At 63.7% G+C, this 56,853-nt stretch carries 51 protein-coding genes and 3 pseudogenes (1 of these 54 cut by a window edge); 24 read left to right on the top strand and 30 right to left on the bottom strand.

The window, feature by feature from the left end; all coding sequences use genetic code 11:
• A protein-coding gene (locus AWB65_RS10685; RefSeq protein WP_087667119.1) for a cation:dicarboxylate symporter family transporter crosses the window boundary here: on the top strand, positions 1-363 show its 3' end. Its footprint begins 1,053 nt before the window's first position; only the last 363 of its 1,416 coding nucleotides appear in the window; its start codon lies off the left edge, out of view; the stop codon is at positions 361-363.
• Between the two features lie 31 nt (positions 364-394).
• Here AWB65_RS10685 and AWB65_RS10680 read toward each other — a convergent pair whose 3' ends face one another.
• The 3 genes from AWB65_RS10680 to AWB65_RS10670 all read right to left on the bottom strand — a co-directional run bounded on the left by AWB65_RS10680 (position 395) and on the right by AWB65_RS10670 (position 2,608).
• Positions 395-1,120, bottom strand: a complete 726-nt coding sequence (locus AWB65_RS10680) for an alpha/beta hydrolase (RefSeq protein ID WP_235007577.1) — start codon at positions 1,118-1,120, stop codon at positions 395-397.
• Between the two features lie 152 nt (positions 1,121-1,272).
• Positions 1,273-1,614, bottom strand: a complete 342-nt coding sequence (locus AWB65_RS10675; protein WP_087667118.1) for a DUF4148 domain-containing protein — start codon at positions 1,612-1,614, stop codon at positions 1,273-1,275.
• 409 nt (positions 1,615-2,023) lie between these two features.
• On the bottom strand, positions 2,024-2,608 hold the full coding sequence (locus AWB65_RS10670) for a PepSY domain-containing protein (protein ID WP_087667151.1): 585 nt from the start codon (positions 2,606-2,608) through the stop codon (positions 2,024-2,026).
• Between AWB65_RS10670 and AWB65_RS10665 the strand changes: the two are divergent.
• From AWB65_RS10665 to AWB65_RS10650, 4 genes and pseudogenes are all read left to right on the top strand, one after another.
• Positions 2,578-3,042: pseudogene (locus AWB65_RS10665) on the top strand (TonB-dependent receptor domain-containing protein); the annotation flags it as partial. The gene AWB65_RS10670 and the pseudogene AWB65_RS10665 sit on opposite strands and share 31 nt — an antisense overlap.
• Before the next feature lie 75 nt (positions 3,043-3,117).
• On the top strand, positions 3,118-4,026 hold the full coding sequence (locus tag AWB65_RS10660) for a LysR substrate-binding domain-containing protein (protein WP_087667116.1): 909 nt from the start codon (positions 3,118-3,120) through the stop codon (positions 4,024-4,026).
• A 120-nt stretch (positions 4,027-4,146) separates the two neighbouring features.
• Complete coding sequence (locus tag AWB65_RS10655) at positions 4,147-5,472, top strand: MFS transporter (protein ID WP_087667115.1); 1,326 nt, start codon at positions 4,147-4,149, stop codon at positions 5,470-5,472.
• A gap of 11 nt (positions 5,473-5,483) precedes the next feature.
• On the top strand, positions 5,484-6,716 hold the full coding sequence (locus AWB65_RS10650; protein WP_087667114.1) for a metal-dependent hydrolase family protein: 1,233 nt from the start codon (positions 5,484-5,486) through the stop codon (positions 6,714-6,716).
• A gap of 38 nt (positions 6,717-6,754) precedes the next feature.
• On the opposite strand, the gene AWB65_RS10645 is transcribed toward AWB65_RS10650, so the two are convergent.
• The 11 genes from AWB65_RS10645 to AWB65_RS10595 form a co-directional block, all read right to left on the bottom strand.
• Positions 6,755-7,759, bottom strand: coding sequence for a transketolase family protein (locus AWB65_RS10645; RefSeq protein WP_087667113.1), 1,005 nt, complete (start codon positions 7,757-7,759; stop codon positions 6,755-6,757).
• Positions 7,756-8,595, bottom strand: coding sequence for a transketolase (locus AWB65_RS10640; protein ID WP_087657050.1), 840 nt, complete (start codon positions 8,593-8,595; stop codon positions 7,756-7,758). Before AWB65_RS10640 ends, AWB65_RS10645 begins: the two co-directional genes overlap by 4 nt.
• 24 nt (positions 8,596-8,619) lie before the next feature.
• Positions 8,620-9,948 (bottom strand): MFS transporter, encoded by a 1,329-nt coding sequence (locus AWB65_RS10635; protein ID WP_087667112.1) that lies wholly within the window; start codon positions 9,946-9,948, stop codon positions 8,620-8,622.
• Between the two features lie 132 nt (positions 9,949-10,080).
• On the bottom strand, positions 10,081-10,830 hold the full coding sequence (locus AWB65_RS10630; protein WP_087667111.1) for an SDR family NAD(P)-dependent oxidoreductase: 750 nt from the start codon (positions 10,828-10,830) through the stop codon (positions 10,081-10,083).
• Positions 10,831-10,941: 111 nt separating this feature from the next.
• A complete protein-coding gene (locus AWB65_RS10625) occupies positions 10,942-11,847 on the bottom strand; it encodes a LysR substrate-binding domain-containing protein (protein ID WP_087667110.1) in 906 nt (301 codons plus the stop codon).
• 83 nt (positions 11,848-11,930) lie between these two features.
• Positions 11,931-14,327 (bottom strand): penicillin-binding protein 1A, encoded by a 2,397-nt coding sequence (locus tag AWB65_RS10620; protein WP_087667109.1) that lies wholly within the window; start codon positions 14,325-14,327, stop codon positions 11,931-11,933.
• 70 nt (positions 14,328-14,397) lie between these two features.
• Complete coding sequence (locus AWB65_RS10615) at positions 14,398-14,640, bottom strand: hypothetical protein (protein ID WP_087667108.1); 243 nt, start codon at positions 14,638-14,640, stop codon at positions 14,398-14,400.
• 129 nt (positions 14,641-14,769) lie between these two features.
• Positions 14,770-16,155, bottom strand: coding sequence for a tripartite tricarboxylate transporter permease (locus AWB65_RS10610; RefSeq protein ID WP_087667107.1), 1,386 nt, complete (start codon positions 16,153-16,155; stop codon positions 14,770-14,772).
• Positions 16,155-16,634 (bottom strand): hypothetical protein, encoded by a 480-nt coding sequence (locus AWB65_RS10605; protein ID WP_087667106.1) that lies wholly within the window; start codon positions 16,632-16,634, stop codon positions 16,155-16,157. The genes AWB65_RS10610 and AWB65_RS10605 overlap by 1 nt, the downstream gene beginning before the upstream one ends.
• A gap of 52 nt (positions 16,635-16,686) precedes the next feature.
• Positions 16,687-17,622 carry a hydroxymethylglutaryl-CoA lyase gene (locus AWB65_RS10600; RefSeq protein WP_235007575.1) on the bottom strand — a complete coding sequence of 312 codons (936 nt, stop codon included), beginning with the start codon at positions 17,620-17,622 and terminating at the stop codon, positions 16,687-16,689.
• Positions 17,615-18,898: a hydroxymethylglutaryl-CoA reductase, degradative gene (locus AWB65_RS10595; RefSeq protein WP_087667105.1), complete on the bottom strand. Its 1,284-nt coding sequence runs from the start codon at positions 18,896-18,898 to the stop codon at positions 17,615-17,617. Before AWB65_RS10595 ends, AWB65_RS10600 begins: the two co-directional genes overlap by 8 nt.
• Positions 18,899-19,064: 166 nt before the next feature.
• On the opposite strand from AWB65_RS10595, the gene AWB65_RS10590 reads away from it, so the two are divergent.
• Positions 19,065-20,447 (top strand): aminotransferase-like domain-containing protein, encoded by a 1,383-nt coding sequence (locus AWB65_RS10590; RefSeq protein ID WP_087667104.1) that lies wholly within the window; start codon positions 19,065-19,067, stop codon positions 20,445-20,447.
• Between the two features lie 45 nt (positions 20,448-20,492).
• Here the strand turns inward: AWB65_RS10590 and AWB65_RS10585 are convergent, their stop codons facing one another.
• The 3 genes from AWB65_RS10585 to AWB65_RS10575 all read right to left on the bottom strand — a co-directional run bounded on the left by AWB65_RS10585 (position 20,493) and on the right by AWB65_RS10575 (position 25,401).
• A complete protein-coding gene (locus AWB65_RS10585) occupies positions 20,493-22,682 on the bottom strand; it encodes a TonB-dependent siderophore receptor (RefSeq protein ID WP_087667149.1) in 2,190 nt (729 codons plus the stop codon).
• A gap of 258 nt (positions 22,683-22,940) precedes the next feature.
• On the bottom strand, positions 22,941-24,164 hold the full coding sequence (locus tag AWB65_RS10580) for an NAD(P)/FAD-dependent oxidoreductase (protein ID WP_087667103.1): 1,224 nt from the start codon (positions 24,162-24,164) through the stop codon (positions 22,941-22,943).
• A gap of 79 nt (positions 24,165-24,243) precedes the next feature.
• Positions 24,244-25,401 carry an epoxide hydrolase family protein gene (locus AWB65_RS10575; RefSeq protein WP_087667148.1) on the bottom strand — a complete coding sequence of 386 codons (1,158 nt, stop codon included), beginning with the start codon at positions 25,399-25,401 and terminating at the stop codon, positions 24,244-24,246.
• Between the two features lie 115 nt (positions 25,402-25,516).
• Here AWB65_RS10575 and AWB65_RS10570 point away from each other — a divergent pair, with 115 nt between their 5' ends.
• The 4 genes from AWB65_RS10570 (at position 25,517) to AWB65_RS10555 (ending at position 28,094) form a co-directional block, all read left to right on the top strand.
• Positions 25,517-25,840: an ArsR/SmtB family transcription factor gene (locus AWB65_RS10570; protein ID WP_087667102.1), complete on the top strand. Its 324-nt coding sequence runs from the start codon at positions 25,517-25,519 to the stop codon at positions 25,838-25,840.
• A gap of 1 nt (position 25,841) precedes the next feature.
• A complete protein-coding gene (locus tag AWB65_RS10565) occupies positions 25,842-26,291 on the top strand; it encodes an SRPBCC family protein (protein WP_087667147.1) in 450 nt (149 codons plus the stop codon).
• 34 nt (positions 26,292-26,325) lie between these two features.
• Positions 26,326-26,862 carry a nucleoside deaminase gene (locus tag AWB65_RS10560; RefSeq protein ID WP_087667101.1) on the top strand — a complete coding sequence of 179 codons (537 nt, stop codon included), beginning with the start codon at positions 26,326-26,328 and terminating at the stop codon, positions 26,860-26,862.
• A gap of 263 nt (positions 26,863-27,125) precedes the next feature.
• Entirely contained in the window at positions 27,126-28,094 is a 969-nt protein-coding gene (locus AWB65_RS10555) for a ferritin-like domain-containing protein (RefSeq protein WP_087667100.1), read from the top strand.
• Here the strand turns inward: AWB65_RS10555 and AWB65_RS10550 are convergent, their stop codons facing one another.
• Positions 28,095-28,961 (bottom strand): NmrA family NAD(P)-binding protein, encoded by an 867-nt coding sequence (locus AWB65_RS10550; RefSeq protein ID WP_087667099.1) that lies wholly within the window; start codon positions 28,959-28,961, stop codon positions 28,095-28,097. It abuts the gene before it with no gap.
• Positions 28,962-29,067: 106 nt separating this feature from the next.
• Between AWB65_RS10550 and AWB65_RS10545 the strand changes: the two genes are divergently transcribed.
• Positions 29,068-29,979, top strand: a complete 912-nt coding sequence (locus tag AWB65_RS10545; protein WP_087667146.1) for a LysR family transcriptional regulator — start codon at positions 29,068-29,070, stop codon at positions 29,977-29,979.
• On the opposite strand, the gene AWB65_RS10540 is transcribed toward AWB65_RS10545, so the two are convergent.
• Positions 29,936-32,068, bottom strand: a complete 2,133-nt coding sequence (locus AWB65_RS10540) for an FUSC family protein (protein ID WP_087667098.1) — start codon at positions 32,066-32,068, stop codon at positions 29,936-29,938. The genes AWB65_RS10545 and AWB65_RS10540 overlap by 44 nt on opposite strands.
• Positions 32,069-32,231: 163 nt before the next feature.
• Here AWB65_RS10540 and AWB65_RS35530 point away from each other — a divergent pair, with 163 nt between their 5' ends.
• Entirely contained in the window at positions 32,232-32,507 is a 276-nt protein-coding gene (locus AWB65_RS35530) for a hypothetical protein (RefSeq protein ID WP_125474108.1), read from the top strand.
• A 57-nt stretch (positions 32,508-32,564) separates the two neighbouring features.
• Here the strand turns inward: AWB65_RS35530 and AWB65_RS36315 are convergent, their stop codons facing one another.
• A complete protein-coding gene (locus AWB65_RS36315) occupies positions 32,565-32,702 on the bottom strand; it encodes a hypothetical protein (protein ID WP_159907597.1) in 138 nt (45 codons plus the stop codon).
• Positions 32,703-32,910: 208 nt separating this feature from the next.
• Between AWB65_RS36315 and AWB65_RS10530 the strand changes: the two genes are divergently transcribed.
• Both AWB65_RS10530 and AWB65_RS10525 read left to right on the top strand, forming a co-directional pair.
• Positions 32,911-33,744: an alpha/beta fold hydrolase gene (locus AWB65_RS10530; RefSeq protein ID WP_087667096.1), complete on the top strand. Its 834-nt coding sequence runs from the start codon at positions 32,911-32,913 to the stop codon at positions 33,742-33,744.
• Positions 33,745-33,802: 58 nt separating this feature from the next.
• Entirely contained in the window at positions 33,803-34,267 is a 465-nt protein-coding gene (locus tag AWB65_RS10525; RefSeq protein WP_087667095.1) for a hypothetical protein, read from the top strand.
• On the opposite strand, the gene AWB65_RS10520 is transcribed toward AWB65_RS10525, so the two are convergent.
• Both AWB65_RS10520 and AWB65_RS10515 read right to left on the bottom strand, forming a co-directional pair.
• On the bottom strand, positions 34,264-35,595 hold the full coding sequence (locus tag AWB65_RS10520; protein ID WP_087667094.1) for an MFS transporter: 1,332 nt from the start codon (positions 35,593-35,595) through the stop codon (positions 34,264-34,266). The genes AWB65_RS10525 and AWB65_RS10520 overlap by 4 nt on opposite strands.
• Positions 35,596-35,699: 104 nt before the next feature.
• Entirely contained in the window at positions 35,700-36,659 is a 960-nt protein-coding gene (locus tag AWB65_RS10515; protein WP_087667093.1) for an MBL fold metallo-hydrolase, read from the bottom strand.
• A 184-nt stretch (positions 36,660-36,843) separates the two neighbouring features.
• On the opposite strand from AWB65_RS10515, the pseudogene AWB65_RS38015 reads away from it, so the two are divergent.
• Positions 36,844-38,387: pseudogene (locus AWB65_RS38015) on the top strand (IclR family transcriptional regulator).
• Here the strand turns inward: AWB65_RS38015 and glgA are convergent.
• Together glgA and glgC are read right to left on the bottom strand one after the other, a co-directional pair.
• Positions 38,378-39,853: a glycogen synthase GlgA gene (gene glgA / locus AWB65_RS10500; RefSeq protein WP_087667091.1), complete on the bottom strand. Its 1,476-nt coding sequence runs from the start codon at positions 39,851-39,853 to the stop codon at positions 38,378-38,380. The pseudogene AWB65_RS38015 and the gene glgA sit on opposite strands and share 10 nt — an antisense overlap.
• Positions 39,854-39,909: 56 nt before the next feature.
• Positions 39,910-41,178 (bottom strand): glucose-1-phosphate adenylyltransferase, encoded by a 1,269-nt coding sequence (gene glgC / locus AWB65_RS10495; RefSeq protein ID WP_087667090.1) that lies wholly within the window; start codon positions 41,176-41,178, stop codon positions 39,910-39,912.
• Between the two features lie 552 nt (positions 41,179-41,730).
• Between glgC and pdxY the strand changes: the two genes are divergently transcribed.
• Positions 41,731-42,654 carry a pyridoxal kinase PdxY gene (gene pdxY / locus AWB65_RS10490; RefSeq protein WP_087667089.1) on the top strand — a complete coding sequence of 308 codons (924 nt, stop codon included), beginning with the start codon at positions 41,731-41,733 and terminating at the stop codon, positions 42,652-42,654.
• A gap of 50 nt (positions 42,655-42,704) precedes the next feature.
• On the opposite strand, the pseudogene AWB65_RS36895 reads toward pdxY, so the two are convergent.
• Together AWB65_RS36895 and AWB65_RS10480 are read right to left on the bottom strand one after the other, a co-directional pair.
• Positions 42,705-43,703: pseudogene (locus tag AWB65_RS36895) on the bottom strand (nucleotidyl transferase AbiEii/AbiGii toxin family protein); the annotation flags it as partial.
• A complete protein-coding gene (locus tag AWB65_RS10480) occupies positions 43,672-44,091 on the bottom strand; it encodes a DUF6088 family protein (protein ID WP_087667144.1) in 420 nt (139 codons plus the stop codon). The pseudogene AWB65_RS36895 and the gene AWB65_RS10480, both read right to left, overlap by 32 nt.
• Positions 44,092-44,309: 218 nt before the next feature.
• Between AWB65_RS10480 and AWB65_RS10475 the strand changes: the two genes are divergently transcribed.
• From AWB65_RS10475 to AWB65_RS10465, 3 genes are read left to right on the top strand one after another with little or no spacing between them, the layout of a single operon-like run.
• Positions 44,310-45,110, top strand: coding sequence for an SDR family oxidoreductase (locus AWB65_RS10475; protein WP_087667087.1), 801 nt, complete (start codon positions 44,310-44,312; stop codon positions 45,108-45,110).
• A complete protein-coding gene (locus tag AWB65_RS10470) occupies positions 45,103-46,950 on the top strand; it encodes a glycoside hydrolase family 15 protein (RefSeq protein WP_235007574.1) in 1,848 nt (615 codons plus the stop codon). Before AWB65_RS10475 ends, AWB65_RS10470 begins: the two co-directional genes overlap by 8 nt.
• A 31-nt stretch (positions 46,951-46,981) precedes the next feature.
• Positions 46,982-48,430 carry a dihydrolipoyl dehydrogenase gene (locus tag AWB65_RS10465; RefSeq protein WP_087667086.1) on the top strand — a complete coding sequence of 483 codons (1,449 nt, stop codon included), beginning with the start codon at positions 46,982-46,984 and terminating at the stop codon, positions 48,428-48,430.
• Between the two features lie 63 nt (positions 48,431-48,493).
• Here AWB65_RS10465 and AWB65_RS10460 read toward each other — a convergent pair whose 3' ends face one another.
• From AWB65_RS10460 to AWB65_RS10450, 3 genes are all read right to left on the bottom strand, one after another.
• Positions 48,494-48,841, bottom strand: coding sequence for a hypothetical protein (locus AWB65_RS10460; RefSeq protein ID WP_087657078.1), 348 nt, complete (start codon positions 48,839-48,841; stop codon positions 48,494-48,496).
• 272 nt (positions 48,842-49,113) lie between these two features.
• A complete protein-coding gene (mmsB, locus tag AWB65_RS10455) occupies positions 49,114-50,001 on the bottom strand; it encodes a 3-hydroxyisobutyrate dehydrogenase (RefSeq protein ID WP_087667085.1) in 888 nt (295 codons plus the stop codon).
• 55 nt (positions 50,002-50,056) lie between these two features.
• Positions 50,057-51,592 (bottom strand): CoA-acylating methylmalonate-semialdehyde dehydrogenase, encoded by a 1,536-nt coding sequence (locus AWB65_RS10450; RefSeq protein WP_087667084.1) that lies wholly within the window; start codon positions 51,590-51,592, stop codon positions 50,057-50,059.
• A gap of 182 nt (positions 51,593-51,774) precedes the next feature.
• Here AWB65_RS10450 and AWB65_RS10445 point away from each other — a divergent pair, with 182 nt between their 5' ends.
• On the top strand, positions 51,775-52,737 hold the full coding sequence (locus AWB65_RS10445; protein WP_087667083.1) for a LysR family transcriptional regulator: 963 nt from the start codon (positions 51,775-51,777) through the stop codon (positions 52,735-52,737).
• 25 nt (positions 52,738-52,762) lie between these two features.
• Here AWB65_RS10445 and AWB65_RS10440 read toward each other — a convergent pair whose 3' ends face one another.
• Positions 52,763-53,362: a hypothetical protein gene (locus AWB65_RS10440; protein WP_087667082.1), complete on the bottom strand. Its 600-nt coding sequence runs from the start codon at positions 53,360-53,362 to the stop codon at positions 52,763-52,765.
• A 482-nt stretch (positions 53,363-53,844) separates the two neighbouring features.
• Between AWB65_RS10440 and AWB65_RS10435 the strand changes: the two genes are divergently transcribed.
• From AWB65_RS10435 to corA, 4 genes are all read left to right on the top strand, one after another.
• Positions 53,845-54,825 (top strand): M23 family metallopeptidase, encoded by a 981-nt coding sequence (locus AWB65_RS10435; RefSeq protein ID WP_087667081.1) that lies wholly within the window; start codon positions 53,845-53,847, stop codon positions 54,823-54,825.
• The gene (locus AWB65_RS10430; protein WP_087667080.1) at positions 54,812-55,180 is read left to right on the top strand and encodes a hypothetical protein; all 369 of its coding nucleotides are present in this window, start codon (positions 54,812-54,814) and stop codon (positions 55,178-55,180) included. Before AWB65_RS10435 ends, AWB65_RS10430 begins: the two co-directional genes overlap by 14 nt.
• 55 nt (positions 55,181-55,235) lie before the next feature.
• On the top strand, positions 55,236-55,649 hold the full coding sequence (locus AWB65_RS10425) for a bactofilin family protein (protein WP_087667079.1): 414 nt from the start codon (positions 55,236-55,238) through the stop codon (positions 55,647-55,649).
• 154 nt (positions 55,650-55,803) lie between these two features.
• Positions 55,804-56,781 carry a magnesium/cobalt transporter CorA gene (gene corA, locus AWB65_RS10420; RefSeq protein WP_087667078.1) on the top strand — a complete coding sequence of 326 codons (978 nt, stop codon included), beginning with the start codon at positions 55,804-55,806 and terminating at the stop codon, positions 56,779-56,781.
• The last annotated feature ends 72 nt before the right edge of the window (positions 56,782-56,853 follow it).

Raw genomic sequence — 56,853 nt, 5'->3', positions numbered from 1 at the left:
ACTTCGAAGGGCGCGGCGACGGTATCGGGCGGATCGTTTGTTGTGTTCGCGGCGACGGTGACCTCGACGGGAATCCTGCCGGTCGAAGGACTCGCGGTGATCTTCGGCGTGTACCGCTTCATGTCAATGGCGATCGCGACGTGCAACACGATCGGCAACAGCCTCGCGACGGTGGTCATCGCCAAGTGGTCGCGGACGTATGACGCGAGCGTCGCCGAGCGGCATCTTTATCCGGAGCGTTATCCGGAGACGGCATCGGCCGATGCCAGCCTTGCCGACGGCAACCTGCTGCCCGAAGACATGAACGACGCGAATCCGCATCCTGCCGGTATTTCGATGACGAGCGCGGGCACCACGCGTTGAGCATCCAATGCCCGCGCCAGGTTAGCGAACGTTACTGCTGGGCATGCTTCGCCGCATCCTCGATCACAGCGGCGACCTGCTGCGGGTGCGACTCGTAGACCGAGTGACTCGCGCCCCGAATGACTGTCGTGTGACTATGCGCCCGCTCGTAGTACCAGCGTTCGAGATCGGGATTGATGATCTTGTCGCTGGCGGCGACGACGCCCCAACTGGGCTTCGTCGTCCACGCGGCGGCGGTCAGCGGCGTGCTGAACACTTTCGCCGCGGTCAGGATCTGGCCATGCGATTCGAATTGAGCTTGGCTAAGCGGCAGATCGGCCGCGAAGTCTTTCGGGAACACTGCGGGATTGAGGTACGTGTAGCCGTCAGCGGTCTTCTCGACGGCGCCCGCCTGTTTCGACGTATAGCTCGGCGTCTTCTTGCCGAGCGACCCTTCATCCTCGCCGACATTCGGCGCATGCGCTGCAACATACACGAGCCCGACGATCTTCGGATCAACGCCGGCTTCCGTGATCACCGAGCCGCCGTAACTGTGGCCGACGAGGATCGCCGGCCCGTCTTGCAGATCGATCACGCGCCTGGCTGCGGCGACGTCGTCTTCGAGCGAGGTCAGCGGTTCCTGCACGAGGCTGACGTGATAGCCGTCCTTGGTCAGGATGTCGTAGACCGGCTTCCAGCCCGATCCATCCACCCAGGCACCATGAACGAGCACGATGTTTTTGACAGGCCCGTGGGCCGGTTGAGCATCCTGCGCCATCGCGCCTGCAGATGCAAAGAAAGAAACAGACAAGGCGATAACCGATGCTGCGCGCGGCAAGAGGTTCACGGGTGACTCCAGAATGCTAAAGGGGTGAGACGCCAAAAATGCTGCGCACACGGCTCGTGCCGCAGCATCATGACCTGACCAACTCAGCTCCCGAAATACAGGTTGCAGAAGCTGGCCGGGCCGACGCATGCCGACTTCATGGCGACACGAGCAGGCTTGCCGGAAGCCGACGACGTATCCGCGACGCCGCCGTAGCTTTGCTTGCCTTGATCGTCCTGCCTGGAGATCTTTGCTTCAGCGGCTTGAATATCTTGCGGGTAGTAAGGGTCGCTGGCGAGCGACGGGTTGTAGCCGGCCTGCTCGACACGCACCAGATCAGCGCGGACTTCCGCACGCGTGACCGGATCGTTCGATTGCGCGAAGCTCACGGCGGGGGCGGCGAAAACGCCGGCGGCAACAGCGAGGCAAACGAAGAGGTTCTTCATGGCAGTCATACTCCTTAGATGGGTGGGCGATTCTTTTGTCGAACATCGGGTTTTAATGACACTGCAAACAAATCTGATGTCTTAGTGATGTGAACACCGCTAGCGATTCATCCATTCCACGCGTGCCAAAAATTTTTTGATTCGGGCTTTGCGGCTTGAAGCGTTACGGTGAATGCAGTCTAGGCCGAGGCCGATGCGAGACCAATCCCTACAAAGGCACGTTCTTGTGGAACGATCGTTGGATCAGCCGATACTTCGAGATGGATTGAGTGCAGGGTCGAGCGACCATGCACATGTAAAGAATCACGCCCGAGGATGAACGGATAAGCCGCGCGTCTTAGCGATCTATACGAAAGTATGGATCGCTTGTCCTGGTGAAAAGCGCGGCGACGATAACGTCGCCAAAGATTCAGGAAGTGATCGATCCTTGACGCGCGGTGCGAACGGGCGCCGCTGCCGCCCGACGACGCGCCGAGCGCTTACGCAGCCAGATCATGAGACCGGTCGCGCTAAGCACCGCGACCGCGACGCCTACCACGCTGATCAGAATGCGTCCGGGAAGTCCGATGATGCGTCCCGAGTGCAGCGGGAATTGCGCCTGCATGAAGATGTCGCCGGCGGAACCTCGGCCGGGAATGTTCGAGCCTGCCAGCTTGCCCGTGTTGGCGTTGTAGTAGAGCCACGCGTTGCCGAGGCCCACGTCGCCGTGATCGTGGCCCGGCGCGAAAAAGCCCACCGCGTATCCATGCAGCGGCGTCGCGTAAAACAGCGCACCAGGCGCCTCCGCAATCCCGTGCGCCTTGCCATCAACGACCGCCGTGGCGAGCACCTGTTCGCGCGTGAGCGGCACCGCGCCTGCTTCGGCCGAACGCGCGAGTTCGGGATTGGTGAGCAGCGTCGGCGCGAGCTTCGAGAACGTCGAAACGTGAACGGCAGATGCAGCGTGTAGTGGAGCTTGTAGATAACGTCTACGTGCAGGACGGCGAGTCGGTATTCCAGGGCATCGAAACGGGCGGCGATGTTCAGCTCGGTAAACTGGACGGTGGGCGGCAACCTGATGTGGATCGCGACACACTACGAGAAAGGCTCGACGAACAACGGAATCGCGTGGCGGGCGCGCCCGGCTTTGTCGCGGCGGCGCACGTGAATTACGCGGTGCCCTACGTGCCGGCCCTGCTGAGGATCGGCGCCGATGCCAAGTTCACCGGCAGTACGACGGTGCGTCCATCGGGCGACCTGAAGACGCCCGGCCACATGCTCGTGAACCTCGGCGCGACTTATGCGACGCGTATCGCCGGGCACGTTGTCGCGTTCCGCGCGGCGATCGACAATCTGACGAATCGCCGCTATTGGGAGTTCCAGTACGCGGATTACATCGCGCCGGGCGAGCCGCGTACGCTGTCGCTCAACGCACGACTGGATTTTTGATCATGCGATGAAGGCGCACGTGCGCGATCGGCCGACGTATATGATGTCCACGTCAGCCAGAAAGCGAGCAACGTCATGCGCATCACGCCCCTTCCCCCGCTTCAATGTCTCGTGGCATTTGAAGCCGCCGTCAGGCATTCGAGCTTTACCAAAGCCGCAAGCGAACTCCATCTCACGCAAAGCGCGATCAGCCGGCAGATACAGCAGCTAGAGGAATTCCTCGGGCGTTCGCTTTTCGTGCGCGAACACCGGTCGTTGCGTCTCACGATCGCCGGCGAAAGCTACGCGGCGCATGTGCAGTGGCTCCTCGCCAATTGCGCGGAGGCTACGCTAGAAGTCATGAAGCGCTATGGCGATCTCGAACTGACAGTCGCCTGTTCGTCGGGCGTCGCGGTGTTGTGGCTCACGCCGCGCCTGCCGCACTTTCGCACAGCCTATCCGAACATCAAGCTGCGCATGATCGTGCGTGATGGGCTTGCATCGCTGTCGCCCGCTGAATTCGACGTCGGCTTCTACTATGCCCGGCAGCACGTCGCGCCGCATTTCACCGCGCGCCGCATCTTCGACGAAGAAGTGTTTCCCGTCTGCTCGCCCGCCTACTTGCGCGGCCGCGTGCTGCGGCCCTCCGACCTCGCGAATGAAACGCTGCTGATACAGGAAGACGGCCAGCGACAGTGGATGTCGTGGCCCGAATGGCTCGCGCTCAATGACGTCGAGATGCAAAAGACACCGCAAGCCGTCACGATCAACCACTACCCGCAACTCGTACAGATGGCGATCCTCGGGCAAGGCATCGTGCTCGGATGGCGTCATATGATCGACGCCTGCATCGACGACGGCCTTCTCGTTCGGGCGACCCGCGAGTCGGCGAGTCACGGCGGAGGTTACTACATCGTGTCGCCGAACGATCGCGCGCAGAACCAGGCCGCACGTCTTTTCACGCGCTGGGTGTTCGAACAGGCGCAGACGCCGGCAGCAAGCTGAACGCCTTCGCATGCGCTGTACGCATGCAAGCATGCGAATCTTTCGTTTCAGAAATAAATCGATGCTCTTCTAGCATGTGAGTCATACGTCGCAGCTCCATCTGACCCAAGGAACGACATCATGCAGGGAACGCTTTCACCGCACGCGGCCTTATCCGTCGAAACGCTCGCACAGCAGCGGCGGCGAGCCATTATCGCCACCGTCCTCGGCAACGGCCTCGAATGGTTCGACTTCACCGTCTACAGCTTCTTCGCGGTGATCATCGCGAAGCTGTTCTTCCCGACCGGCAACGAACTCACATCGCTGCTGCTCGCGGTGGCGACCTTCGGCGTCGGCTTCTTCATGCGTCCGGTGGGCGGCATCGTGCTCGGCATCTACTCCGACAAGATCGGCCGCAAGGCAGCGCTTTCGCTCACCATCCTGCTGATGGCGTTCGGCACGGCGATCATCGGACTGGCGCCTACGTATGAACAAATCGGCGTGGCGGCGCCGCTGCTGATCGTGGTCGCCCGGCTGCTGCAGGGATTTTCCGCCGGCGGCGAGATGGGCGGCGCAACCGCCTTCCTGACCGAGTATGCCCCGCCTGAAAAGCGCGCTTACTACTCGAGCTGGATTCAGGCGAGCATCGGCTTCGCGGTGCTGCTCGGCGCGGCGGTGGGTACGTTCGTCACGTCTTCGCTCGATACCGAATCGCTCAATCGCTGGGGCTGGCGCCTGCCGTTCCTGCTCGGCATCCTGATCGGACCAGTGGGCTATTACATTCGCAGCCGCATGGACGAAACGCCCGCGTACAGCGCGGTCTCCGAGGAAGCGAAGGCCAAGTCGCCGCTCAAGGAAGTGCTCGCCGATTTTCCGCGCGAAACCTTCGCCAGCTTTTCGATGGTGATCCTGTGGACGGTCTGCACCTACGTGCTGCTCTTCTACATGCCGACGTATTCGGTGCGCACGCTGCATCTGCCGCAATCGACGGGCTTCATCGCCGGCATGATGGGCGGGCTCATGATCATGTGTTGCTCGCCCGTGATCGGCAAGCTCGCCGATACGCACGGCCGCCGCATCTTCCTTTCAGGCGCTGCGCTTGCGATCCTGCTGATCGCGTATCCGATGTTCGCGTGGATCAACCATGCCCCGAGCCTCGGATCGCTGCTCGTGTTCCAGGCGGTCTTCGGCGTGCTGATCGCAGCCTACACCGGTCCGATTCTCGCCGCATTCTCCGAGCTGTTCCCGACCAAGGTGCTCTCGACCGGCCTCTCCGTCGCCTACAACTTCGCCGTGACGATCTTCGGCGGCTTCGCGCCGTTCTTCATCACGTGGCTCATCGCGCGTACCGGCAGCAACATGGCGCCCGCGTTCTACGTGATGATCGCCGCGGCCATCAGCCTTGCCGGCACGTTCTATGTGAAGGACGTGAAGCACATGAAGCGCACGTCTGCTTCGATTCGATAAGGAACCAAGCAATGACCATCACCGTGATTCAGGGCGGCAACGTACTCGACCTCGCACAAGGCGTCTTGCTCGATCATCATCATGTCGTGATCGAAGACGGCATCATCGTCGACGTGACCGATCGCAATGTCGATCTGCCGGGCGCGCGTGTCATCGATGCGCGCGGCAAGACCGTGATGCCGGGCTTCATCGACTGCCACGTCCACGTGCTCGCGTCGAATGCGAATCTCGGCACGAACGCAGCGCAGCCGAACATCCTCGCCGCGATCCGCGCGCTGCCTATTCTCGACGCGATGCTCTCGCGCGGCTTCACGAGCGTGCGCGATGCGGGCGGCGCAGACTGGGCGTTAATGCAGGCCGTCGAAACGGGGCTCGTGCCGGGCCCGCGCATTTTTCCGTCAGGCAAAGCGCTTTCGCAGACGGGCGGCCACGGCGACTTCCGTCCGCGTGGCGATCTGCTCGAACCGTGTTCGTGCTGCTTCAGGGCGGGTGCGATCGCGCGCGTGGTCGACGGCGTCGATGCCGTGCGGCTCGCGGTGCGTGAAGAGATCCAGAAGGGCGCGACGCAGATCAAGATCATGGCTTCCGGCGGCGTGGCGTCGCCTACCGATCCCATCGCCAATACGCAGTATTCGGAGGATGAGATCCGCGCGATCGTCCAGGAGGCGGAAGCGGCCAACACGTATGTGATGGCGCATGCGTACACGGGTCGCTCCATCGCGCGCGCCGTGCGTTGCGGCGTGCGGACGATCGAACATGGCAACCTCGTCGATGAAGCGGCTGCGCAAGTCATGAAAGAACATGGAGCGTTTGTCGTGCCGACGCTCGTCACCTACGATGCGCTGGCGAAGCACGGCGCGCAGTACGGCATGCCGCCGGATTCGATTGCGAAGGTCGCATCGGTGCAGCAGGCGGCGCGTGAGTCGCTGGAGATTTACGCGCGTGCAGGCGTGGCGATGGGTTTCGGTTCGGACCTGCTCGGCGAGATGCACGCGTTTCAGTGCGGCGAGTTCAAGATCCGCGCCGATGTGCTCGGCAATCTCGAAGCGCTGCGCAGCGCGACGACGGTCGCGGCGGACATCGTCGATATGCGCGGCAAGCTTGGGACGATCGCAGTGGGTGCCATCGCCGATGTGCTGGTCGTCGATGGCAATCCGCTGGCCGATATCAATGTCGTTGCGGGACAAGGCGAACGCATCGAGTATGTGTTGCAGCGGGGTGAAGTGGTGAAGGCCAACGCCTGAAAAAAAGGCGGTGCCGTCGAAAGCACCGCCCGCTTGGCTTACCCGAGCCAGCCCTTTATCGTCGTCGCCATCACACTGGTCGAGATGCCGTAGCGATCATGCAAAGTGGGCAACGCGCCCGCTGCGAGGAACTCATCGGGCAATGCGATCTGCCGGTACATCGGCGTGACGCCCGCCGTGAGCAGCGTCGTCGCGACGGCTTCGCCGAGACCGCCGATCGTCGAGTGGTTCTCGGCGACCACCACCATGCGCCCCGTGCGTCTGGCTTCACGCAAGATCGTCTCCGTGTCGAGCGGCTTGATGGTCGGTACGTGCAGCACGCCCACGCCGACGTTGTCCGCTTCCAGCGCCTTCGCCACTTCCAGTGCACGCATCGTCATGATGCCCGAGGCGATGATCAGCACCTCCGCGCCGTCGCGCAGAAGCTTCGCCTTGCCCAGTTCGAACTTGTAGTCGTATTCGTCGAGCACGGCGGGGACGTTGCCGCGCAAGAGGCGCGCATACACCGGCCCCTTGTGCGCGGAGATCGCGGCGACCATCTGCTCGGTATCGAGCGCGTCGCATGGGTCGATCACGGTCATGTTCGGCATCGCGCGCATCAAGGCGAGATCTTCCGCCGCTTGGTGGCTCGGACCGTAGCCGGTCGTGAGTCCGGGCAACGCGCAGACGATCTTCACATCGAGGTTGTCTTCGGCGATCGCCTGATGCATGAAGTCATAAGCGCGGCGAGTCGCGAACACGGCATACGTCGTGACGAACGGCTGTGCGCCTTCGTGTGCGAGACCCGCAGCCGCGCCCATCAGCAACTGCTCGGCCATGCCCATCTGATAGTAACGTTCAGGAAATTCCTTCGCGAAGATATGCAGGTCGGTGTACTTGCCGAGATCGGCAGTCATGCCGACCACGTTCGTCTTTTCGCGGGCGAGTTGCGCCAGCGCGTGACCGAACGGCGCGGAACGCGTGACCTGTCCTTCGCCCGCGATCGATGCGATCATCGCGGAGGTCTTCAAACGCGGCTTCTTGGTGATGGTGGTATCGCTCATGCTTGTCTCCCTGCTTCGAGTGCGGCGAGCGCCAGTTGCCATTCGTGGGCATCGACGCGGATAAAGTGGTTCTTCTCACGTTCTTCGAGGAACGGCACGCCGCAACCCATGCGCGTATCGCAGACGATGATGCGCGGCTGCGGCTTCGGATGATTGCGTGCGTTGTCGAAGGCGGCCTTCACGGCATCGATGTCGTTGCCGACCACGCGTTGCGTGTACCAGCCGAACGCTTCGAGCTTTTCGACGAGCGGTTCGAACTGCATGATCTGCGTCGAAGGTCCGTCGGCCTGCTGGTTGTTCACGTCGACAATGGCGATCAGGTTGTCGAGCTTCCAGTGCGCCGCCGACATGATCCCTTCCCAGATCGCGCCTTCATCGAGTTCGCCGTCGGAGAAGAGCGTGTAGACGAATGCGTCCGAGCCTTTGCGCTTGAGTCCGAGACAGCGGCCCACTGCAATCGTGAGGCCGTGCCCAAGCGAGCCGCCCGACATCTCCATGCCCGGCGTGTAGCTCGCCATCCCGGACATCGGCAGGCGGCTGTCATCGCTGCCGTAGGTTTCGAGTTCCTCGGCGGGCAGGATGCCGGCTTCGAGCAGCGCCGCATAAAGCGCAATTGCATAGTGGCCGTTGGAAAGCAGAAAGCGGTCGCGGCCTTCCCAGTGCGGGTCCGCGGGCTGGTAGCGCATCGCGCCGAAGTACGCGACGGCCAGCACGTCGGCGATATCGAGCGCTTGACCGATGTAGCCCTGCCCCTGCACTTCGCCCATCAAGAGGGCATTCCTGCGAATCCGATAGGCGCGCTCGGCGAGCGGCACCGCAGATGACGGTGTGTTCATGGTGTCTCCTTGGATTGACGTTGATTAGCGATTGACGGATTTCGCCGGCACGAGGAAAACGAGCCCTGCCCCCAGCACGATGGCAACAGAGATGAAGATCAGCCCGGCCGTCGACTTGCCGGTGAAGTCGTTCAGCCAGCCGACGATGGCCGGTGAGAAGAAGCCCGCGAGATTGGCGAAGCAGTTCACCGCGGCGATGCCTGCCGCGGCCGACATGCCGCCGAGCAATGCGGTCGGCAGCGACCAGAACTGCGACGATGAAGCGAGGATGCCCGCCGCAGCCACGCTGACACACACCAGCGACGCGCCGACTCCACCGAGCATCGGAAGCGTGGCGAAGCCTGCTGCGGCGACGAGCATCGGGATCGCCAGATGCAGGCGGCGTTCACGATGACGGTCCGCGCTTGCACCGACGAGCGGCAACGCGATGATGGCGCACAGGTAGGGAATCGCGGTGAAGATACCCACCCACAGCGGATCAGCGACGCCTGACTTGCGGATGATCGTCGGCAGCCAGAACGTGAGGCCGTATTGACCGAGCACGACGCAGAAGTAAATCGAAGCCATCAACCACAGACGACGATCGCCGATGAACGAACCGATCGAAACGTGCGACACCTTGTGTGCGTTGTCGTTGGCGACGTTGCGGGCGAGCAGGGCCTTTTCGGCATCGGTGAGCCATTTCGCGGAAGCAATGCCGTTGTCGAGATAGAACAGGATCGCGACACCGAGCACGAGCGAGGGCAGCGCTTCGAGAATGAACAGCCACTTCCAGCCCGACAGGCCGTGCGCGCCCTGGAACGCATGCATGATGTAACCCGACAACGGTCCACCGATCATGCCCGCAAGCGGAATCGCCATGAAGAAGAGCGAGAGCGCCTTGGCGCGCCGTGCCGCAGGGAACCAGTACGTCAGGTAAAGAATGACGCCCGGTGCGAACCCCGCCTCGGCCACGCCCAACAGAAAGCGCAGCACATAGAACGTAGTGGGCGTCTGCACGAAGGCGAAGCACGCTGAAATGACCGCCCACGTCAGCATGATGCGAGCGAGCCAGTTGCGCGCGCCGACCTTGTGAAGCAGCAGGTTGCTCGGCACCTCGAAGATGAAGTAACCGAGAAAGAAGATGCCGGCGCCGACGCCGTAGATGGTTTCGCTGAAGCGCAAGTCGCTGAGCATCTGCAACTTCGCAAAGCCCACGTTCACGCGATCCAGATAGGCGCCGAGATAGCAGAGCATCAGGAACGGGATCAGGCGCCGTCCGACCTTGGCGTAGGTTTTAGATTCGAAGCTCGCCGAATCGGCGTGCGTCATCATCTCGGCCGTCACCGACGGCGCTGTGGATTTGGTTTTCATGCTTGTCTCCTGTCGACCAGAGCTGGCGCTTTAGTGCCTTACTCTGGTCCCATGCTGGTTTATCGCAACCATGTCGCCCCGGGTGGTGCCCGGGTGCATTGGCGTTCGTTGCGGAACGCGACGAATATTCACTCAGTGAATCAGCATCCCGCCGTTGACGTCGAGCGTGATGCCCGTGAGATACGTCGAGAGGTCGCTCGTGAGGAACAGACACGCGTTCGCGACATCGTTCGCGTCGCCGAGACGACCGAGCGGAATGCCCTTGATGATGTCGGTGCGCATCTCCGGCGTGAGCTTGTCGCCGGTGATGTCGGTCTGGATGAGGCCCGGTGTGATCGAGTTGACGCGGATGCTGTCCGCGCCGAGTTCACGCGCCATCGCACGGGCAAGGCCGAGCACGCCTGCCTTGGCGGCGCTGTAATGCGGGCCGCCGAAGATGCCGCCGCCGCGTTGCGCGGATACCGACGACATGCACACGATGCTCCCGCTCTTCTGCTCACGCATCTGCGGAATCACCGCTTGCGACATGTAGAGCGTGCCACGCAGGTTCACGTCGACGACAGCATCGAAGTTAGCCGCTTCGATATCCATCGTCTTGAGCGGCTGCGTGATGCCGGCGTTGTTGATGAGCGCGTCAATGCGGCCGTATTTTTCGAGCACGGCGGTCGCCGCCGCAATGCAGGCCTTCTTGTCGGTCACATCGCAGGCGAGGCCCAGGTGGCCTTCGCCGAGATCGCTGGCGGCGCTCTCTGCATCTTCGAGTCGCAGGTCGAGGATCACGACGCGCGCGCCTTGTGCGGCCAGCGCCTTCGCGGTCGCCCGGCCGATGCCGCGCGGCGATGCTGCGCCGGTTACGAGTACCACTTTGCTGTTGAGCAACATGTTGTCTCCATTGATCGTTGGGTTGGTGTAGGCGCAGTTTCGGCGCAAGCACCAACGCGATCAACGCAGATTGGCTCAGCTATCGTTGAAAAATTTTCAGGTGTCGGCGGATCATCGGGCCTGATGTTGCGTCGCGCCGCGCGCAGCCTGGTTCTCGGCCCATGCAAGGAACCGGGCGACACGCGGCAGATCCGCGTTCTGGGAAGGGTAAACGAGGTGATGCGCACCGACCTCCACCGCGAAGCTGCGATCGAAGACCGGCACGAGCGAACCGCGTTCGAGATGGACCGACGCGAGCATCGTGCTTTCGAGCGCGATGCCGTGACCGAGCGCCGCCGCTTCGAGCGACATGTACGAGCGGTCGAAGGAGAAGTCAAACGCCTTGCGGGTCACCGCGACGCCGAACTTGCCGAACCATTGCTGCCACTGCACGAGCGGCGTTTCAGAAAAGATCAGGCGCCGTTCGAGCAGGTCGTCAGGCTTGTTCACGGGAAAGCGTTCGAGATAATCCTTCGACGCAAGCGGCGCGATGTATTCATTTCGCAGCGTCTTTACGTGAACATCGGTCCAGTGTGCGTAGCCGTGGCGGATATCGACGTCGTAGTAGCCCGACGTGAACGACACATCTTCATACGAACACGCGAGGTTCAACTGGATATCGCCATTGGCTTCCTGAAACGAGGCGAGCCGTGGCAGCAGCCACATCAGGCCGAAGCTCGGGCTCGAATGAATGCGCAGGATTTCGACGCCCGTTTGCGATGATGCGCGCTCCGTCGCGCGGCTGAGATCCGCGAGCGACCCAGTGACATCGGCGAGATATTGCTGGCCTGTGGGCGTCAGGACGAGACCGCGTCCGAGTCGCGTGAACAGGGCCCGGCCGACCGCCGATTCGAGATTCGCAATCTGATGGCTGACTGCGGAAGGCGTGAGGCCGAGCTCGTCGGCCGCCCGGTTGACGCTCTTCGTGCGCGCGACACTTTCGAATGCGATGATGGCTTTGAGCGGTGGAATGCGCATTGTCGTTCAACACCTGGTTCGCAAAGGTGGCCGGCTGGCGGGCTTCGAACGCTAGTGTATCGCTGCATGCGCATTTATCGCGCTCATGGTGTTTCGGGTGCGCTTGCGGGTGGTTCTATCGAAGGTACTGCAAGCGCTTCTGCGGGCGCGCTGGCAGCCTCGGTCACTTCAGGCATCGATGGAATGATCGGCGGCATTCCAGGCGCCTCTGAAGGCGCTTCCTGCTGAACGACCGGCGCATGACGCACCGGAGATCGCGCCTTCGCCTGGGGTGCCGCAGGCGCCGGCTTCGCGGGAAACAGCTTGTCGAACCACGCGCGCGCATCGGCGCTCCACGCGCTGAACATCCCATGCGGCTCTTCCTTCACGAAGCGCACCCGCTGGTCGATCAGGCGCGAGCGCAACGAGCGCTGGAAGAAATCGCCGACAATCGGCAGCGCACTATGCGCGCCCTGCCCCCAGTAGTCGCTGCGCAGCGTGACGCGGCTATCGTTGAAGCCAACCCACGCGCCCGCCACGAGTTGCGGATGCATCAGGATGAACCAGCCGTCGGCGTTGTCCTGCGTCGTGCCGGTCTTGCCCGCCACGTCGCCGCGTATGCCAAATCGGCTGCGAATGCTCGTGCCCGTCCCGCGATTGATCACGTCGCGCATCACGTCGAGCAGTTCCTGAGCGGCTTCCGCGGACAACACCTGCTCGGGTTTCGTGGGCTCGAATTGCGCCAGCACCTCGCCCTTGCGATCTTCGATGCGCGTCACCAGCACCGGCTCGATGCGGCCGCCGCCGTTCGCGATCGTCCCGTATGCCGCGACCATTTCCCTGAGCGTCACCGGGCTCGTGCCGAGCGCAAGCGACGGCACCACGTCGAGCCTGCTGTCACGCACACCCATCGCACGCGCGAGTCTCGCGACCTTCGCCGGCCCGACGTTCTGCATCAGTTGCGCGGTGATGCGATTCTTCGAATACGCGATGCCGTCGCGCAGCGTGACGGGCCGGCCGCTCGGCGGCGCATCGTCGGTGGGACGCCAGATTTCGCCGCCCGCGAGCGGTATCTCAACCGCCTGATCGATCAGCGTGTCTTCAGGCTTCGATCCTTGCGCGAAGGCCGCGCCATAGACGAACGGTTTGAAGGTCGAACCGGGCTGACGGCGCGCCTGCGAAACGTGATCGAACGGGTCTTGGCTAAAGTCGCGGCTTCCGACCCATGCCCTGATCTGTCCATTGCGCGGGTCCAGTGCGAGGAAGCCCGCCTGCATGCGCGTCTTGTTTTCACATAGCGTGCGCATGAAGCCGCGGTCGGAGGCGAAGCGTTTCATCGCGTCGTCTTCGGTAAGGCCCGTGTCGCGCGCCGCGCGATACTCGGGCGTCTCGCGCACGAACGCATGCACGAGGTCCGCGTTGCCAGCGTTGCATCCCGCATGCGCGCCCCATGCCGCGTTTGCGATCGACTGCAGCTGATTGCCCTGCCACACGACGGCCTGCGTCGCCATCGCCTGCAAGCGCGAATCGATGGTCGTGCGCACGACGAGCCCATCGGAATAGATGTTGTAGTCGTTGTCGTCCGCCCAGGCGATCAGCCACTTGCGCAACTGCTGCGCGAAATGCGGCGCGCGGCCGGGTGCTTCCAGTTGCCGCTCGAAATCGACGCGCAACGGCCGGCGCTTCAGTGACTCATATGCGGACGGCGCGAGATGGCCGAACTTGACCATCTGCGCGAGCACGATGTTGCGTCGCTGTAGCGCACGCTCGGGATTGATCACGGGGTTGTAGTAACTGTTGCCCTTGAGCATGCCGATGAGCGTCGCGCTCTCGGTGACGTCGAGCTTTCCGGCGGACTTGTCGAAGTACGTGCGCGCCGCCATCTCGATGCCATACGCGTTGTAGAGGAACGGCACAGTGTTGAGATACGTCTCGAGGATCTCTTCCTTCGTATAGACGGCTTCGATCTTGAACGCCGTGATCGCTTCCTTCACCTTGCGCGTGATGGTCTGCGAGCGGCCGATGTCGTCGGGATAGAGATTGCGCGCGAGTTGCTGCGTGATCGTCGAACCGCCCTGACGGTTGCCCGAGAACGTATGCAGCGCCGCCGATGCGGTGCGACGGAAGTCGAGCCCGTGATGCTGATAGAAGCGATGGTCTTCGGTCGCGACGAGCGCATCGACCACGTGCGGCGAGACATCGGCGAGCTTGACCCACTCGCGGTTCGTGGGCCTGAACTCGGCGAGCAGCTTGCCATCGGAGGAGAGAATCTGCGCGGGCTGCTCGACCTTCGCCTTGCGAAGATCGCCGATGCCCGGCGTGAACGGAATCAGGACCAGCACATAGAGCAGCACGAGCGCCGGTACGGCGCCTGCCGTCCAGGCGAAGTCGCGTCGCGTGGGACGCCTCAGGCGCGCCAGTGCGCGGGCGGCGTGGGGCTTGATGCGGGCGATGGACCGTACAAAAAGGTCTCGAACAACGGATACGTCTGCGTGCTTCACACTGGCATACCGGCAACTGAGAAAGGCTGCATGCTACCAAACGATCGCACGCGAGCCGTTCTTCATGGATTCATCGTCCGGCGCCGCAATCGAGAATGGCAAGCAGCGCATCCACCTGCCGCAGATGCGCCCTCGATAAGTGCTGAACGCTCATTAGTTGATTCAGGCGGCGCCGCCAGTACTCGGCGCCGAGCGCGGGATTGCCGGATTGATCGCCGAGCGAGCGCAGCATGGCCGAGCGGACGTGCCGGATATCCGCATCGATAATCGCCATTTCGTAGGCACCCGCAGGCATGTCGTTGTCGTGTTCCATGCCCTTGTTTACGGCCGATGCAGTCCAAAAGTTGAGACTTAAGATCGGTGATGTTCGTTATCGCACGGCCGTTATATTCGAGCATCTTTTGTCCACAGCTTGCGCGACGACTGCAGCGCAAGCCGCGCTTCACCCTCCAATCACCTTGATCAACGCAGGCACGCTGAGCACGGCCGTGTAGTAGCCCATGAACTGCACGCCGGTATTGAACCCGAAGTTGCGCGACAGCAAGCCGCCGAGCAGGCCCACCGTCAGGATCACCAGCAGGCCGAGCAGTTGCCCTTCCCACACGCTGATCACGACGATCAGCCCGACGAACGTCGCGATGATCGCTTCGTGGCTCAGCTTGCGCGCGACGAACGACGCGGCGCGATGCGCGTAATGCATCGACAGCGGGTACGCGATCAGCGCGGCCAGCACGACGGCGAGCAAACCATAACCGAGGAACTCCCAGGTCGTCATCAGCGTGTGCAGGTTGTTGATCTGCCCGGTCGCCGAATCGACGAAGAAGCGCGGCGGTGCGTTGAACAACGGCGCGGCGGGACCGGCGGCCACCGGGCTCAGCGGCAAGCCGAACGCGATCAGCGGAATCAGCGCCTCGGCGATATACGTCGCTTCGGTCACGCCATTGCGTGCGGAAATCACGGTGGTGAGCCGGTGATACGCATGCTTCACACGCGACCCGACGAGCTCGCCGAGCACGACCGTCATCGCGACCGGGCTGAATACGAACGTCGCGCTCGAGATCGCGGCAGTCGCGGCGACCCAGCCGCGCTGCTGTTTGTCGAGCACCTTCAGCGGGTTCGGAAAGTAGCCGCTCCAGCTCTTCACATCCGGGGCGAGCGAGAACGTGCGCACGCGCTCGCGCTTCATACGGGCACGGTCGGCGGGAGAGAGGATCGAGAACAGGTCGGCGATCAACGGTCCGATTGCGATGCCGAGAAAGTAGCTCACGCTCAGCTTCACGCCATACTTGCCGGTGAGCGCCTGCAAGCCGACGATCACCAGCACGAACGGCACGAGCAGCAGCACCGACGCCCAGCGTCCCGACGAGAAGTACGCAATAGCAAGCGCCGCCGCGAGAAAGACCCACGACGCGGCCTTAGTGATCGTCGGACCGAACGGCGCGAGCAGCACGGCGAAGAGCACGGCGAGCGGCACCGCGACGAACGCCGCGACGATCGCGCCGGAGATCATCTTGCGCAACGCGATGTGCGGCACGCCGAGATTGCGCAGCATCGTCGCTTGCTGAAGGAGCGGCGTGGCAAGTGTGTCGCCGGGAATGCCGAGCAGCGCGGTCGGGATCGCGTGCGTCATGTGCTTCGACACGGCGCCCGCCATGAAGAACGAAAACACGCCGACGGGCGGCACGCCGAGCAGCACCACGAGCAACGTGAGCGGCGCGAGCGTGGTGGTCTCGTCGGTGCCCGAGATGAGGCCGATGCCCGAGAAGACGATCGCGCCGATCAAACCCATCGAGAGCGCGACGATGAATTGCGAAAGCAGATGTTCCATCAGATCACTCCTTCGCGGCTGGCGTGAAGAACGGGCGTTTTCGTATCGGGCGCCACGTCGTGTTTTTCGTAATCGGCGAAGAGGTCGTACAGGCCGAGTTCCTTCATCTCGGCTACAACCGCAGGCGGCAGGTCCGCCACGCGCCCCAGGCCGCCCGCTTCCGCCGCGAGTTGCGCCAGTACTTCCTCGCGTCCGCCCGTGCCGATCGCTTCCTCTATCACCTCGCGTTTCGGCTTGAAAAGCCTCGCGCAGATGACGCCCGCGACAAGGCAGCCGCCGAGGCCGACGAGCATCGCGTAGGCGCGCGCCATCGCCGGATCGTGGACGTATGCCGCGAGCACGCGGCTCGCCACGAAAAACGCCCCAAGGCTCACCACGATGCCGATCGCGACCGACCACGCGAGATGCCGCGTATCGACGGTATCGCCCCATATCTCGACGAGCTGATAGCCGTCTTGCCTGACCCTGCGCTGTTCCATCGTCTCCTCCTTGTGGAGTTATCGGTGCCCGCGAAGACGCGGGCTTTTGTCTTCAAGTACCGCACGTCTCACGATGGCGCTTTCCTTCGATCGCACGCGCGACACGCGACGACGTCTCGCGCTTTAACGCCTGCGAAATGAACGCGCCGGCATCGGCGAGCTTGTACAGATCGATGCCGGTTTCGATACCCATCCCCTCGCACAGGTAGACGACGTCCTCCGTCGCGACGTTGCCCGTCGCCCCCGGCGAATACGGACAGCCGCCGATGCCGGAAACCGAGCTGTCGAACGTCGCGACACCGCGTGCGAGCGCCGCGGCCACATTGGCAATCGCCATGCCCCACGTATCGTGGAAATGCCCAGCCAGCGCTGTCACTGGAATGCTTTCCATGCACGCATCGATCAGCGCTTTTGTCTTGTGCGGCGTGCCCGCGCCGATCGTGTCGCCGAGGCTGATCTCGTAGCATCCCATCTCGAAGAGACGCCGCGCGACGCGCGCGACCGCATGCGGATCGATCGCGCCTTCGAACGGACAGCCGAGCACGCACGACACGTAGCCGCGCACCCGCACGTCCGCTTCGCGCGCCGCCGCGATCACCGGCGCAAAGCGCGCGAGGCTTTCATCGATCGAGCAATTGATGTTCTTCTGCGAGAACGTCTCCGATGCTGCCGCGAACACCGCTACCTCTTCGACGCCCGCTTGCAGCGCCGCTTCGAGTCCCTTCATGTTGGGCACGAGCGCGGCGAGCGTCACGCCTTCGCGGCGACCGATGCGCGCGAGCACATCGGCGCCGTCGGCCATCTGCGGCACCCACTTCGGTGAGTCGAACGAAGCGGCCTCGACATACGTGACGCCCGCATCGATCAGGCGCTCGATCAAGCCGACCTTCACCTCGGCCGATACTGGCGACGGCTCGTTCTGCAAGCCATCGCGCGGACCGACTTCGACGATGCACACGCGCGCAGGCATCAACGCGGCATCACGCATCGCGCGGCCCCTGCAGCAGGCTCATGCCATAGTCGACGCTCACGTTCTTCGCGGCCACCATCTTCCTGACGACCCAGTCGACGTCGCCGCCCGTCGCGCCCGCCGCGAGCGCGATGTTGCGCGCGTGCAGCGCCATGTGGCCGCGCTGGATGCCTTCGGTCGAGAGCGCGCGCAACGCGCCCATGTTCTGCGCGAGCCCGACTGCAACCGCGATCTCGCCGAGCGCCTGCGCCGACTTCACGTCCATGATCTTCAGTGCGAGGCGCGCGAGCGGATGCGTCTTGGTCGCGCCGCCGACGAGTCCGACCGGCATCGGCATCTCGATCGTGCCGACGAGGTCGCCGTTGTTCGCCACTTCCCACGTCGTGAGCGACGTGTAGCGCCCATTGCGGCTCGCGTATGCATGCGCACCCGCCTCGACCGCGCGCCAGTCGTTGCCCGTCGCGACGATCACGGGATCGATGCCGTTCATGATGCCCTTGTTGTGCGTCGCCGCGCGATACGGATCGATCGCCGCGAAGAGGCACGCATCGACGACGCCCGCAATCACGTCTTCGCCCGAATACTCTTTCGTCTTCAGTGTCTCGGCCGAATAGCGGACCTGGGCGCGCGCAAGGCGCAAGTCGGCGAGATTCGACAGGATGCGCAGCCGCACCTTGCCGCCCGTGATTTCCTCGATGCGTCCCGCCACCGACTCCGCCATCGTGTTGACCGTGTTCGCGCCCATCGCGTCGCGCACGTCGACGATCAGATGCGCGACCACCATCGCGCCACGCGGTGTGTCGGGAAACACGTGCACTTCGATGTCGCGGCAGCCGCCCCCGAGCCCGATCAGCACCTTGTCGCGGGCGTTCGCGAGTTCGACGAGTTCATCGCGATGCTTGAGGATCGACAGGCGCGCGCCGTACGGGTCCGTCACGCCGATCACCTGCACCTGCGCGCGCATCAGCGGGCCGGTGCTCGATGTGCGAAAGCCGCCGGCCTCCCGCGACAGCTTCGCCATATACGACGCCGCCGCGACGATCGACGGCTCTTCGACCGCCATCGGCACGAGCACGTCGCGGCCGTTGATCTGAAAGTAGCCGGCGACAGCCATCGGCAATTCGAACGTACCGATCACGTTCTCGATCATGCCGTTCGCCGTCTCGAGCGATAGCGCGCCGGGCTTCGCCAGCAGCGCATGTTCGGCATCGTCCAGTTCGACGGCGCGCGCGATGTGCCCGAGTCGTTCCGCAGGCGACATCGCCCGGAAGTTCGGCAGCTTCGAATCGATCATGTGTCTTCCTCTCCTGATTTTGGGCGCCGTGCCGGCGGGACTTGCGGGCACTCGGCGGTTGAGCGAATAATAGGCTGACTGTACCCACTTGAAAGGTACAATTCAGGAAGACAGTCTACGTACTGTACCCAAAACAGTGACACGTTCATCGGGAGGATTCGAGATCATGCGCGGCGAGAGGAAGAGCCTGTCTGGCGTGCTGGCGGACAATTTGAGCAGACAGATCGCCGAAGGCCTCTTGCGCGCCGGCGACAAGCTGCCCTCCATTAGGGAATATGCTGAGGCGAATGGCTGCTCGAAAAACACCGTCATCAGCGCATTCGATGCGCTGGCGGCGAACGGCCTGATCGAGCCGCGTCGCGGCGCGGGATTTTTCGTCGCGAGCGCGGGCAAGGCGCCGCAGCACGACGAGGACACGCGCACGCTCGATCGCGCGATGGATTCTGTCTGGCTGATGCGCGAGCAGTTGCAGAGCAAGCCCGGTGTGCTGAATCTCGGCGAAGGATTTCCACCGGTCGAATGGCTCGAAGAGACGCGGCTCGACCACTTTCATCAGCGCGTGGTGCGTACGGGGGTCGCATCGCTGTTTCGCTATGGGAGCCGCTTCGGGTATCTGCCGTTGCGGCAGCATCTGCAGCAAAAGCTTGCGGGCTACGAGATCGAAGCGGCGCCGCAACAGATCGTGATGACGCACGGCGCCAATCAGGCGATGGACATGGTCGTCCGCTATTTCGTGCGGCCGGGCGATGCCGTGCTCGTCGACGATCCGGGGTATTACGCGCTCTTCGGCAAGCTCAAGCTGAGCGGGGCGAATATCGTCGGCGTGCCGCGCGGGATCGACGGGCCCGATATCGCTGTGCTGGAGGAAAAGCTCAAAACGCATCGGCCGAAGCTTTTTTTCACGCAATCGGTCGGACACAATCCCACCGCCACCGATACCAGCGCCGCCAAGGCGCATCGCATCCTGCAACTGGCGGAGGCGCACGACCTGATCGTCGTCGAGAACGATGCACTCGCTGATCTCAAGCCGCGCTCGGCCATGCGGATTTCCGCGCTCGATCAGTTGCGGCGCACGATCTATATCGGGAGCTTTTCGAAGTCGGTTTCCGCGGCGCTACGAGTGGGATTCCTCGCGTGCGATGCGCATCTCGCAAGCGATCTCGCCGATGTGAAGATGCTGATTCACGTGAGCAGTTCGGAGTATTGCGAACGCACGCTCGATGCCATCGTCAGCGACGGGCATTTCCTGCGCCATACGAATCGGTTGCAGGAGCGGCTCAGGCGTGCGACGGCGGCGGGCGTTGTCGCGCTCGGCAAGCTGGGAGCGGAGATCTATAAGGTCAGCGAGCAAAGTCTTTATCTTTGGGCTGCGCTGCCCGGGCACGACGATTCGATCGAACTCGCGAGAAAGATGCTGGAGCACAACGTGATTCTGGCACCGGGGACCATCTTCTCCGCGCATGCGGATGGCACTTCGAAGTGGTGCCGGTTCAATGTCGCTTATCTCGGGGACGAGCGGTTTGTGAAGGCGTTGGAGCGGTGTCGATGAACAAGCGTGCGAGCAGGCCCGCACGCCTTTGTCACACGATCATTTTCAGAACTGCAGCGTAGCGCTCGCCACCGCCGTCCGCGTCGCCGACGGCACCACGTAGTAGCCCCACGCCGTCGTCCAGTAGCGACGATTCAGCAGGTTGTTGATACCCGCGCGCAGCGTCACGTCCTTGCCCGCGATCCGCGTGTCATAGCGACCGCTCAAGTCATAGATCACATAGCCCGGCACGTACTGCGTATTCGCGGCATCGACGGCCATGTTGCCGACGTACTTCCCGCCCAGCGCCACCGTCAGCGAACGCAGATACGACGGGTTGTACTCCACCCGGCCCGTTGCGGTAAAGCGCGGCGCGCCGTAGACACGGTTGCCTTCGATCGTCGGATCGTCGACATCGACTGCCTTCGTGTTGAGCCACATCACGCCGCCGAGCAGACGCCAGTCGCTCGCCAGTTGAACCCAGCCGCTTGCATCGAGACCGGTGTAGCGCTTCGTGCCGCTTTGCACGTATACGTTCTGCGAGTTCGTGTAGTTATAGCCCTGATCGACGCGGAACAGCGCAATATTGGCGCCCCATTTCTGACGATCGGTCTTGAAGCCCACTTCATACTGCTTGCTCTTCAGCGGCCCGAACTGCGCCGGGAAGTTGACGTTCGTGTTCGACGCCGACCCGCCCTGCTCCAGCGACTCCACATAGCTCGCGTAGACCGTCGAATACGGGTCGGTCTTGAACATCAGCGCGACGGTCGGCGTGACCGGATTGGCATCGTATTGCGACGCTACCGCGCCCGTCGGATCGTAGGTGTGCTGGCGATACTGCGTGTAGCGCAAGCCGAGCAGCGCGGACCAGCGCGAGCTGAACTGCAGGGTGTCGCTGGCATAGACGGCGGTCTGCGTCGTGAGCGACTGGCGATACAGGTTCCCGCCGATGTGCACGGCATCGTTCGTCAGCAGCGTGCTGCCGTAGATGTTGCTCTCGCCGAGCGGATAGCCGACGTTCCAGCCTTCGCTGTTGTCGTACTCGCTGACCTGCGCCTGATAGCCCGCGCCGAACACGACATCGTGCTTGATACTGCCCGTCGAGAACTGGCCCTGCACCATCGCGTCGACGTTCTGGTAGAAGTAGCGCGTGAGTGCCGCGTACAGCGTGTTCGAGTAGTTGCCGGCACTATCGAACACGTACAGTAGGCTGTCCGAGTTGTAGCGGTTTTCCTTCGCGAAACGATACTTCAGGCTCGCGTGCCAGTTCTCGCTCAGGCGATAGTCGAGGCCCGCGCCGAACGACGCCATCTCGGTCTCGTACCAGTTCTGCGGTTGCGTCAACTGGTGCGTGACCTGGCTCGCATCGGGAATGCCGAGGCCCGAGCCGAACAGCAGGCCGAACAGCGTGCCGTTGGTCTTGCGCTTCTGATAGAACGCATCGGCGGAAAGCACGAGGTCCGGCGTGATGCGGAAGTCGAACGCACCCGATGCCACCTGACGACGCAGATGACCGTTCGCCTCGGCCGTGTTGCCCTCTTCGTTCACGAGGTTCACGCGATAGCCGAAGCGCTTGTCGGTGCCGACGCGCCCGCCCACGTCGATCTTCTCGCTGAACACGCCCGCCGACTGATAGCCGATCGAGACGCTGCGATACGGGTCGTCGGTGGGGCGCTTGAGCACGTAGTTCACGATGCCGCCCGGCGCGCCGAAGCCGTACATGAAGCCCGACAGGCCCTTCAACAATTGCACCTGCTCGAACGGTTCGAGCGACAGGTCCGTGTCCCACGAGGGGAAGCTCTGGCCGTCGACCTTGATGCCGTTCAGCGTATCGATCGGGATGCCGCGCACGGTGAACATCGCGTTCTCGGCGATCGCGTTGTTGCTGATGTTCGACACCGCCGGGTCGTATTTGAAGAGGTCGTTGGCGGTCGTCGCGAACATGTCCTCGCCCTCTTCGCTCGACACGACGACCGTCGAAAACGGCGTATCGACCTGTTTGCGCGAGCCCAGCGCGCCGGCGTTGACCGTGTCGGTCGGCACGACGGCGCTCTCGCGCGATGCCGTGACGCTCACGGCGGGCAGCGTCGTCGAATCGGCGGTCGTTGCGGCGGCGGCGTCTTGCGCCCAGCCGGCGGATGAGAGCGTCGAGAGCGAAATGCCCACGCTCGCCATGAGCGCGGCACTGAGAAGCGACGGAGTACGGCGTGTGGCGCGCACAAACGCCAGACGGCTGGCGACGGAAGAAGTCTGCATGTTTTTTTGGTCGAGCAGGGGCGTACGCCGCGCAGCCTTGGAATAGCTGGGCGTCATCGCTCGTAGCGCGTGAATTAACAGTGGTTGAAAGCGGTAGGTGAAACGAAGATGGCGAGCGCAATCATAGATGAAACTGATTCGCATTTACAACACTTTTTTACAAAAATACAACGCCTAAGTAAGCGTCTTCCTGACTTGCGCCGCGCGGCCATGTAGTCCCACGGATCGACAGCAACCGCGACGCCCGATGCCCGATGCCTATTGCGCGCGCATCGTCTTCGGCGGCGTCTGCACGATGGGCGCGGCGGCTTGCAGAATGTCCTCGCGCACGCGCGTGCGCGGCGGGTAGATGCGATCGCAATTGATCGTCTGCTTGGTGCGCTTCGCTGCCTCGCCTTCCGATACCAGGTGGCGGTCCCACCCTTCCGTGTAGACCGCGCCCCACGGACCGAGGTCGAGAATCGTCGTGTACCAGTCGATCCGCAGCGGCAGCATCGGCAGGCCGTACAGATCGCAGACGACGTTGTGCCCGGCGTAGCGCCCCATCGGCCGGCCGTGCTGGCAGGACATCACCGAGGGCCTCATGCCGTCGATCGGCAGCCACGCGCAGTCGCCGGCCGCGAACGCGCCGGCGACGCCCTCCACTCGCAGGAACACATCGACGGGCACGCGGCCGAACCCGTCCGCCACGACCGGAAACTGCGCCGCGAGCGGACTCGCGCGCATGCCGCCGCACCACGCGACCGTCGCGGCCTCGACGCGCTCGCCGTTGCTGAACTCGACACCATCGGCATCGAGCGATTTGAGCGATACGCCCGGCAGCAGCTCGACGCCCAGCTCGCGCATCGCGCGTTCGATCACGGGCTGCGCGCCGCCCATCGCCTGGCCGATTTTCGGCGAGCGGTCGGCGAGGATCACGCGGATCGCCTGACGATCCGCCTCCGGGACGATGCCGCGGAGCCGCGCTGGCAATTCGGCGGCGAGTTCGACGCCCGTCAGCCCCGCGCCGACGACCACGGCCGTATAGCGCCCCGCCGGCGCCGCGCGCGACGCAAGCCCGTGCAGATGCGCCTGGAGCTTGCAGGCGCTGGCATAGGTATCGACGTCGAATGAGTAGTCGGCGAGGCCCGGTATCGCGGGATGCACGAGCGTGCTGCCTGCCGCGAACACGAGGCGGTCGTAGTCGAGTTCGAGCGGCTCAGTGGAATCGACCGACACGCGGCGGTTAGCCGTGTCGATTTGCGAGGCCGCCCCTTCGATCAGACGAACGCCGATCGGATCGAACACGTCGGCAAGCGGTACAAGCGTTTCGTCCAACCGTGACTCATAGTTGCGCACGCGAATGCTGTGATATGCCGTCGGATTCACGACGACGACCTCCACGTCGTCCGCGCTCACATGCAGTTCATCGAGCTTGCGCGCCGCACCGACCGCGCTCCACAGTCCCGCGAAACCCGCTCCGATTACCACGATTCGCTTCATGTGCCTCTCCCATGAATGCCGGTCGGCGGCGCGTTTTCAATTGCGCTATTTGCAAGCGCGCCCGAACACCGGCCCGACCCTAACGCAACGTTCCGAAGAACGTCCGCACATCATCGGCAAGCAATTCCGGCTGCTCCAGCGCCGCGAAGTGCCCGCCCTTCGGCATGACGGTCCACTGGCGAAGATCGGTGAACACGCGCTCGGCGGCCGAATGCGGTGGCCGGATCATTTCGCGCGGGAACGCGGCGTGCGCGGCGGGCACCGAAATCGTGTCGCCCGGCGGCAGGATGACCGCGCCGTGCAACCGCCCGTAGTATGGCCAGAACGACGCGTTGATCGACCCCGTGAACCAGTAGAACGCGATATCGGCGAGCATGCGGTCGCGGCTGATCGCGCGCTCGGGTTCGCCGCCGCAATCCGACCACGCCTGAAATTTTTCGACGATCCACGCCGCGAGCCCGGCCGGCGAATCGGTGAGACCGAACGCGAGCGACTGCGGCCGCGTCCCCTGGATCGCGATGTAGCCGCCCTCTTCCTGCGTCCAGCGTGCGAGTTCGTCGAGGTAGCGGCGCTCGTCGTCGGTCGGGTTCGGATAGGCGGCGGGATCGCGGCTCACAGCCGACAGCAGGTTCACATGCACGCCGATAATCGCGTCCGCGCGCGCGTACGCGAGACGGCTCGCTACCGCTGCGCCCCAGTCGCCGCCTTGCACGCCGAAGCGCTCGTAGCCGAGCACGTCGCGCATCAGGTCGAAGACGCAGTCGGCCATTGCGGGGACGTCGAAGCGCGGCTGGTTCGGGCTGAACGACAAGCCGTACCCCGGCAACGACGGCACGACGACCGTGAACGCATCGCGCGGATCGCCGCCGAAGCGTGCGGGGTCGGTGAGACGCGGGATGATTTCGAGGAATTCGAACACCGAGCCGGGCCAGCCGTGGAGAAGCAGAAGCGGCATCGGCGCGGGGCCGTTGCCTTCGATATGAAGGTAGTGCAGACGGATGCCGTGCAGCCCGACCTCGAATTGCGGAAACGCATTGAGCGCGGCTTCCTGCGCTCGCCAGTCGAAATCGTCACGCCAGTAGTCGACGAGATCGCGCAGATACGTCACGTCGGTGCCAAACTGCCAGGCGTCGCCGGGCGCCTGATCCGGAAAGCGCGTTCGGGCGAGGCGTGCCTTCAAATCGGCGATGTCTTCATCGGCGACTCGCAGTGAAAACGGAATCGGTGCGTGGTTCATGGCGTGGCCCACCTTTTCGACGACGAGCGTGACATCGCAGATTATCAGCGCCCGCGAAATCAGGCATACATCACGTTCCGCTTGACATGCAACCAAATGGTTGCATGATGATTCCATGAACGACGACGCGGTGTTTCGTGCTCTCGCGGACTCAAGCCGCAGGCTCTTGCTGGACCGGCTGCACGCGAGAAATGGCCAGACGCTCGGCGATCTGTGTCAGGGGCTCGCCATGTCGCGTCAGGCGGTCACGAAGCATCTCGCGATCCTTGAAGAAGCGAACCTCGTCGCGTGCCAGCGCCACGGCCGCGAGAAGCTGCATTTCATCAATCCCGTTCCGATCAACGAGATCGCCGAGCGCTGGATCGGCAAGTTTGAACGTCCGAGACTCAGCGCCCTGTCCGACCTCAAGAAGACCCTCGAAGGAGAAGATCATGACTGACGTGCCCACTTCCACATTCGTCTACGTCACGTTCATCCGCACCACGCCCGAGAAGGTATGGGCCGCGCTGACGAGCCCCGAATTCGTGAAGCAATACTGGTTCGGCATGCATCAGGAGAGCGACTGGAAGTCCGGCTCGTCGTGGCGCATGGTCTTCGAGGACGGCCGCATCGCCGATGCGGGCGAAGTCCTGGAGAGCGATCCGCCGCGCCGTCTCGTGCTGAAATGGCGCAACGAGTTCAAGCCGGAACTGGCGGCCGAAGGATTCTCGCGCTGCGTGTACGAGATCGAACCCGTTGATGGCGCGACGAAGCTGACCATCACCCATTCGATCGACCGCGCCGATTCGAAGCTCATCCACGCCGTGTCGGGCGGATGGCCGCGCATTCTCTCGAACCTCAAGTCGCTGCTCGAAACAGGCGAAGTCGTGTTTGCGAAGAAGGTAGACTGACCGTTCTTCATCGGCCCGGCAGAGAGCGAACCTTATGAGCATCGACACGCGTTCCATCGCAAATGACACCTGGCCCGCGCAAGGCCTCGCGCCCACGCGCGAGCAGATCGTGCGGCATCTGCGGCACGCGAGCGCCGTCGCCGAGCGCGCGACGCTGATGGGTCATCATCCGTTCGGCGCGATCCTCGTCGGACCGGATCAGGAGAGCGTGCTGATGGAGCAAGGCAACGTCGATACGGTGAATCACGCCGAGTCGGTGCTGGCGCGCGTTGCGGCGCTCAACTTCACGCCAGGGTATTTGTGGAGTTGCACGCTCTACACGACCGTCGAGCCGTGCTGCATGTGCGCGGGCACGGCGTACTGGGCGAACATCGGCCGCGTTGTGTTCGGCATGACCGAAGCGCGCCTGCTCGAAGCCACCGGCGACCACGCCGAGAATCCGACGATGAGCGTCGCGTCGCGCTATGTCTTCGATCACTGCCAGAAGCCCGTCGATCTGATCGGGCCGGTGGCCGAGGTCGAAGAGGAAGTGCTGCGCGTGCAGCGTGAGTTCTGGGCTAAACGCCGATAAAGCACCGTAACGCTTGCCGAAACCCCCGCTCGCTTCGGCAAGTCTTTCCCCCGCCTAACTATTTCTCCATCGCCGTGCATCCGTCCGGATCGCGCGCTCGTAACTGCATCTGAATGCGGCACGCAAGCTCGCGCACGTTCGCGACCGATGCCGCTTCACGCCCGCGAGTCCCATCGTCCTATCGCGCAAGGCCGTCTCTTGTCCCCAGAGCGCGCTGCTTCGCAGGCATGCCTACAACCAGCGAATCCATGAAGGAGATGACCATGAACGATGCATCGGTGCTGATGGGTGTGATGGACCGCCGCGGTGAGCGGCGCGCGCAACGCCGGCAGTTCTTTCGCAATGCGGGCGGCCTGGGGCTGGGTCTGATCGGCGGCACGCTGATCAGCGCGTGCGGGGGCGGCTCGGGCAATAACGTGATGGCGAGCACGACCACGCCGACCGACGAAGAGATCCTCAACTTCGCGCTCAACCTCGAATATCTGGAAGCGCAGTTCTATGCGTACGCGGTGACGGGCGCGGGGCTGCCCGCCGGCATGCTCGGCGGACAAGGCACGCAGGGCGCCGTGATCGGCGGATCGCAGGTGCCGTTCCAGGACCCGCTCGTCGCGCAGTACGCGAAGGAGATCGCGCGCGACGAGATGGAGCACGTCGCCTTCCTGCGCACGGCGTTGGGCGGCTCGGCGGTGGCGCAACCGGCGATCGATATCGGCGGCATCGATCCGAACGGCGCGTTCTCGACGGCGGCTCGCGCGGCGGGACTGGTCGGCGCGGGCGTCGCGTTCAATCCGTACCTGAATGACAACAACTTCCTGCTCGGCGCGTTCATCTTCGAGGATGTCGGCGTGACCGCGTACAAGGGCGCGTCGCCACTGATCACGAACAAGACGTATCTCGAAGCGGCGGCCGGCATCCTCGCAGCCGAGGCGTATCACGCGGGCATCGTGCGCACGACGCTCTACGCCAAAGGCCTGCAGACGCCGAGCCTGCGCACAGCCGCCGGCGCGATTTCGGACGCACGCGACAGTCTCGACAACACCGTCGACGACGATCAGGGCATCGTCGGCGCGACGCCCGACATCGCCAACATCGTCCCGCTCGATCAGAACGGCCTCGCGTTCAGCCGCAGCCCCGGCGACGTGCTCAACATCGTGTATCTCACGAGCGCGTCGGCCACCAAGGGCGGGTTCTTCCCGGCGGGCGTCAACGGGACGCTGCATATGAGTTCGTGATCATTGCGCGCGCTGGACAAGACCACGCAACACAGACTCGAGGCCAGTATCGCCCTTCACGATATTGGCCGCGTCCTGTTCGAACGCGATCCAGCCTTCGTTGAAGCCGTCGAGCATCTGAATGCGCGGCATCGGATCTCTCGTGCCTTGAGAACGAAAGAGCGTGCCCCATGTCTCGCGCTCGACGGCTTCCGCACGCACCGGACGACCGAGGATGCGCGCGAACGTCGCGGCAATGTCGTTGGGTGTCACGCGCTGCGGTCCTTCCAGTTCGACGATGCGATGGCCGCTCCAATCCTCCATCAACAACCGCGCGGCGACGCGTCCTATGTCCGCCGTCGCGACCATCGGCACGGGTTTGTCGAGCGGTTGCAGAAAACTCGCGATCACGCCCGTATCGCGCGCGGGCGCCACGTCCCACGCGGCGTTCTCCATGAACCACGCGGGACGCAGGAACGTGACCGGCATCGGCAGACCGGCGAAGGCGCGTTCCATCAGCGTGCGTTGTGTCAGCAGGTTCGATTGCGTGGCCTGCGCGCCGATCGTCGAAAGACACACGACCTTGCCCGGACGCGCCACTTCCAGCGCGGTCTTCACGGCGTCGATGACGGCGCGCGCTTCCGGAAAACCCGGCGCCGGATCGAACTCGGGCGGCGGGAGAATGAAGACGCCATCGGCGCCTTCGAACGCTTTTGTCAGCGCCGCCGCGTCGGACATATCGGCGAGTGCGAGTTCGCAGCCGCGCGCGGTCCATGCGTGGCCCTTGCGCGCATCGCGCACGACGGCCCGAACGTCCTGTTGCGCCGCCAACAACGCTTCCGCGAGCGCCCCACCGACTTGTCCGGTAATGCCTGTGATTGCATACATGGGGTCTTTCTCCTTGGGTAATTGAGTGCATCATAGGCGCCATCGATCGTTGATGGAATCGACTGCGTGTCACATAATTAGTGACTTCGAATCACGAGTGATGAACATGAATTTCGATGGACGGATGCTCGCGAACGTCAGCGTTCTCGCGGCGATCGTGGAAAGCGGCAGCTTCGCGCGCGCCGCCGAGACGCTGGGCCTGACACCTTCCGGCGTGAGCCGCGCGCTCGGCCGGCTGGAGTCGCGCATAGGCGTGCGCCTCTTCGACCGCACGACGCGCTCCGTCGCCCTCACTGACGAAGGCCGCCGTCTCTACGAAGACATCGCCCCGTTGATCGCCGGCATCGGCGATGCGATGACGCTCACCGCGGGATCGTCGGAAGCGGTGCGTGGGCGCCTGCGCGTGAACGTCGATCCGTTTTTCTCGCGACGGATGCTCACTCCGCACATCGCGAAGTTCCTCGACCGCTATCCGGAGATTTCGCTCGAACTCGCGTCGCGTGAACAACTGGGCGACCTGATCGCCGAAGGTTTCGACATTGCCGTGCGCTTCGGACAGCCGCCCGCATCGACGCTCGTCGCACGAAAATTGCTCGATACGCGCACCGTGACGGTCGCGTCGCCCGCGTATATCCGCAAGCACGGACGGCCTGCAACGCCCGCCGATCTCGCCGGTCACGCGTGCATCCAGATGCGCAGCACGGTGACGGGGCAGCCGCTCGAATGGGCATACAAGTCGGGGCGCAAGGTCATTCCCGCGAAGACGTCGGGGCGTCTCCTCGTGAACGACGCGGGAACGTTGCTCGGCGCGTGTCTCGCGGGCGCGGGTATCGCGCGTATCAAGGCGAGCGGCGTGCAGGCACTGATCGATAAAGGCCGCCTTGTCGAACTGCTTGGCAACTTTACGGGCGAGTCGTTTGGGCTCTACGCGCTTTATCCGTCACGCCACTTGCCTGCGGCAAAAGTGCGGGCGTTCATCGACTTCGTGATTGAAGCCCTGAAGGCGGATGAGGCTTAGCCTGCTCCAGCAGGTTCGATAACACGATCACCTGATTCACCGCGTCGGTTTCCAAACGCGTGAGACGCGTTGTCGGGAACGTGCGCAGTGCTTCAGCGCGTTCGTTGGCGGTGAGCCTTGCATCGAGCGCGTGCGCGACCGCGCGCACCCAGGCGACCAGACGCTCGTCGGTCGTTGCGACGCCGACGGTGAGCCTCGCGCGCGTCGCCGTCCCCGCGATGCGCCGCAACAGCGCGAGCGCGGTCGAGCCGAATTCCTCCGTCGCGGACGTATTCAGCCGTTCGAGCCGCAGGCGCGCCAGCGTCTCCTCCGCGTTATTGCTCGCCAGCCCCGCCGCGCGCCGCGCGCGTTCGATTTCGGCGTCGGCGATGCGGGCCCGCGCGAGTGCCGCTGCAAGGTAAGCGAGATTGGCGCTGATCGCGCGGGCGAGCTTGTCGTCGAAGCTGGCGGGCTCGCGGCTCGGCCACAGGAGAAACGTCGCCGCGAGCGCGATCACGCAGCCGAGCACGTTGTTGCCGAGCCGCGTCGCGGCGTGCACGAATTCGCCCGCGCCGACGCTCGCCGCGAAGTCCGCGACGAGCACGAAGCTCGGCGTGATGAAGAACACGAAGAGCGCATAGCTGACGGTGCGCAACGCCATCGTCGCGCAGACGAGCGGGAAGACAAAGAGTGAGATCGCGAGCGGCGTATGCACGAACAGCCCGAGTCCGGCCGCGAACAGCGCGCCGGCGACGCTGCCCGCCGCGCGTTCGACACTGCGTGTCCAGCTCGTCGCTAGCGATGGCTGGAGAATCAGCAGCGTCGCCATCGTCGCCCAGTAGCCGAACGGCACCTGAAGCGCGCGGACGATGAGGAACGCGAGCGTCGTCGCCACGCCGACGCGCGCAGCATGCCGCATCCCGATCGATTCGATCGACGCGTTCGCCTTTACCGTTTCGCCCGCGCGCCGCAGGACACTCAGCAGCGCGGCGCGCCAGTCTTTGAGCGGCGCGGCCGCTTCGACCTCGGCCGGCTCCGTGCAGAATTCGAGCGACGTCCGCTCGCCGATCGCGGCGTCGAGCCGCTTGCCGAGCGCGTGCAGGCGCTCGTGCGGTTCCGTCGATAGTTCTCCGGTTTCGCCGGTCACGATCTCGGCGAGGCGCTGCAGCGTCGCTGCGATGCCGTTCAACGCGCGCGCCGCTCGACGGGGATTCGGCAGCGTGTCGCGGCTGCGCTCGCAGGCGTCGGTCACGGCGATCAGGTACGCGAAGATCTGCTCGCTGTTGGCGAGCGCAATCAGCAGATCGCCATAGGTGCGGCGCCGGTCCGTGCGCGCCGACGGCATTTTGCCGAGCGCCGCGCGTGCCGTTTCCACGGCGCCGCGCGCCTGGCCCCGGAACGTCGACGCATGGGCGGCCCATTGCGCTGCATCGGCGTCATCGCTTTCGAGCAGGCGGGCGCAGTCGCGCGCCATGTCGGCGAGACGCAGGTACGCCGCGCGCAGCGCAGCGCGGGGCGGGCCAAAGGGATGGATACGCCAGATGGTGAAACTGAGCAGCGTCGCGAACGCGCAGCCGAGGAAATAAAGCAGCAGGAAGCGCGCATCGTCCACGCCGCCGTGCATCGGCCGGTCTACCATCACGACGCACGCCGTCGCGCCGAGAATCGCCACTTGCGACGCTGCCGCGCCGAAGATGCGCGCCCCCGCGCCGAGCGTCGAAAAGACCAGCACCGCGGCTGTCGCGGGCGCCGCGCCGAGTCCGGACGCCCACGCGGTCAGCCCGCCGCAGAGCGTCGAGAGGAACGCGAACGCCGTCATCGAGGCGAAGCGCATGCGGCTGGTGCCCGCAGCATCGGCGAGACAGGTCCAGAAAGCGCCGATCGCCGCGTACGAAAAATCCGGCTCGTGCATCAACTGACCAAGCAGGAGCATCGCCGTCGATGCGCACGCCGCGCGCAACCCTTCCGACAGGTTCGCTTCGGCAAACGCCAGCGACAACATCCACGCCGGACGGCGCCGCGCGAGCGCATCGAGAAACGCGGACCAGGTCCGCGCGTGGCGGCCCGTCACGGTCGCCGACCAGGCACGGAAATCGTCCAGATAACGCATGAATCGGCCTCGAAATCGTGCGGTCGTTCGCTTCATGCGGCCGCTCCGCGCTGCCCGCGACGTTTTTTTCGCGAACTTGACAGGCAATTATGAACGGGGCAATTTTGTGTTGCGACGCAGCAAAACGTGTGCCCCGGCCCTTCTCTTCTACGCGAGGCGAGTCATGTGGAAAATCATTCTTTGCGGTGGTGTGATCGTCGTGGCGTCGACTTCCGTATCGGGGGAATCGGCGACATCGGCGGGTGCCGCAAGTCAGGCGTTGCTTCACGAATCGGCAGCGGATCAAAACATGCGCTTGGCGAGCGTGGCGCCGTCCGCGATGCGCACGAGTTACGACAGCGGACCGTGCGGCGCGAATGCACGCCGTGTGCAGATCGACATGCGCGGTTCCATCGATGGCGGCGCACGCTGCAAACTCTATTCGAGCGAGGACGATTGAGTTTTCTGACCGCCGCTCGCAGCGAACGACGCGAGCGGCGGCCGAAGCCTTAACGCATCAATGCGCTTCGTGCTTCACATGCTTGGCGTGCGTGGACTTGTGATGATGATGCGTCGACTTGGCAAGCGCCGCAGTCGAAACGGCAAAGGTAGCGAGAAGCAAAACGGCAACACTTTTTTTAGCGAAAGCTTTCATCTGACAGTCCAGGTTGTAAGGTCGGTTTGGCCGCATCGGCGATGGTTCGTCGATGCCTGGATAGTCTAGCGTGTCAATTTTGGATTGTCGGGATTCGCCCGCGCTTTACCTCCCGCGTAATTGTTCTCCCTCCCGCGAATTGCGACGATGAAAGCATCGAACGGCCCGACGCCGTGCGACTTTAACCGCTTCGATCGAGGAGAACGACATGCCTGCCAACGCAATCACCCGCCCCAACTTCGTCACGACGCGCGACGGCGTCGAACTCTTCTATCGCGACTGGGGCACAGGCCGGCCGATCGTCTTCGTCGGCAGCTACTCGCTCCCGAGCGATATGTGGGCCTACCAGATGCTGCCGCTCACGCGCGCGGGCTTTCGCTGCGTCGCATTCGACCGCCGCGGCCACGGACGATCGAGCGACCCGGGCCGAGGCTACGACTACGATACCCTTGCCGACGACATCGCCGCCGTCATCGAATCCCTCGACCTGCGCGACGTCACGCTCGTCGGTTATTCGATGGGCGGCGCCGAAACCGTGCGCCACGTCACGCGCCACGGAACGGCGCGCGTCGCGCGGCTCGTGCTGATCGCCGCGACGCTGCCGATGCTCGCGCAGACGCCGGACAATCCCGACGGCATCGAGCGCGCCCACGTCGACGCCTTCCAGCGCGATCTCGCCACCGACTATCCGCGCTGGCTCGCCGAGAATGCGCGGCCGTTCGCGGGGCCGGACGTATCGGAGGCGATAATCGAGTGGATTTGCGAGATGGCGTTGCGCACGTCGCCGCTTGCGCTGCACGAGTGCTACGAGACGATCAACGGCGGCGATTTCCGCGCGGAACTGGCGGCGCTCGGTTTGCCGACGCTCGTCGTGCAAGGCGACGACGACGTATCGAATCCGCTTGAACTGACGTCCCGCCGAACGGCCGCGCTCGTGCCGAACGCGCGGCTCGTCGTCTACGAAGGCGCGCCGCATGGAGTCTTTCTGAGCCACACGGAGCGCCTGAATGCAGACATCCGACGGTTCGCGAGCGAAGCGTGAGCCGTTTGCGCGCGATGGTGCTATGTTAGAAAGCCGAGCCCAGGAACGGAGCATCGCGATGATCTTCCACGCATCGATACCCGCGCGCCAACCCGAGCACGCCGCCGGCGTAATCGCCGAATTGTGGGGCGGGTTCGCCGCGCCCTTTCCGGCGTTTCCCGGATCGTGGATGGCGGTGGCGGGCGACGAGCGCGGCACCGTGCTGGAGGTGTATCCGGCCGACCGCGTCCTGCATCCGGGCGACGTCGACTCCATCCCCGGCGACGCGCCACCGGCTGGCTACAGCGCATTCCACCTCGCCGTCGCGACGAAGCTGCCGGCGGAAGACGTGATCGCGATCGGCGCGCGCGAAGGCTGGCGCGCCGTGCGCTGCACGCGCGGCAATCACTTCTTCGATGTGATCGAACTGTGGATCGATAACGTCACGCTGATCGAATGCCTGACGCCCGAGATGCAGGCGCAATACCTCGCCTTCGCGAAGCCCGAAACGTTCCGCGCGATGGCGGGCGCGGGCGCACGCTAGAAACCGCGCTTGGAAGGCTCTTTCGCGACACCCAGCATCAGCGCAAGTCCGCTCAACAGCAACAATCCGGCAAGCAGATAGACAGCGAGATCCATACTGCCGGTCGTCGTGCGAATCTGGCCGATGGCCCACGGACTCACGATCCCGCTCGTGATCCCGATGCTGCTGATGAACGCGATGCCGGCCGCCGCGGTCTTGCCCGTCAGATAGCTCGGCGGCACCGACCAGAAGATCGGCAGCGCTGCGAAAATCAGCACGCAGGCGACCGAGAGGATCGCGAGCATCGCCGGGAAGCTCGGCAGGTGCAGCGTGAGCGCCGAGAGCGCGAGGCCGCCGCCGATCGTGCAGAACGCGAAGTGCTTGCGGCGCTCCTTCACGCGGTCGGAATGGCGCGCGATCAGAATCAGCCCGACCGCGCCGATCGCATTCGGCACGACCGAATACAAGCTCACCGACACGACGTCCTTGATGCCGAAATCGCGGATCATCAGCGGCATCCAGAAGCTCAGCGTCAGCGAAGCACACGTCAGCGAAAAATAGATGAACGCGAAGAGATAGACGCGCGGATTGCGCAGCGCGTCCAGCAGACTGTGCGAATCGTGAGCGTTTGGCGCGGCGTGGCTTTCGGCGCAGAGCGTCTCCAGCCGATCACGCTCGAAGGGCGTAAGCCACTTCGCGTGGCGTGGCGAATCGACGAGATAGACGAGCGCCACGAAGGCGAGCAGCACGGCCGGCGCGCCTTCGATCGCGAACATCCATTGCCAGCCGAAGAGGCCGAGCACGCCGCCCATGTCGCGCATGATCCAGCCGGACACGAGCCCGCCGAACACACCCGCCACCGCGACGCCCGCGAAGAACACCGACAGCACCGCCGCGCGCCGGCTCGCCGGGAACCAGTAGGTCAGGTACAGCACGATCCCCGGAAAGAAACCCGCCTCGAACACGCCAAGCATGAAACGCAGCAAATAGAAGTGGCCGGGCGTCGAGACGAACATCATCCCGACCGAGGCAAGTCCCCACAGCAGCATGATCCGCGTGAACGTGCGGCGCGCGCCGTATTTCGCGAGCAGGAGGTTGCTCGGCACCTCGAACATCACGTAGCCGATATAGAACACGGCGGCGCCGAGGCCGTACATCGCGTCGCTGAAACCAAGATCGTGCTTCATCTGCAACTGCGCGAAGCCGATGTTGATGCGGTCGAGAAACGACACCACGTAGCAAAGAAACAAAAACGGGATGATTCGCCAGGCGACCTTGCGCAACAGCAGGTCGTCCTCATCCGCGACGGCGGTCACGGGGACCGTCGCCGTACTGATCGGCTTCGACATGTCTCACTCCAGGAACAGGATGGCCGGCGTCTGATGCGCCGTGGATTGAATTGAAGAGGGACGCGAACGGCGGGCGCCGTTCGCGGTGATTTGACTAAGGAGGCTCAGTCCTGCAGCGCGGCCCACATGTCCTTGTCGCGCTGCGCGGTCCAGATGCGCGGATGCGTGATGCCGCTCGCTTCGTCGAACGCGCGCGAGACGTCGAACGGCAGGCAGTGCTCGTAGATGAACACCTGGCCGAACTTCGGGTCCATCGATTTGCGCGTATGCGCCATCGCGCCCTTCAGATCGAGCTTCTCCTCGACGGCTTCGCGACCCGCCTGCAGGAGTGTCGTCACGAAGTCCTTTGTGTAGTCGATGCCCTTGTTCACGTCCGCCGGCGACAGCAGCGCGGGGCCGCGCCCCGGTACGAGCTTCTCGGCGTTCAGCGCGCGCAGGGCTTCGAGCGTCGTCGGCCATTGTTCGAGTTGCGCGTCGCCGCAATAGCAGGCGGCATCGTATTCGACCAGGTCACCCGAAAACAGCACTTTCTGCGACGGCAGCCAAACGATCGTATCGCCCTTCGTGTGGCCCGAGCCGAGATGCGCGATCTTCACTTCGAGCTTGCCGAGCCACAGCGTGATTTCCTTCTCGAAGACGAGCGTCGGCCAGGTCAGGCCCGGCACCGTTTCGACGCCCGCGAAAAGCCGCGGAAAGCGCTCGATTTCGGATTTCATGTCCTGCTCGCCACGCTCGACGATCATCTCGTACGTGCCGCGACTCGCGATCACCTGCTGCGCGCCCTCCGCGAAATACGCCGACGCGCCCAGCACGCGCACCGCGTGATAGTGCGAAAGGACGACGTACTTGATCGGCTTGTCGGTGACGCTGCGGATTTTCTCGATAAGGTCTTGCGCCATTGCGGGCGTGGCCGTCGTGTCGACGATCAGCACGCCGTCGTCGCCGATGATCACGCCCGAGTTCGGATCGCCTTCCGCCGTGTACGCGTAGGCGTTCTCGGAAAGCTGCGTGAAGGTGATCTTCTTGACTTCCAGGTCGGCCTGGGATGCAAATGCCTTTGCCATTGTCGTCTCGCTTAAGTGTTCTGTGAGGGGATGGGACGATGATCGGCGTCACACGAATATTTGTCAACAGCAAGTATGCTTGCTATACGCAAATTACGGGTAAACGCCGGGTAGCGGGCGCCGCTTCTGGTTTTAGGGCGCGTCTCGGCTACCATCTCCCTTTCTCGAAATCTTGCCAACCGGGATTTGCTTGGGCGAACCATCCATAAACGTCGCGCCGGAGAAGAAACAGCGCGGTATTCAGAGCGTCGAGGTCGGCGGGCGGCTGCTTGATGCGCTCGCGCGCCATCGCGCGCCGCTCGCGTTGAGCGTCCTCGCCGATGCCGCGCAATTGCCGACTGCGCAGGCACATACCTATCTTGTCAGCCTGACGCGGCTCGGGCTCGTCAAGCGCGACGCGCTTACCGGCAATTACGAGCCCGGTCCGTTGTCGCTGCGGCTCGGTTTGCTGCACCTCGAACAACAGAGCGCGTATCGCGTGGCCGTGCCGCACGTCGCGGCGCTCGCGGAATCGACCGGGTTCAGCGTAGCGGTGTGCGTCGGCGGACCGCAGGGGCCAACCATCGTGCGCTACGAGCGCGGCGGGTATCCGCTGCATGTGAATCTGCACGTCGGCACGGTGATGTCGCTCTCAGCGACGGCCACCGGCCGCGTCTTCCGCGCGTTCCACGATTCCGCGCAAGTCGCCGCGATGCTCGTGAATCAGCGAGACGCGCTGCTTCCCGACGAGCGCATTGAGGAAATCCGCGCACGCGGTATCGAGCGCAGCGTCGATTCGCCGAGCCCCGGCATCAGCAGCCTGAGCGTGCCCGTCGTCGATGCGTCGCAGCGCATGCAACTCGCACTGACAGTGATCGGCCCATCAGGTTCGATCGATGTCGGGTGGGACGGCCCGGTCGCGCAAGCGCTCCTCGCGACGGCGCGCGACATCGCCGCACTCTTATGACGCCTTCCACCGACGACACCAAAGCCCAGCGCGGCATCAGCGCGCTCGACAACACCGGCGACCTGCTGCTCGCGCTCGTGGGCGCGGGGCGGCCGCTGTCCCTGCGCGATCTCGCGGCGGCCGCCGGGATGCCCGCCGCGAAGGCGTTCCCGCATCTGGTGAGTCTGGTCAAGATCGGCCTCCTGACCCGCGACGACGCCGGCCTGTTCGAAGCGGGGCCGTTGAGCCTGGAACTCGGCTTGATCGCGCTTCAGCGCCTTTCGCCGATCCGCGACGCCGAGCCGGAAATCGCCGCCCTCGCCGCCGACACCGGCATGAGCGTCGCGGCGGCGGCGCTCGGGCCGCTCGGGCCGACCGTCGTGCGATTGGAGGAATCGGCGCGACCGCAGCATGTGAGCTTGCGGATCGGCACGGTAATGTCGCTCGTGAATACGGCGATCGGGCGGGTGTTCGCGGCGCATCTCGCGCGCGACGTGCTCGCGCCGCTGTTGCAGCAGGATGGCATCCGGCTCGCGGGCCGGGCCAGTCCGCCAGACGACGCCTACGAGACGCGCCTCGCCTCGATAAAGCATGAAGGCTTCGATACCGCGCTGGACGCGCCCGTCCCCGGCATCCACACGCTGGCGGCGCCGGTCTTCGACCACACGGGGAGCGTGTGTCTGGTCATCGCGGTGATCGGCTCGTCGGGCGGGTTCGACAGCGATCCCGCCGGCGCGCTCGCGCAGCGCCTGCTGACCGCGACGCGCCGGCTTTCATGGCGCTTCGGCTTCGCTCAAGGCTGATCCGACGGCCTCAGCCCCCGATAAATCTCCGCATAATCCTGCGCTGCCGCTTCCCAGCCGAAGTTCTTCGTCATTGCGCGGCGCATCACCGTTTTCCACTCGGTACGGCGTGCCTTGAGCGCGAACGCCCGTCGGATCGCCGCGACGATGCCCGGCCGCTCGAACGCGTCGAAGACAAAACCCGTCGCGAGATCGTCGGCGAGATTTTCCAGCGACGAATCCACGACCGTATCAGCGAGCCCGCCCACGCGATGCACGAGCGGCAGCGACCCGTAAGCGAGCGCATACAACTGCGTGAGGCCGCACGGCTCGAAGCGCGACGGCACCATCACGATGTCGCAGCCCGCGATGATCGAATGCGACAGCGTCTCGTCGAATCCCAGTTCCACCGCCACCGCGCCCGGATGCGCCGCCGCCGCGTTCTTCATGCCGTTTTCGAGCGCCAGGTCGCCGGTGCCGAGCACGGCAAGCTGCCCGCCGCGCTGAACGATGTCCGGAATCGCCGACAGCAGCAGATCCAGCCCCTTTTGCTCCGTCAGACGGCTCACGACGCCGAAAAGCAGCGCGTCGTCGTTGCGTTCAAGCCCCAGGCGCTCCTGCAGCGCCGCCTTGCATTTCAGCTTGCCGGTGGGCTTGGCGGGCGTGTAGCGGGTGTCGATCGTCGTATCCGTCGACGGATTCCAGATCGAATAATCGACACCGTTCAAAATGCCGCTGATGTCGTGCGAACGCGTCTGGAGCAGGCCGTGAAGGCCCGCGCCGTGTTGCTGCGTCTGGATTTCGCGCGCGTAGGTGGGACTCACCGTCGTGATGCGTTCAGCGAAATAGAGCCCCGCCTTCAGGAACGACAGGTGGCCGTAGAACTCGACACCATCGACCGCCAGGAAATCGGGCGGGAGTTGCAGAACGCCGAATTGCTCCGCCGGGAAGACGCCCTGGTATGCCAGGTTATGCACCGTCATCACCGACGGGATGCGCGGCGTGCCGCTGGAACGCTCGAACGCGCGCAGATACGCCGGCGCCAGGCCCGCGTGCCAGTCGTGCGCGTGGAGAATGTGGGGATGCCAGTCGGGATCGGCGCCCGTCGCGACGCGCGCCGCCGCCCACGCGAGCAGCGCGAAGCGGCGGTCGTTGTCGCCGTACGGATGATGCGACGCGTCCAGATACGGGTTGCCCGGACGGTCATAGAACGAATCGGCCCGGACGACGTACACCACGACGCCGTGCGGCTCCAGAAGACCACGCTCCAGCCGGACTTCGCCCGCGCCGAAGGCGTGGCCGAGCACGGCGACCGGCTCGATGCCGGTCAATCCCGCGAGCACTGCCGGAAAACCCGGCAGGATCACGCGCGCGTCGGAGCCCAGTTGCGATTGCGCGGGCGGCAGCGCGCCCACGACATCGGCGAGTCCGCCGGTTTTCAACAGCGGATACATCTCAGCTGCGACATGCAGCACGCAAACGGTCATCGGCTCTCCAGTCGATTGCTTTTATTGGTCGGGGGCGGCGCAAATCCGCCGCGCCGTTATGTGAGCCGTCGCAGCGCCTCCTGCGTAACGAGCGTAATGCCCGTCTCGGTGCGGAAAAAGCGCCGGGCGTCTTCCTCGGCGTCCTCGCCGATCACGAGCCCCTCCGGCACGGTGCAACCCCGGTCGATCACGACGCGCGTCAGGCGGCAGTTCGGTCCGACGGTCACTTGCGGCAACAATACTGCCTCGTCGATGTGACAGAACGAATGCACCCGCACCGCCGACGACAACACCGACTTCGACACGTGCGAACCCGAAATCACGCAGCCGCCGCAAACGAGCAGGTTCGTGATCTCGCCCTGCTCGCCTTTCAGGTCGCGCACGAACTTCGCGGGCGGAAGCTGCTCCTGGTTGGTCCAGATCGGCCATTTGCGGTCGTAGAGGTCGAGTTCGGGAATCGTCGAGGCGAGGTCGAGGTTCGCGGCCCAGTACGCGTCGACCGTGCCGACGTCGCGCCAGTAGGCCGGCGCGTTCGGGTCGCTATCGGAGGTCACGCACGACATGCCGAACGGATGCGCGATCGCGCGGCCGGTCGTCACGACGCGCGGGATAATGTCCTTGCCGAAGTCGTGATCCGTGTTCGACGCCGCGATGTTCTCCTCCAGCAACTGGAACAAGTACTTTGCGTTGAAAACGTAGATGCCCATGCTCGCGAGCGCGATGTCCGGCTTGCCGGGCATCGGCGGCGGGTCGGCGGGCTTTTCGAGGAAGGCCGTGACGCGGCGGTCTTCATCGACGTGCATCACGCCGAATGCGACCGCCTCCATGCGCGGCACCTCGATACAGCCGACCGTGCAGTCCGCGCCGCTTTCGACGTGATCCAGCACCATGCGCGTGTAGTCCATCTTGTAGATATGGTCGCCCGCCAGCACGACGATAAACTCCGGCGCGATCGACCGGATGATGTCGAGGTTCTGGAACACGGCGTCGGCGGTGCCGCGATACCAGCTCGAATCGACGCGCTGCTGCGCCGGCCAGATATCGATGAACTCGTTGAACTCGCCGCGCAGGAAGCCCCAGCCGCGCTGCAGATGGCGCAGCAGCGAATGCGCCTTGTACTGCGTAACGACGGCGATGCGCCGGATGCCGGAGTTCAGACAGTTGGACAGCGCGAAATCGATGATCCGGTATTTCCCGCCGAAGTGAACGGCAGGTTTGACGCGCTTGTCGGTGAGCGGTCCGAGCCGTGTCCCGCGCCCGCCCGCCAGTACGATTGCGAGCGTGGACTTCTGCAAATCGGTGCGATTCTTTGCCAGCGTCTCCATTCCAGCCTCCTGATTTGACTTGCGGTTATTGATGTCTGTCCGTCTTCTGATCGCCCCGCTTTCTTCGTGGATCTGTTTCCTGTATTTCTTTAGCGCATAGGTAGTATGAAAGTGAATGCGCGGCTTTGCGCGTGAAAAGCATTATCGGGCTCGCAAGCGAAATAGTGTGCCGGCATTACCCGTTTTTTTCGAGTGGCGAATAATCGTTCGGGTCGGAGAAATAAGCCGCTGTTTAGCGAAGACAATCAGCAATCGCCATGCCGTTTGTTGCATCGGCGCTACCATTTGCGCACCGCGCGGGCGCACTGGACCGTAAAACCTCGCGCGTTTGCACGAGTTTGCAATTAATAACCAAGTGGCAATGCCGCAGCGCGCCAAGGCGCGGCACAATAGGACTCATGCGCCGGGCGGTCCTTTCGGGCTTCAGTGCTCCGGCGTTCTTTAGCTAAACATGCAAATCGCCGCTCTCGTTTATCGTTTGCGGCGCGCGTGTTGTTTCGACGAACCGAGCATCCCGTTTCAAAGGGCGCCGTCCGCATCCCGGAAGAGATCATGAACAACGTCCTCAGTATTCAGTCGCATGTGGTTTTTGGACACGCCGGCAATAGCGCGGCGGTGTTCCCGATGCGTCGGCTCGGCGTCAACGTCTGGCCGCTCAATACCGTCCAGTTCTCGAATCACACGCAATACGGCCGCTGGACCGGCAGCGTCTTCGATGCCGACGAATTACAGAACGTGATCGACGGAATCGGCGCGATTGGCATGCTCGCGCGCTGCAACGCGGTGCTCTCGGGCTATCTCGGCTCGACCGAGCAAGGCCGCGCGGTGGTCGAGATCGTGCGAACGGTGAAATCCGTGAATCCGCGCGCGATCTTCTTCTGCGACCCGGTCATGGGCGCGACGGGTGGTTGCACCGTCGAGCCGGCCATTCAGGACTTCCTCGTCACGACGATGCCGGAAGTCGCCGACGCGATGATGCCCAACCATATCGAACTGGAGAAGCTTTCCGGCCGGACGATCGAAACGGTGGAAGACGCCGTCGACGCGTGCCGCGAGGTGATCGGGCGCGGGCCGCGCTTTATTCTGGTGAAGCATCTGATCGACCGGAACAGCCGCGCCGATACGTTCAACATGCTTGTAGTCAGCGCGACCGAGGCGTGGTTCGCGCAGCGGCCGCTGTATCCGTTCGCGCGACAGCCGGTAGGCGTCGGCGATTTGACGAGCGCGGTGTTCGTCGCGCGCACGCTTCTCGGCGATTCGCTGCGCGACGCGCTCGAGCACACGCTCGCGGCGGTGAATGCCGTGGTCAAGGCGACTTACGAGGCGGGACGCTACGAACTGGAGATCGTGGCTTCGCAGGATGAAATCGCGCATCCGACCGACCGGTTTCCCGCGATTCGCGTCGCCGGCAACGACATGGCGCGGCGTGGCCTTGGCCTAGGGGTGGACCTGGGCCTGGACCGTGCCTTCGACTGAGGCCTGAGCATGCGATGCGCCGCGGTGGTGAAGCTCGCCAGGCAGTTGTCGTAGACGGGGCGCTCCGCCGCGAACACCAGCGGGATGAGGCGCTCGTCGAAATGATGGCGCAGCGTGGGTTCAGTCGCGGTGCGATGAAGGGCGCGGCGGAGGGTGTCGAACGGTTCGTCGGCGAATTCCTCATGCTGGGCGCCAAATTCCGCGACATCTTTCATCACCAGCGCTTCGAAAACGATGCTCGCCTCGTCCACTGAATCCGGGCTGATCGCGCAGATGCGCCATGTGTCGTAGATGTGGCGGACGAGGGCAGCATCGAAACTGCCGCGTTGGCGGCCGTCCCAGTGCCACGCGCAACGCCGGAGCAACGACAGGATTTTCTCGCCGAGCGTCTCCGCGACGGAAATGCATGGCATCGAAAACGGTTCGGCTGACGCGCGGCCAACCAGATGGTCCAGCAGATAACCCATCTCGCGCGGCTCGATGGGCAGCATCGGCGGGCGGTGAATCAGTTCGATTTTGAGTTCGGGGCGCAGGGCAAATTCGCTTCCGCCGAATTCCGCCCGAAAGGCAAGATGCAGGAGGAAATAGCGGCGATTGTCGCGTGAGCGCGGATTGTCTTCGTCCTCACCTTCAATGAGCGTAAAACCCAAACCCTTCAGCCGTTCGCAGACTTGAGCCTGCAGTTCGCCCAGGCGGCTCCTGTCACCGCGCCCGCCCGCGAGCGCATAGCCCTCAGGCACTTCATCCAGCACCACCTTGATGTCGATGTCCTCCGACATTCGCTCGATCAACCCGTGCGCCTTTGCGAGACAAGTGCCGCCCGCAAAAATCATCCGCGTCTCGACGGTCACTTCAGCCGGCCGCGTGTCACGCTGCGACCGCCGATCCTTCCGATACGCCGTGTGACTTACGCGAATGCTGGCCAGCGCGGCAAGCGCGTCGGTAACGTGGATGTCCTTCTCCAGGATCGCGGGCCGCAAATGTCCGAGCAGTTTCCCAGCGCGAGCGTCTTCGATGTCATTGTGCTGTTCGCGTGCGATCGTTCTCATATTTCACCATCAGTCCTGCGACTTCAATTTTCCGGCTGATGCGCCGTTTGCCCGTGTCGGCGACAAGTTCCACCGGGATCTGCGTCGTCTTGCGCTCGTTGTATTCGCGTATCAGGCGGCCGGGCCGCACCGGGATACCGAGCTTCCTGAAGGTCTCCGACGCGATGTTTTCGAGCGACCCCGCCACCGTCAACGTCCCGGTGAACTTGTTGACACGCGTCTTCGCAAACACGCCTTTGCTCACGCGCACAAGCTTTCCCTTCTCCAGCAATTGCGCGAGCACGCGCGTAATCTGCGCGGCGCTGCCGAGCGGGGCGAGTTCCGAGCGCAGCACGACGGTTCCCTTGCGCAGGCTGATCGATCGGACGATGCGGTCTTCAAGGTTCATGACGTTTTCGTATGCGTTTTTCAATAGAGGTCACCATCCTATCAAAATCCGACAAAACTTATGTGTAGCAATGTGTTGCACGAACAATGATTGCTCATCGCCAAGCATTTTCTGCAGAAAATCTCGACTTGCGCCGAAGCCAATACAAAGCCTTCAGGCGCGCCCCTTGCTCCCGCATCAAAACGCCCGCCTGACTCAAGAAAACGCCAAGGAACACCATGCACAAACCCCTCGAAGGCCAGATCGCCCTCGTCACCGGCGCGAGTTCCGGCATCGGTTTCGGCGTCGCGCAGGCGCTTGCCGACGCCGGCGCGAGCGTCGCGATCAACTATCACTCGCACGGCGCGCCCGCCGACAAGCTCGCCGCCGATATCGAACAATGCGGTGGCCATGCATTCGCCATCGGCGCCAACGTCGCCAACGAATCCGAAATCGACGCCATGTTCGACGCCGTCACACAGCGCTTCGGCACGATCGACATCGTCGTCGCGAACTCGGGGCTGCAGAAGGACGCGCCGTTCGCCGACATGACACTCGACGACTGGCACACCGTGATGAACGTCAACCTCGCTGGCCAGTTCCTGACCGCCCAGCGCGCCGTGCGCGAATTTTTGCGGCGCGGCCCGCGCCCGGTCTCGAAGGCGCTCGGCAAGATCATCTGCATGAGTTCCGTGCACGAGATCATCCCGTGGGCGGGACACGTGAACTATGCGGCGTCGAAAGGCGGCATCCAGATGATGATGAAATCGCTCGCACAGGAGGTCGCGCCGCAGCGCATTCGCGTGAATTCGATCGCGCCCGGCGCCATTCGCACGCCGATCAACAAGGAGGCGTGGGACAGCGAAGACGCGCTTCAGAAACTTCTGAAGCTGGTGCCCTACGGCCGGATCGGCGAAGTGGACGACATCGGGCGCGCGGCCGTCTGGCTCGCCTCGGACGAAAGCGATTACGTCGTCGGCACGACGCTTTTCGTCGATGGCGGCATGACGCTCTATCCGGGGTTCGCCGGCAATGGCTGAACAAACGCAGACACAAACACAGACGAAGCGCGTTCCGTGCAGCACGCCTATCGAAGAGCACGGCGTGATCGGCAACATGCGCACGACGGCGCTCGTCGCCACCGACGGCGCGCTCAATTTCATGTGCTATCCGCGCGTCGATTCGCCGACGATCTTCGGCGCGCTGCTCGATGCGCAGCGCGGCGGGCACTTCCAGATCGCGCCCGTGATCGACGCCCCGCGCGTCAAGCAAATGTATCTGCCCGAAACGAACGTGCTCGTGACGCGTTTCATGTCGCCGGATGCGGTGTGCGAAGTGATCGATTTCATGCCGCTCACGCGCTCCGGCGACGATGCGCCGAATTGCGTCGTGCGGATAGTGCGGGCGATATTCGGCCGCGTCTCGATGACGATGCGCTGCGCGCCGCGCTTCGATTACGCGCGCTCGGAACACGAAGTCGTGCAAGCCAGCGAGCGTGCGGTGCGCTTCGAACCGGCCGAGTCCGAAGCCCTGACCCTCTGCGCCACCGTCGACGTTTCGATTGACGGCAACAAGGACGCCATCGCCCGCTTCGACCTCGACGAAGACGAAACCGCGTGCTTCGTGCTCGGCGGCGCGTCGGAACCGCTCGAACGCACCCAACCCTGCGACGCGTCGCTCGACGAAACCGTCGCGTACTGGCGCGCTTGGGCTACGCAATCGACGTATCGGGGGCGCTATCGCGAAGTCGTGATGCGCTCGGCGCTCTTGCTGAAACTCCTTAGCTCGCGCGAGCACGGCGCGATCGTCGCGGCGCCGACGTTCGGACTGCCCGAGACGCCGCAAGGCGGGCGCCGCTGGGACTACCGCTACACGTGGATTCGCGACGCCGCGTTCTCCGTCTACGCGCTGCTGCGGCTCGGCTACACGGGCGAGGCGCAGCAATTCATGCACTGGATCGCCGAGCGCAACAAGCGCTGCGACTCGGACGGCTCGCTGCGCGTGATGTACGCAGTGGATGGCGAGCCGCCGCCGGAAGAAACCGTCGCCGGCGAGTTGCACGGAAGTGGCATCGAGCCACCGCTCATCGGCAACGCGGCGCGCGACCAGATGCAGCTCGACGTTTACGGCGCGCTGATGGACGCCGTCTACCTCTACAACAAGTACGGCGCGGCGATCTCGCACGACGGCTGGCAGCACGTCACGCGCACCATCGATTACGTCGCCGCGCACTGGGAGGAGCCGGACCACGGCATCTGGGAATTCCGCAACGGCGCGCGGCCGCTGCTGCATTCGCGCCTGATGTGCTGGGTCGCGCTCGATCGCGCGCTGCGGCTCGCACAAAAGCGCTCGCTGCCGGCGCCGTTCGCGGAATGGTTCGACGTGCGCGACCGCATTCATCGCGACATCCATGAGAATTTCTGGAACGGCGAGCTGGAAAGTTTTGTGCAGACGCCCGGCTCGAAGATCCTCGACGCGTCCGTCCTGATGATGCCGCTCGTGCGCTTCATCGGCCCGAAAGACGCGCGCTGGCTCTCGACGCTCGATGCGATCGGCCGCGACTTGCGCGTCGATCCGCTGATCTTCCGCTACACGCGCGGCGGCGCGCTCGACGGCCTCGACGGCGAGGAAGGCGGCTTCAGCGCCTGTTCGTTCTGGTACGCGGAGGCGCTGGCGCGCGCGGGGCGCGTCGATGAAGGCCGGCTCGTCTTCGAAAAGATGCTTGCCTATTCGAACCATGTGGGGCTTTACTCGGAAGAAGTCGCCGTCGATGGCGCGTCGCTCGGCAATTTTCCGCAGGCGCTCACGCATCTCGCGCTGATCAGCTCGGCGTTCCAGCTCGATCGCAGTCTGGAAGGCCGGCATGCGCCGTGGTCGTGAACGCCTTGAATCGAACGTCTGGAAAGGACTTATGAAAAAAGAACGAGTAGACGTCGCCGTGATCGGCGCGGGGACGGCCGGGATGTCCGCATTTCGCGCGGCGCGTGCGGCAGGCAAGCGGGCTGTGCTGATCGAAGCCGGCGAGTTCGGGACGACTTGCGCGCGCGTCGGCTGCATGCCGTCGAAACTGCTGCTCGCCGCCGCCAACGGTTTGCACGACGCGCAAGCGCTCGCGCCGCGCGGGATCGAAGGCACGCACGCGCTCGAAGCGAACGGCGCGCAAGTACTCGATTACGTCCGCCGCGAACGCGATCATTTCGTGAAGGGCATCATCGAAGAAACGGATTCGTTTCCCGCGGATTGCGTGATCCGCGGACGCGCGCGCTTCGAGAAATCGGCGGCGGGGCATCATGTTTTATCGATCGATGAGACGCAGAGGATCGAGGCGACCAGCGTCGTGATCGCGACGGGCGCGCGGCCAGCCGTCCCCGATGGCTTCGACGTCTTCGGCGATTGCCTGCTCACGAGCGACGACGTCTTCGAACTGAAGACCTTGCCGAAGCGCGCCGCCGTGTTCGGCGGCGGCCCGATCGCGCTGGAACTCGGACAGGCGTTCGCACGGCTCGGCGTCGAAGTATTCATGTTCGGCAAGGGCGGACGCGTGGCTGCGCTCTCGGATACGCTGGTGCGCGACGCGCTCACGGCGACTCTGCGCGACGAATTCTATTTCGATCCGGACGCCAGAATCGAAGCGATGTCGATGCAGGACGGCGTGCCGACGATCCGCTTCAAGTCGTTCGACGGCGCCACACGCACCGAGCAGTTCGACACGGTGCTCGTCGCGACGGGCCGCGCGCCTGATCTGAAGCCGCTACGTCTCGAAAACACCGGCATCGCATTGAACGACAAGGGCGTGCCGCTCTTCGACGAAACGTCCATGCAATGCGGCGACAGCAGCATTTTCATCGCGGGCGATTGCGACGGCACGCGCCCGTGGCTATCGGACGCCGCCGACGAAGGCAAACTAGCCGGCGACAACGCCGCGCATTTTCCCGACGTACAGCACGTGAAGCGCAAAGTGCCGTTTGCGATCGTGTTCAGCGAGCCGCAGGTGGCGATCGTCGGCGCGTCCTACGACGACCTGGACAAACAGATGACGGTGACAGGATCGGCGTCGTTCGAAACGCAGGGGCGCAGCCGCGTAATGCGGCAGAATCACGGCCTGCTGCACGTCTACGCCGACGCGAAGACGGGCAAGCTGCGGGGCGCGCAGGCATGCGGTCCCGTGGTCGAACATCTGGGCCATTTACTCGCGTGGGCGCTGCAGCTTGAACTTACTGTCGAGGACATGCTCAAGCTGCCGTTCTATCACCCTGTCGTGGAAGAAGGCGTGCGCACGGCGCTGAAGGATGCGAACCGGAAATGCTACGAAGAACGCGCGCAGACTCCGCCCGCGTTGCCGACCGCCGCCGGCTGCTGAAAAAACAAAGCCGGTTGCGGGAGCAACCGGCTTTCTCTTACCGCGCAAAAAAATCAGCGCTTCTTAGATCGCATATTGCAGCGCAAGGTCGAATCCGAGCACGACGAGCGAGCAGAACAATCCGAGCAGCAGGTTCGCCATCCGATGGCCAAAATCATGATGCTTGGTCAATCCAGCAGCAGCGAGAAACGCGATTTCGACGATCACTTGCATGGCGAAAACGGCGACCATCAACGCGAACTCGTAGCCCATCGACTTGAAGTTCATGAAGTTGAAGCCGTTCACGGCCACCCACGACCCCACGCGCCACGCTTCATACGCCAAAAGCAGCAACGGGAACAAATAGCTGGCCACGTACGTAGGCATCGTGGCGTGCCGCAATTCCATGTTCAGGTGACGGGTTACTTGCATCGCGTGCTCCTTTGTCCAAGTCGGCAACATGCCGAAGTTCTACGTGCATCGAGCGTTTCGTCCGTTGATTCGAAGCGTTAAGCAGCTACTTCGTTTTCACGGGAGCAGAACGTCGTGCTTGCAGAATAGGACATTTTTTGGGAAAGCGAATCATCGTAATCCCGATGCCCATGACAGCCGTGCGATTGCGGTCGGCGTTGTGCAGTGCAGCTTAGTAAAGCAGTTATTTCCTTGCAAATTCAGGCACGTACGTGCGTGCCTGAGAGCGGTTTCTAGCCCTTGCCGTACAGCTTGATAATGCCCGAAAAATCGAGACCGCCCAGGCCCTGCTGGCTCATCGACTGATAAAGCTGTTGCGCGAGCGCGCCCATGAAAACCGGTTGTTTTGCCTGACGCGCTGCATCAACGGCGAGGCCCAGGTCCTTGAGCATCAGGTCAGCGCCGAAACCGCCCGTGTAGCCGCGTGATGCAGGCGCAGTCGGCACGATATCGGGATAGGGATTACACGTCTCCGAGCTCCAGCAGCGCCCTGTCGATGTGTTGACGATGCTCGCGAGTTTTCCCGGATCGATGCCCAGCGATTCGCCAAGTTTCATGGCCTCGGCGACGCCGATCATCGAAATCGCGAGCAGCAGGTTGTTGCAGATTTTCGCGATCTGTCCAGTGCCCGTTTCGCCGCAGCGCACCATGTTTTTACCCATGCCTGAGAAGACGGGGCGCAGCGTTTCGAAGAGCGCTTCGTCGGCGCCGACCATGAACGTGAGCGTCCCCGCCTGCGCGCCGACGACGCCGCCCGACACCGGCGCATCAGCGAATGGATTGCCGCGCGCTCGCGCTGCCTCGCCGATCATGCGAGCGGTTGCCGGATCGATCGTGCTGCTGTCGATCAGCGGCACGCCGGGGCGTACGCCTGCCAGGACACCATCGTCTTCGTTCAGATAAACGGCTTTGACGTGCGCGGCCGCTGGCAGCATCGTGATGACGACATCGCTCGCCTGGGCCACCGCACACGGCGAGGCGGCGAGCGTTGCGCCGGCTTTTCTCGCTTCGTCGAGCGCGCCTTCCGACAGGTCGAAGACCGTCAGCGCATGGCCCGCTTTCAGCAGGTTCGCCGCCATCGGACCGCCCATGTGCCCGAGTCCTATGAAACCGATTTGCATCGCCTGTCTCCTTTGTCGACAGCGTCTTGCTCTCGCCAGATGCAACGTAACTGCATCAACGCAGTGAAATCGTCGTGTTGACCCCGTCGTTCACCGTCGCGTCGTCGAACCAGCGCGCGGTCACGGTTTTTGTCTGCGTATAGAACTGCACGACCTGCTTTCCATACGGCCCCAGATCGCCAAGCTTCGATCCGCGCGAACCCGTAAAGCTGAACGACGGCACCGGCACCGGAATCGGAATATTTATCCCCACCTGGCCGATGTCGATTTCGCTCTGGAACTTGCGCGCTGCCGCCCCGCTTTGCGTGAACAGGCCGACGCCGTTACCCATCGGATTGCGATTGACGAGCGCGATGGCGTCATCCAGCGAAGCCGCTTCGAGCACGCAAATCACCGGCCCGAAGATCTCCTGCTTGTAGATCGTCATCTCGGTCGTGACACCGGAAAAAATCGTCGGCCCGATGAAATTGCCTTTCTCGTAGCCTTCCACCTTCACACCGCGACCATCGAGCGAGAGCGTCGCGCCTTCATCGACGCCCTTTTCGATCAGCCCCAGAATCCGCTCCTTCGCCGCGCGCGAGACGACCGGCCCGACGTCCGTGTTCGGCTCCGTGCCGCCGTTGACCGTTAATCCGCGCGCGCGCGCGACGAGTTCCGGCAGCCAGTCCTTCGACGCCCCGACGAGCACCACCACCGACGTCGCCATGCAGCGCTGCCCCGCCGCGCCAAAACCCGCGCCGGCGAGCGCGTTGAGCGTCTGCTCCTTGTTGGCATCGGGCAGGACGACGGCGTGATTCTTCGCGCCCATCATCGACTGCACGCGCTTGCCGTGCTGGCTGCCCAGGTTGTACACGTGCGTGCCGACGTGCGTCGAGCCGACGAACGAAATCGCCTTGATGTCGGGATGCGTGCAGATCGCGTCGACCACTTCCTTGCCACCGTGCACCACGTTCAGCACGCCCGCCGGAATGCCGGCCTGCACGGCGAGTTCGACGAGTTCCATCGTCGAGAGCGGGTCCTGCTCCGACGGCTTCAGCACGAACGTGTTGCCGCAGACGATCGCCATCGGGAACATCCAGAGCGGGATCATCGCGGGGAAGTTGAACGGCGTGATGCCCGCGCAGACGCCGATCGGCTGGCGCAGCGTGTACGTATCCACGCCGCCCGCGACGTTTTCCGCGAACTCGCCCTGCTGCAGCGTGCTGATCGAGCACGCGTGCTCCACGACTTCGAGGCCGCGGAAAATGTCGCCTTCGGCATCGGGCAACGTTTTTCCTTGCTCGGCGGTGAGCGTCGCCGCGACGCGCTTCATGTTCTGCCGCACGAGATCCTGAAACTTGAGCATCAGGCGCATGCGCACGCCGAGCGGCGTCGTGCGCCACGTCTGGAACGCCTTGTGCGCGGCGGCGACGGCCGCGTTCACCTCCTCGATCGTCGCAAACGGCACGCGGCCGATCACTTCCTGCGTCGCCGGATTGACGATATCGCGCCCTTCGGCCGATTTCGATTCGACGAACTCGCCGTCGATCAGCAGTTTGGCGGTGCGCACGCCTTGCGCGGCTTGCGCCGGATGGTCAGCAGCGTTGTTCACGGATGGCTCCTTGGGACGGGATCGGGGGAGAGGACGAAAAGGCTCGGACGCGGCTTGTGCGCGTCGATGGGAAAAGGCATGTCGTCTCCGTTTTGTGTGCCCGCCGGTCGGGCAGCGGGTCGATACCTTTTAGTATAGTTATGCAAAAGTCCATCAAGTATCGATAAAAATACCCGACTGACATGCAAAAAAATATCAACCTCGACCTGACGAAATTGAACTGGGACGACCTGCGCTATTTCCTCGAAGTCGCGCGGACGCAGCGTGCGAGCGGCGCGGCGAAGCGTCTGGGTGTCGATTACACGACGGTCGCGCGGCGCGTGCGGGCGCTGGAGGATGCCCTCGGAACGCTTCTCTTCGACAAGTCACGCAGCGGCGGTTTCGTGCTGACCGCCGAGGGCCAGCGCCTGCTCGGCTACGTCGACGCGATCGAAACCACGGTGCAATCGGCGACCGAGCAGATCGCGAATACGGGGCACGCTTTATCGGGGCATGTGCGCGTCGGTTCGACGGAAGGGTTCGGCTGCTTTTTTCTCGCGCCGCAGCTCGCGCGTTTTCAGGATACGCATCCGAACATCACAATCGATTTGCTGCCTGTGCCGCATTTCGTGAGCTTGTCGAAGCGCGAGGCGGACATCGCGGTCACGCTCGAGCGGCCGGAACAGGGCCAGTACGTGTACACGAAGCTCTGCGACTACCGGCTGAAGCTATACGCGACGGCCGATTACCTCGCGCGCCACGCGCCGATCGCCTCCGCCGACGACCTGCGCGGCCACCATTTCGCGAGCTACATCGACGATCTCGCGTTCAGCTACGAGTTGCTGTATCTGGAGCGCGCGGTGCCGGGCGCGCAGTCGCGCTGGCGCAGCACGAGTGTGATCGCGCAGTATTTCGCCGCGCTGCAGGGGCGAGCGCTTGCGATCCTGCCATGCTTCATGGGCGCACAGGACAAGCGGCTCGTGCCGGTGCTGCCGGACGAGATCGTGGTGACGCGTGCTTTTTATCTGTCGTGCCGCGAGGATTTGCGCAAGTTGAAGCGCATCACGACGGTGTGGGACTACTTGCGCTCGGCGGCGGAGGGAAATCGCGCGTTCCTGATGGGCGACGGCGACGTGATGCAGTGGGTAGAAACCGGGACGCCCTGAAGCGCGGGCGCCCCGCTTCGGCCGATCAGCGCGCCGGCATCACGGCAACGGACACGGACTCCGTGTAGAGAAGCGTGACCTGGTCGCCGGCCTTCACCTTGGCAAGCTTCGCGCGATCCTGAACCTGCACGTCGAGCAGATTGCCTTGCGGCCCCTTCAGTTGCACGACGCCGCCCTTGTCGTCGACCTTCACGATGTCCGCGACGATCTTCACCTGCTGCGCGGCCACCGCGCCCGGCTTCGCACCGGCCGGCGCGCGGGCGGCGGCTTCCGTCTCGACAGCGCTGCGCAGCCCGCCGCCCTTCGTCACCGCGACGACGACATCGCGCGTCATGCGCACGCGCACTTCGTCGCCGACATTCAATTGCGCGAAATTCTTCGCTTCCGGCCCGACCGTGAACGTCGCCGTGCCGCCCTGCTTGCCGGCGATCGTGACTTCGCGCGATTCGCGGTTCACGGACTGGATCGTGCCGACCGCCTCCGCGACGCTGATCCCTTCGATCGCATTCGGCTGAACGGTTGCGCTCGCGGCTGAACCCGTAGGCGCAGCATGGGCGATGGACAGGATGGCGGGAGAAATCGAAATCAGCGCGCCGACGATGACGCGAATGGCCTGTTTGTGCATGTTTCCTCGAGACGTTGAGAGGTGCTGCAAGAGTTGAAATATCGAAGGTGAATTCGCAGCCAAATCGTTTCGTTTTGCGAAATCAAGTCAATCGTGGGGTTTCCGAATTTTCTGAAGCGCCACTGGGTCATGCAGTGTGTTTTTCGAGATACCATTTGTCAACGCTGCGCCCGCGACCACCGGCAATGCGTCGCAACGCCCTATTAAACAAGGATTTCACCCCTTCGACCGATCACCGCTGCCCGGTGGACATCTGTACGCATCACGCGCAACGCAACATCCTTCTGGAAGCTTGCATTGCAATCCTTATAAATTGAGATGAGCCGCGCACGAGACGTTGCATAATCGCCGCCTCACTCATATCTGACCGCGAAACAATGCGGGCATTTCATCATCGACGTGACACTTATTCTCTGCATGCCGAACGCGTTGTGCGCGCGCCCCCGCCTTGCCTCGCTCGCCTGCGAAGGAAGGAGGCGCTGATGGCCTTCGTCATCTGGTCGCGCCGTTCGGTTTCGAGCCAGCGTATCCGTTTCGTCGAGGCACGTACGGTGCGGGTGATCGCGGTCGTCGCCGTGATCGCGATGATCGTCGCGGCGCTCGCGCTCGGCGTGGCGATCGGCTCGACGCTCGGCACGAGCCACGCCGCCGACGAGCAGGCGCAAGCCGCCCGCCGTTCGTACCAGCTCGACGAGCTCGGCAAGGTCAGCGCGACGCTCACGCAGATCGAGCCGCGCGTGGCGCAACTGAGCGCGCAGGTGAGCGAGCTGCGCGGCTTCGAGGATCGTCTGAAGGCGACGCGCAAATCCGCCGACGGCCCCGACGTCCACGTCGTGCCGCCGCTGCCCGACAGCGAGGAAAGTGAACCGCTCGACGGCGCCGGCGGCCCCCTGCTGCCGCCGCATGTCTGCGACGCGGATCGCGTGAAGAAAGACGGCTCGGCGCCGCAGCGGCTCAAGCGCACGCAAAGCGTCATCGATTGCCTGAACGACACGCTCTCCCAACTCGAAGACGACGTGCTGCTGCACTACGCGTCGTATATGTCGTATCCCGGCCGCGATCCGGCGCCGGGCGCGCGCTCGGGTTCGCCGTACGGCAATCGCGTCGATCCGTTTACGCGGCACGCGAGCTTTCACCCCGGCATCGACCTCGTCGCACCGACCGGCACCACGATCGTTGCGACGGCGGGCGGGCGTGTGATCCAGTCGGGTCCGCACGGCGGCTACGGCAACGCGATCGACATTCGTCACAGCGACGGCATCGTCACGCGCTACGGGCATACGTCGAAGATTTTCGTACGTGTCGGCGACGTCGTGACGCCGGGACAGAAGATCGGCGAAGTCGGCTCGACCGGGCGCTCGACGGGTCCGCACCTGCATTTCGAGGTGATCGTCGATGGCGCGCAGATCAATCCCAAGCCGTATCTGGCGCTCTTCAGGCTGAAGCCCAATGCGCAAAGTTGACCGCAACCGCACCACGCATCAACTCGCGCGGCGCACCTACTCACTTACGCCGAAACGCGGCCCGGTGCTGCTGCTCGGCGGGATCGCGGCTGCCTGCGCGATTTCGGCGATCGCGGCCGCCGGCTTCGCGCTGATGAGCTCACGCGAGCACAGCCGGCAGGTCGACGCGATCTGCGCGCCGCCGCTCTCAGAGCAGGAACTGCGCGACGAACTCACGGCCGCGCGCCTCGCGCTCGACCACGAAGCCTCGACGCGCGCGACCCTGCAAAAGCAGGCCGAGAGCACCGAGGCCGAACTGATCAAGCTGCGCACGGATCTCGCGTTCTTCAAGCGTCAGCGCGACAAGTCCGACTGATCACCGACACGCATCTCCGCTTTTCAACGAAACGACGCAACGGAAGGCTCAAGCCATGTTCAGCAAGAAGAAAAATGCCCCCGGCATACAGCAAGCGAAGCTCGCGACGCTCATCGCGCACGACGTCCATCTCAAGGGCGATCTCGAATTCAGCGACGGCCTGCGCATGGACGGCCACATCACCGGCAACGTGACCGGCCGCGCCGGCGAACAGACGCTGCTCGTCGTGAGCGACCAGGGCGCGATCACCGGCAACGTCACCGCCTACGATATCGTGATCAACGGCACCATCACGGGCGATGTGACGGTCGAGCACTTTGTCGAGCTTCAGTCGAACGCGCACGTGAACGGGAACATCTACTATCAGCAATTGCGCATGGACGTGGGCGCGTCGGTCGAAGGCAAGCTGACCAAGCGCGAAGCGGCGCCCATGCGCCACGACGCGATCTCCGACATCACCGCCGATTGAGCCCGCCCGGTCTTTTACGCCGGGCAAACACGCCCAAATCCGCTAAGATGCCGACGAAGGGTCACGCGCAACAAGCCGCCGCCAATGGAGCTGGAACGGCAAGGCGGCGCGATAGTGCGCGGACCTTCCTCCACTGCATCCGGGGCATCCATCCATGCTGGTTAATTGCGCGGCTTACCAGAACGGCCGCAAGCTCGCCGACGTTTCCATCGACGATATCAACGCATATCGCGATTTGCCCGACTGCTTCATCTGGGTTGCGTTGAAGGAGCCCGGCCCCGGCGAACTCGCGCACATGATGCATCAGTTCGGCTTGCACGAACTTGCGGTGGAAGACGCGCAGAACGGCCATCAGCGGCCGAAGATCGAGGAATACGCCGACTCGCTTTTCGCCGTTTTTCACACCGTCGAATTCGACGAGGAAGGCGAATTGCTCGTCGGCGAGATCAATGTGTTCGTCGGCAGGAATTACGTGCTTTCAGTACGTAATCGGACTACGCAAGGCTTTCAGGAAGTGCGCAAGCGCTGCGAACGTGAGCCGCATCTGCTCAAGCACGGCCCGGCGTTCGTGATGTACGCGCTGCTGGATAATGTCGTGGACCGGTATTTTCCCGTACTCGAAACGCTCGCCGCTGAGCTCGACGAAGTCGAAGAACGCATCTTCGCGCGCAATGGCTCGGCGGCATCGCGCGAGATCATTGAAGACCTCTACTCGCTCAAGCGTCGGCTCGTCTTGTTGCAGCATCATACGGCGCCGCTGCTCGAAGCCGTCAGCAAACTGTATGGCGGCCGGCCGCCCGGCGTATGCGCAGGCATGCAGGAATATTTCCGCGATGTGTACGATCACTTGCTACGCATCGTCAAGACCATCGAGGGACGGCGCGAAATGATCGTCACCGCGATCCAGGTGAACCTCGGCCTGATTTCGCTCGCGGAAAGCGAGGTGACGAAGCGGCTCGGCTCGTTCGCCGCGCTGTTCGCCGTGCCGACGATGATCGCCGGCATCTACGGGATGAACTTCCACCGCATCCCCGAACTCGACTGGAATTACGGCTATCCGGCCTGCATCTCCGTGATGCTCGTCGTCGACATCCTGCTGTATTGGAGGTTCCGCAAGGCAGGTTGGTTATAATGGATACTTCGATGCGTTGAACGCGTCTATAGAGCGGCATCGAGAGGCGGGGCTTCCGGCGACAGCGGAACT

The sequence above is a fragment of the Caballeronia humi genome (genome assembly GCF_001544475.1).
GTDB classification, from domain to species: Bacteria; Pseudomonadota; Gammaproteobacteria; order Burkholderiales; family Burkholderiaceae; genus Caballeronia; species Caballeronia humi.
This window is presented reverse-complemented; position numbering and strand designations above follow the sequence as displayed.

Excerpts from the sequence above, each read along its gene's own strand:
- AWB65_RS10680 (WP_235007577.1), bottom strand. The coding sequence starts at position 1,120 with ATGGCGCAGGATGCTCAACCGGCCCACGGGCCTGTCAAAAACATCGTG.
- AWB65_RS10675 (WP_087667118.1), bottom strand. The coding sequence starts at position 1,614 with ATGAAGAACCTCTTCGTTTGCCTCGCTGTTGCCGCCGGCGTTTTCGCC.
- AWB65_RS10660 (WP_087667116.1), top strand. The coding sequence starts at position 3,118 with ATGCGCATCACGCCCCTTCCCCCGCTTCAATGTCTCGTGGCATTTGAA.
- AWB65_RS10655 (WP_087667115.1), top strand. The coding sequence starts at position 4,147 with ATGCAGGGAACGCTTTCACCGCACGCGGCCTTATCCGTCGAAACGCTC.
- AWB65_RS10650 (WP_087667114.1), top strand. The coding sequence starts at position 5,484 with ATGACCATCACCGTGATTCAGGGCGGCAACGTACTCGACCTCGCACAA.
- AWB65_RS10645 (WP_087667113.1), bottom strand. The coding sequence starts at position 7,759 with ATGAGCGATACCACCATCACCAAGAAGCCGCGTTTGAAGACCTCCGCG.
- AWB65_RS10640 (WP_087657050.1), bottom strand. The coding sequence starts at position 8,595 with ATGAACACACCGTCATCTGCGGTGCCGCTCGCCGAGCGCGCCTATCGG.
- AWB65_RS10635 (WP_087667112.1), bottom strand. The coding sequence starts at position 9,948 with ATGAAAACCAAATCCACAGCGCCGTCGGTGACGGCCGAGATGATGACG.
- AWB65_RS10630 (WP_087667111.1), bottom strand. The coding sequence starts at position 10,830 with ATGTTGCTCAACAGCAAAGTGGTACTCGTAACCGGCGCAGCATCGCCG.
- AWB65_RS10625 (WP_087667110.1), bottom strand. The coding sequence starts at position 11,847 with ATGCGCATTCCACCGCTCAAAGCCATCATCGCATTCGAAAGTGTCGCG.
- AWB65_RS10615 (WP_087667108.1), bottom strand. The coding sequence starts at position 14,640 with ATGGAACACGACAACGACATGCCTGCGGGTGCCTACGAAATGGCGATT.
- AWB65_RS10610 (WP_087667107.1), bottom strand. The coding sequence starts at position 16,155 with ATGGAACATCTGCTTTCGCAATTCATCGTCGCGCTCTCGATGGGTTTG.
- AWB65_RS10605 (WP_087667106.1), bottom strand. The coding sequence starts at position 16,634 with ATGGAACAGCGCAGGGTCAGGCAAGACGGCTATCAGCTCGTCGAGATA.
- AWB65_RS10600 (WP_235007575.1), bottom strand. The coding sequence starts at position 17,622 with ATGCGTGATGCCGCGTTGATGCCTGCGCGCGTGTGCATCGTCGAAGTC.
- AWB65_RS10595 (WP_087667105.1), bottom strand. The coding sequence starts at position 18,898 with ATGATCGATTCGAAGCTGCCGAACTTCCGGGCGATGTCGCCTGCGGAA.
- AWB65_RS10590 (WP_087667104.1), top strand. The coding sequence starts at position 19,065 with ATGCGCGGCGAGAGGAAGAGCCTGTCTGGCGTGCTGGCGGACAATTTG.
- AWB65_RS10585 (WP_087667149.1), bottom strand. The coding sequence starts at position 22,682 with ATGCAGACTTCTTCCGTCGCCAGCCGTCTGGCGTTTGTGCGCGCCACA.
- AWB65_RS10580 (WP_087667103.1), bottom strand. The coding sequence starts at position 24,164 with ATGAAGCGAATCGTGGTAATCGGAGCGGGTTTCGCGGGACTGTGGAGC.
- AWB65_RS10575 (WP_087667148.1), bottom strand. The coding sequence starts at position 25,401 with ATGAACCACGCACCGATTCCGTTTTCACTGCGAGTCGCCGATGAAGAC.
- AWB65_RS10570 (WP_087667102.1), top strand. The coding sequence starts at position 25,517 with ATGAACGACGACGCGGTGTTTCGTGCTCTCGCGGACTCAAGCCGCAGG.
- AWB65_RS10560 (WP_087667101.1), top strand. The coding sequence starts at position 26,326 with ATGAGCATCGACACGCGTTCCATCGCAAATGACACCTGGCCCGCGCAA.
- AWB65_RS10555 (WP_087667100.1), top strand. The coding sequence starts at position 27,126 with ATGAACGATGCATCGGTGCTGATGGGTGTGATGGACCGCCGCGGTGAG.
- AWB65_RS10550 (WP_087667099.1), bottom strand. The coding sequence starts at position 28,961 with ATGTATGCAATCACAGGCATTACCGGACAAGTCGGTGGGGCGCTCGCG.
- AWB65_RS10545 (WP_087667146.1), top strand. The coding sequence starts at position 29,068 with ATGAATTTCGATGGACGGATGCTCGCGAACGTCAGCGTTCTCGCGGCG.
- AWB65_RS10540 (WP_087667098.1), bottom strand. The coding sequence starts at position 32,068 with ATGCGTTATCTGGACGATTTCCGTGCCTGGTCGGCGACCGTGACGGGC.
- AWB65_RS35530 (WP_125474108.1), top strand. The coding sequence starts at position 32,232 with ATGTGGAAAATCATTCTTTGCGGTGGTGTGATCGTCGTGGCGTCGACT.
- AWB65_RS36315 (WP_159907597.1), bottom strand. The coding sequence starts at position 32,702 with ATGAAAGCTTTCGCTAAAAAAAGTGTTGCCGTTTTGCTTCTCGCTACC.
- AWB65_RS10530 (WP_087667096.1), top strand. The coding sequence starts at position 32,911 with ATGCCTGCCAACGCAATCACCCGCCCCAACTTCGTCACGACGCGCGAC.
- AWB65_RS10525 (WP_087667095.1), top strand. The coding sequence starts at position 33,803 with ATGATCTTCCACGCATCGATACCCGCGCGCCAACCCGAGCACGCCGCC.
- AWB65_RS10520 (WP_087667094.1), bottom strand. The coding sequence starts at position 35,595 with ATGTCGAAGCCGATCAGTACGGCGACGGTCCCCGTGACCGCCGTCGCG.
- AWB65_RS10515 (WP_087667093.1), bottom strand. The coding sequence starts at position 36,659 with ATGGCAAAGGCATTTGCATCCCAGGCCGACCTGGAAGTCAAGAAGATC.
- glgA (WP_087667091.1), bottom strand. The coding sequence starts at position 39,853 with ATGACCGTTTGCGTGCTGCATGTCGCAGCTGAGATGTATCCGCTGTTG.
- glgC (WP_087667090.1), bottom strand. The coding sequence starts at position 41,178 with ATGGAGACGCTGGCAAAGAATCGCACCGATTTGCAGAAGTCCACGCTC.
- pdxY (WP_087667089.1), top strand. The coding sequence starts at position 41,731 with ATGAACAACGTCCTCAGTATTCAGTCGCATGTGGTTTTTGGACACGCC.
- AWB65_RS10480 (WP_087667144.1), bottom strand. The coding sequence starts at position 44,091 with ATGAACCTTGAAGACCGCATCGTCCGATCGATCAGCCTGCGCAAGGGA.
- AWB65_RS10475 (WP_087667087.1), top strand. The coding sequence starts at position 44,310 with ATGCACAAACCCCTCGAAGGCCAGATCGCCCTCGTCACCGGCGCGAGT.
- AWB65_RS10470 (WP_235007574.1), top strand. The coding sequence starts at position 45,103 with ATGGCTGAACAAACGCAGACACAAACACAGACGAAGCGCGTTCCGTGC.
- AWB65_RS10465 (WP_087667086.1), top strand. The coding sequence starts at position 46,982 with ATGAAAAAAGAACGAGTAGACGTCGCCGTGATCGGCGCGGGGACGGCC.
- AWB65_RS10460 (WP_087657078.1), bottom strand. The coding sequence starts at position 48,841 with ATGCAAGTAACCCGTCACCTGAACATGGAATTGCGGCACGCCACGATG.
- mmsB (WP_087667085.1), bottom strand. The coding sequence starts at position 50,001 with ATGCAAATCGGTTTCATAGGACTCGGGCACATGGGCGGTCCGATGGCG.
- AWB65_RS10445 (WP_087667083.1), top strand. The coding sequence starts at position 51,775 with ATGCAAAAAAATATCAACCTCGACCTGACGAAATTGAACTGGGACGAC.
- AWB65_RS10440 (WP_087667082.1), bottom strand. The coding sequence starts at position 53,362 with ATGCACAAACAGGCCATTCGCGTCATCGTCGGCGCGCTGATTTCGATT.
- AWB65_RS10435 (WP_087667081.1), top strand. The coding sequence starts at position 53,845 with ATGGCCTTCGTCATCTGGTCGCGCCGTTCGGTTTCGAGCCAGCGTATC.
- AWB65_RS10430 (WP_087667080.1), top strand. The coding sequence starts at position 54,812 with ATGCGCAAAGTTGACCGCAACCGCACCACGCATCAACTCGCGCGGCGC.
- AWB65_RS10425 (WP_087667079.1), top strand. The coding sequence starts at position 55,236 with ATGTTCAGCAAGAAGAAAAATGCCCCCGGCATACAGCAAGCGAAGCTC.
- corA (WP_087667078.1), top strand. The coding sequence starts at position 55,804 with ATGCTGGTTAATTGCGCGGCTTACCAGAACGGCCGCAAGCTCGCCGAC.